The organism is Paenibacillus sp. SAFN-054 (assembly GCF_051966755.1).
Classification (GTDB): Bacteria; Bacillota; Bacilli; order Paenibacillales; family Paenibacillaceae; genus Paenibacillus_AQ.
Genome location: NZ_JBQCKS010000007.1, coordinates 113,796 through 155,489 on the forward strand (window position 1 = coordinate 113,796; position 41,694 = coordinate 155,489).

Genomic DNA, 41,694 nt, shown 5'->3' on the forward strand with positions numbered 1-41,694 from the left:
GAAAATCACGCCCGAAATGCAGCCGTGGGATCCGGTAAAGGATGCGGGAACCGTAATTTCAGGCATTCAAACCGGCGAAAAGGACTGGCTTCATCGCTGGACCAATTACAGCGCCGTCAACCATCATGAGGAGACCGTCCAGAACTTCCTGCAAAAATACGGGTATTTTGAAATTCGCGCCAAAGTGCAAAAAGGTTCCGGAATCCATTCGGCTTGGTGGATGATCGGTTTCCAGCAGGATCAGAACCAAGCCACCGGAGACAACACCATGAATGCGGAAATGGATATTTTTGAAATTCTCGGGAAGAACCCTTCTTCCGATCTGATCAATCTGCATCCGTGGAACGACTCCTCGCTGTCCTCCTCCAGCCATACTGTCGCCGCGGGCGCAGATCTGTCCCAGGATTTCCATGTATACGGATTTGAATGGGATGAAACGAACATGAAATTTTATGTGGACAATCAGCTGGTCAAAACGATGAACCAGAGCCCGAACTATCCGATGATGACGCTGCTTGGCTTATATGAGAAACGAAACGGCGGCTGGACGGGCGCTTTCGACCCGAACGTGCCGTACCCTAAGAAATTCGAAATCGATTATTTCCGGGCTTATCAAAAGTCGCCGGATAACCCGTTGTTTTCCGTCTATCGCGAAGGTGAGGATGCTTATTTATACGGGGCGGCAAAAGTGAACGGTTTGGCTTCGGCATCCAATCAGCGAGTCGCCGGATTCATCGGCGGGGGTGCGGGAAATACGGCTGAATTCAAGGATATTTACGCACCAGCGGCTGGACGGTATCCGATTCAAATCGGCTATGTCTCCGGAGAAAACCGTGACCTGTATGTTCAGGTCAATAACGACACGCCAATCCTGTTATCCGGACTGAACAGCGGCTCCTGGAGCAGCCGGGGGACCATTACAGCAGAGGTTGGCCTGAATAACGGACTAAACACGATTCGCTTCTTTAACGACACGGCCTATGCGCCGGATATCGACTTTTTCACAATTGGTGAAGTGAACAAAGCGCGAACTGCTGCCGTAACCGCTTCGTCGCAAAATAACAGCTATCCGGCAGCCAATCTTGCCGATGCGAATCTGCGCACTACGTATCAAAGCACAAATAATCCCGGCTTTCCGCAAAACTTGACGTTCAAATGGAGCACTTACCAAACCCTCAAGCAGGTGGCGCTCCGTTCGACTTATGGGCAAGGTCAGGGAATTACCAGCTTCGATATCCAGGTTTCCGATGACGGAGCGACCGGCTGGACGACCATTGCGTCTTCGGGTCCCTTGACCTGGAACTCCAATAATCATGCTGCCGAAACAAAGATCGTAAGCTTCCCTGAAGCGAGCGGGAAAAAAGGACTTCGCCTGATCGTTAAGCAGGCGAATTTGCAGTGGAGCCACTTCGCGGTCAATGAACTTGAGGTTTACTGACCCGCATCCCTGATATATCAAACAGCCGCCCCCAACGGGGGCGGCTGTTGCATACGTATTCCGCTTTGCTGGAATAGAGCAAAACAGGATGAAACTATTTAGCCGATGGTTGCTGATTGTACCATTTCACAAAATTGTTGATGACGGAATCCAGGAACAGCACGGTCGCCTCGTCCTTGATATTGCCGTTCTCATCCATTTTCTCATGCACGATTCCGACATATACTTCATTGCCTGGGAGCAGCGGCGAGTTGATGCCCGGGGAGAACAGAATATCGCGCAAATGCTGCTGGGCACGTACAGTACCCATGAGGCCCATGGAAGCACCCATGATGATGGAAGGCTTGCCAACCATCACGCGGTCGCCCCGGGACAACCAGTCGATAACGTTCTTAAGAACGCCGGGAATGGAATAGTTGTACTCCGGCGTTACCCATAGTACAGCGTCAGCTGCAGCAACCTTCTGGCGCAGCTCCTGCACGGAGGCGGGAGGATCGTTCTCGATATCCTGATCATAAAAGGGAACATCGCGGAGGTTCAAAATCTCAATATCCATTTGCTCCTTGTATTTGTTTTTCACGTATCCGGCAAGCTTTGCGTTGTAAGAGTCTTTGCGGATACTTCCCACGAGTGCGACTACCTTCATTTTGTCATTCCTCCAATAGATGTGTTCTTTAGTATGCTTGCAGGACAGAGCCGCTATACCTGACGCACGTTTTCACGCACTTTGCCAAGCAGCCTGATCAGCTCTGAGGTTTCCTCTTCCGTCAACCCGTTGTTTAACAGCTCCCGAGTTGTCTTGCTGATGGTGTTCACAACGTCTTTGAGCTCTTTGCCCTTGTCGGTCAGGTACACTTCAACAGAACGCCGGTCGTACGGGGATCCCTTCCTTCGTATGTATCCTTTGCCTTCGAGGCTTACGATCATTCGGGTGATGCTGGATTTATCCTTCCCCAGCTGCTCGGCAATGGTATTCTGCGATATCCCTTCCCCTTCCATCAGCAGAGCCAGAATCAGATGCTGTTCAGGGGCCAGTCGATAAGGAGCCAGCTGTCGTTTCAAATACTGCGTGATCTCCAAATCAACGTTATGAATCAGGACCCCGATGTTGTCGAATACTTTAGATCCCACCGTACCACCTCGTTAGTTGATATAACAACAGTTGACTGGTCAATTATCGCTTTCTATAACTGCTTTGTCAATTTCATTCCGAACCAGTCCGGCTCCTGCCCCTCGGTTGCCATGATAAAATGCTCCGTTTTAGAGGCTTCAGCCTTCTTACGGGCCTGCCCATGACGAAGCTTCGGAATTTTGAATGTGCTCACGCCATCACCGCCGTAAGCCACCCCGATGACTTCATACAAATCCTGATATTCTTCCACCTGAAGCTCCTGCCCATCGCAAAATACCCACCCGGACGGAGCCGATTCGCCGGCAAATCTGCGAATTTCTCCCACATACGGCTTGTTCATTACAGCATCCCTCAGTTCCGTATAAAAAATGATATAAAAACGCCGTTATTCCGTCTGAACCCATGATTCCGATTATACATGCCCCTTCTGAACAAATTCTGAACATGCAAAAATCCTCTCACACTAGGGTAAGAGGATGGATATATTTCGATTTGGATGAATCGGCTTGATGACCTTGAAATCGCTTGCTATTGATTAATCAATTACAAAAAGGCAAAATAGCTTATGTCTTACGCTTTGCTTGCCATCTCCTCGATTTGCGCCAGCCATGCAGCCCTTGTATCGTCATCAGATTCAGGTACGGATTCAAGGAAAAGATGGTACATGACCTCCAGCCCGCAGTATTCGAATATCCCTTTGTCCGAGGTCAGACGCAGTGCCTGATCCATGCCGCTTGCCGCATACTGGGCGTGCGATTTACCCTGCGTGTTGATAATGACTGTCTTTTTCCCTTTCAAGAGTCCCATCTGCACGCCATTCACGTATCGGTACGCAAAGCCGTAAGAGAATACCCGGTCGATATATCCTTTCATTATTGCAGGAAGTCCGGTCCACCAGATCGGATAAATAAAAGTGATGACGTCCGCCCACATCAAATGTTTCTGTTCCTGCTCCACATCCTCACCCACGCCCCCAAGCACTTCGCTGCTGCTTATGACGGGTTGGAATTTCATGGCGTACAGGTCGCGCACGATAACATCGTGTCCCTTTTGCTTCAGGCCTTGGACCGCTGTTTCCAGTATGGCGTGGTTGAAACTTTCTTTTCTCGGGTGGGCATAAATGATTAAATGGTTCATGGAATAGGCTCCTCTCAATTTGCGCTTCTTCATTTTTTTGTGAGTGATTGATCAATTACAATAGTGTAAAAAAAATATCTATCTCTTTACCAGCAAGCCTGGCATATCCAAGGCCATCGATATGTTGCACAGCATGCCCCTGGCCAGGAAATCTGATGTTTTCTCCTGTGCATCCGGCAGACCCGCCTGCTCAAAAGCTCTCTCCACCAGTTCTTTCACCTGACTCATACCAGCCTGCATGGCGTCACGGATCGGCGTATCCCGAATCGTTTGTGCCTGCATCTGAAGCAGAATCTCGCTTCGGTGAGACTCCATGATTTCCTCATAAGCCCGGATCAGCCCATGCTCCAACTGCTCGGATGCCGTTGTCTGAATAACCCGCTGAAACGCCTCCATGATACGCTGCCATGATACTTCGAGCGCTTCGACCAGCAAGGATTCCTTCGTAAAAAAACGGTAAACGTAGGGCTGCGAAATGGAAGCACGCTCCGCGACTTGAGCTGTGGTGGCACGGTAATAACCGATTTCAGCAAAAACCTCGATCGCCGCGGAGACGATATCTGTACGACGATTAGCGGATGCCGAGTTTCCTTTTGCCATATCTTGTTTCATCTCTTTCCAATATTGATTGATCAATCACTAACCTGCTCATAGTGTATTCCATATTTCCCCTTCGTGCAAGTCATTTTTTTAAAATCTCTTCTATTTCGAACGCGCCGCTTCGTGTTCTTTACACAAAAAAAGCCTGCCCCAGATAACTGAGGCAGGCTCTTTCACCGCTTCTATCGCTGCTTGCGTAAATTACATCATATATGGGAAGTACGTAATTGTCGGGTCAAAATCGTCGTTGTCGTACTCTTTGCCGCCCCAGGCGATGACAACGATCCGGTCGCGGTCCATATCCTCTTCCAGACGTTCAGCATCATTGTCGGAAATCCCCATGGATCTCATTTTCGCCCGAAGCTCATCCCCGCGGGAACGAAAGATGTTCGCGATCGCTGTTCCCATGCCCTCTTCGTCCATGCCGATTTGCTCGGTGCCGGTTTGGCTCGCAACGCGGTCCGTTCTGTCCTTGTCATGCGCAAGTACATAAATCCGGTCCGTGCTGTACCCCTCGGCAACGAATTTGTCCACCTGAGCCTGGACTTCGCCGGCAGTCCTCACGGTTTGAACTTGGGTCGTCGTTACATTGGTTTCCATGATGGTTCCTCCTTTTAGGTTAAAATCTGCAGCGTCTGCTACAACGTTAATAACCGCCAGAGAGGAAATTGAACCTTTGACCTGTTTTATGAAGACGTATGAGCGTTGATGGCTTGAATGATATTTGGCCAGTCGTCGGCATGCAGTTCATGACCAGCTCCCTCCAGCGTCAAAAGCCTTGAATTGGGTAGGACCTCTGCCAGATGCACCCCATGCTCGTAAGGAGTGATCGGATCCTCCGTCCCGTGAATGATCAGCGCAGGCACGAGGATCTCATGCGTCCTCGTCAGGTACGATTCGCCTCCCGATATGAGCGCATGATTCATCATGCTAGCCGGATCGATGGCCCTTCTATATTCGGTCTCCGCCAAATGACGAATAGCATGCTCATCAGATGGGTGCTTGGAGCCTTTGAGCACCTCCCACTTCCTGACCGTAAATTCCACGACCTCCGACTCATTCGTCCAGTCGACATTTCCAGCGTTTGCAAAAAAGCGGTCCACCTTCTCCTCAGACGGAGGGAGCTCCGGTGCAAAGTTGGATGATGCGATCAGCGTGATGCTCTTCACCCGTTCCGGATGCCGGAGAGCGATCATTTGCGTGAGCATCCCGCCCATGGACATGCCTGCGATATGTGCCTGGCCGATGCCGTAACCGTCCAGAACCCGAATCGCGTCATCCGTCAGGTCTTCGAACGTGTAATCGGGCTGACCCGGTGCATTCGTGATTGACCGGCCCGTGTCGCGATGATCATACCGAATGACATATCGCCCCGTCGCCGCCAATTGCCTGCAGAACTCATCCTCCCACCAAATCATCGATGCCGTCGCTCCCATCAGGAGCAGCACAGCCGGATGCTCCGGGTTTCCAAAGCCTTCCGTACAAATCTCAATATTATTCATGTGCAACATGCGTTCACTCATCGTTATTTCTCCTCCATATCCTAAAATGATCTTGCAAAAGGCAACAAAAAAACACAGGCTGGAATCGCCCATGTCTCGCAGTCATCGGATATGAAAAAAAGAACGGACAACAGTCCACAAGGATGACAAATCCGTAGGAAAATAAAAGCCAGTCTCTCCGCTTACGGATGGCTAATAACACGCTATACGGCTGCCATATGTCGATTCTTTTCCGATGACTGCGCCAAAAAGCGCAGACTCCAAGCATATAATGATACGCTTAAAGAGAAACCGGAAAAAAAATCAACATACGTAACCCTCCGTTCGTAATAAGTTGCTTTTATCCTAGCATAAACTTCCGCTGGTTTCAAACATTTTCCAGTGGACTTATCGATCAACAGTCTCCTCAGCCGATGAGTACTTCCACGTCCAGCCTGTGCAGTGCATCAATCCATTCCTGTGAGCAGCCGGGATCAGTTACGATCATGGAGATTTGCTCGATGGGTGCAATTTGCGCAAACGTCGTAACGCCGAATTTGGAATGATCCGCGACCAGAATGGACTCTTCGGTTCGCTGCATCATTTTGCGCGAGAGCAGTGCCTCTTCGAGGTTGTACTCTGTGATGCCGTCCGCAAGGGAGATGCCTCCCGCCGAGATGAATGCCTTATTAACCTTGAACTGGTCGAGCAGCTGATGAGCTATCACTCCCGCTGCAGCTTGAAAGTTCATGTTCATTTCGCCGCCTGCAAAAATCACCTTCCCGAGAAATCCGTCCAGCGCACACGCCAGAATCGGAAAAGAGCTCGTAATCACCGTGACGTCGGCCCGGTCCCTCAGCTCTCGCATGATTTCCAGCGTGGTCGTCCCGTTATCCAGCAGCACCGTTTCGCCTTCCCCAACCAAAGCGGCAGCGGCTTTGCCGATCGCCTGCTTTTCGTTTGAATGCATTTGGGATCGCTTGATGAAGGTGGGCTCGATCCACCCGGAACGGGTCTGAACCGCTCCCCCGTACACTTTTCGCAGCCTTCCTTCCTTTTCCAGCCGGTCCAGATCGCGCCGGATCGTCTCCGTAGACACATGGAACAAGCCGGCCAGATCATGCACCTGCACTTTTCCCTCTGTGTTTAACCGGTCTAGAATGGTTTGCCGCCGCTCCTCATAGGTTAGGGACATAAGAACATATTCCTCCTTACTTTACCGTTCACGCTTGTATGGATGTGTTTTGTTGTTGTTTCTATTCAGTGTATAAGCTGTTTGTAACCCTTGTCAAACTGCAGGAAGCGAACATCGTTCATTTCTTTTTATATCGTAAATCCCCAGCTTTGATTCACTATTCGATTCATTGTAAAAAAGATTGACAATGTTAAACACAGAGCATACAATCAACACGAAAACAACATAAATTAACACAAATCCACAACATAACCATAACTGAGGAGTCAGGGGGAAACAAGATGAGCCGTCAATTATCTTTTCGGCAGGACGGAACTTTTACCATCGTACAATTCACGGATCTTCACTGGAAAAATGGAGAGCCCGAGGATCACCGGACGCGCGCGCTGATGGAGCTCGTGCTGGACGCGGAGAAACCGGATATGGTCGTTTTCACGGGGGATGTGATCTACACCGGTCACGTATCGCCGGGCTACACCGACTGCGAGAACCCGGAGCAGGCTTTCCGCGATGCGGTGGCAGCGACCGAGGAACGCGGAATTCCTTGGGCCGTCGTCTTCGGCAATCATGATACAGAGAACCATATCACCCGCGAAGAGCTGATGGAAGTCGCCATGTCGCACCCGCATACGGTGGCGGAGGCTGGACCTCAAGAAATCACGGGTGTAGGCAACTATTCCGTCGAACTGGTCGATGCGGAAGGGAAACCGGCGGCCAATCTGTATTTTCTTGATTCCGGCAATCTCTCGCCGCTCGAGCATGTCCCCTACTACAACTGGGTAAGACGCGACCAGATGGAATGGCTCGCGAACGAATCCGTGCGGCTGAATCCAGCAGACCAGGCCAGCAAGCTGCCTGCGCTCGCCTTCTTCCATATCCCCGTGCCCGAATACCAGGAAGTCTGGGACAGAGAAACCTGTTACGGCAACAAGTACGAGCCTGTCTGCTCGGCCCCCGTCAACTCGGGACTGTTCACGGCGCTGCTTGAGATGGGCGATGTGATCGGCACCTTCTGCGGACATGACCACGTCAACGATTACTGCGGCAGCCTGCACGGCATCCGCCTCTGCTATGGGCGGGCAACCGGCTACAACACCTATGGCAGGGAAGGCTTCAAACGCGGCGCGCGCGTCATTCGCCTGACGGCCGGAGAAGCGGAATTCACCACCTGGCTCCGGCTTGAGGACGGCTCGGCCGTGACGGAGCAGCCTGTCCATCATCCCGGAGACGATGAAAACTAACAGCTAAGGAGCCCCTCATTCATGCTTTTACCTATACTACTCGTACTAGCTTCCGGTATGGCCCATGCGGTCTGGAGCATGTTTACCAAGCGGAGTCTGAACAAAGGTGTGTTTCTCTGGTCGATCATGATGATCCCTTCCGTCATTCTTCTCCCGGTATTGATTGCCGAGCTGTGGAAGCATCCCCTGACCGCCGGAGCTTACGGCCTGCTCCTGTTATCGGTAGCGCTTCAGGCCCTGTACTCCTGGCTGCTCTCCAAAACCTATGAGCTGGGCGATTTATCGCAGATTTATCCGATCATGCGGGGAACCAGTACGCTGCTGGTTCCGATCATCGGCGTCCTTTTTCTCAACGAAACGCTCTCCGCCTTCGGTTGGATTGGCATCGTGCTGATGCTGGGCGGCTTCTTCCTGCTCAGCGGAATCGGCACGCGCCGGAAGCAAGCGCAGGCTGCGCAGCCGCACAGCCTCAAACCATTCGCTTTAGCGCTCTGCGTAGGCCTGTGCACCACCAGCTACGTGTTTGTGGACAAACTCAATTTGGGGCAGGTTTCCCCTGTCGCTCTCCTTGAAGTGACCAACATCGGCTTTGTCCTGGGATTGACGCCGCTCGTGCTGAAATCCCGGCAGCTGAAACAGGAATGGCGCAAGAACCGATCGACGATCTTCCTGGGAGCGGTTCTGAATCCCGGTTCTTACCTGCTCTTCCTCTTCGCGATGCAGCAGGCGCCGATGGCTCATATCAGTCCGCTGCGGGAAATCGGCACCGTCTTCGCCACCTTCCTGGGCGTGCTCATTCTGAAGGAGCAGCAGGGCTTGAAGCGGATCACCACCTCCATCGTGGTATTCTGCGGGATCCTGCTGATCGGGATGTGGGGATGAACCTACAAGAAAGTCCATCTCGGGATGGGCTTTTTTTGCATGAGCATTATGAATGAACTGAGCAAATCCAAATCGCAATTCTCGCCATCCTCGCCATCCTGGCTTCCAGGTTACGGATAGAGCTGCATTCTTTTCGTATTTCCCCCTGCTACTAAAGTCGGGTACATGGGTAAAAGGAATGATGGAAGACCCTGGAATCATTTTATACAATACTTGTATCCCATCCGAAGGAGGATCATCTTGAGTTTGAATAAACAAAACCGTGAACAATTGGAATCTCTGATCCAAGAGCATGAGCTGGGTCACGCTTTACCGTATTTGCTGGATACGACGAAACAAGGCATCCGGTGCGCCAAAGTCGGGCCGGAGCGTTATGATACATCCTGCACCTCCCGAATCGGAGGCGATCCGGATCTTCCTCCAGGTGCCGAATGGCCGCTGACGGCGAGCGGTGTCCCGATGACGTTCTTGGTTCAACTGAATTTGCGTGACGTGTCGCTCCATGACGAGTCGTCGCTGCTGCCCAAAGGCGGCATGCTCTACTTCTTCGTCGGCATCGATGAGCCAGCGTACAATATCGAGCACCGCGTCCTATTCATGCCTGCCGATCAGCTGGCTTCTGCAGTGCGCCGCGTGTCCCCGGAAGTAACCGCGCTGGAGGGCTCCTTTTCTGCTTATCGCTTAGAGCCCCGTGCCTCTCTTGAGCCTCCGAATTATGCTTATGTGGACTATGATCAGGTGGAGACGGAGTCGGTGGATTATGAGCAGTACGAGGATTTCCTTCTTTCGCTTCAAGATTCGTCGTACGAAGACGTGGCGCTGCTGTTCGGCTATCCCACCGGCCAGCATGATGACACTGAATATGAAGCCGCTTTGATGATGCTGACCGGACAAAAGTATGAATACAACCCGTCCAGGGCGCTGGAACAGCTTGCTGCCCATTTTGCAGGGAATGAAGAAAAAGCCCGGCAGGAAGTCCAGGATACCTTGCTGCTGCTGGAGATTGACTCGGATGACGATGTCGGATTCTGCTGGTGGGACGCCGGCGTGCTGCAATTTTTTATCCGTAAAGAAGATCTGCAGGCCGGTCGCTTTGACCGGACCTATTGCTCGCTGTACTCCAGCTAAGGCCCGCGGCTGTATGCTGCTAAGACAACAGTTTGTAGGAAGAATGAAGGAGAGGGAAGTTAAAGATGGATGAACAGCTGGAGCAGGACAAAGACTTCGGGTTTGCACGCGTGTACGCGGTTGAACTGAAATACAGGCAAAAGCCGGTCCTGGACCGGAAGGTGCTGTACGAGAAAATGGAGCAATATACCGGCAAGCTGGCACCGAAGGACGCGCAGACGGACAAGGAGCCGGGGCTTGCCGTTTGGGAGGCGGATCGTCAGGAAGATGCCGACGATTCGGAGTTGCTGCACTTCTTTCACTTGAATTACATGGTTACCTATGCCGAAGGGGAAATGCCCGCCCAAACCAGCATCATGGATTGCGAACACCGTCCGGCTTCCGATTATGCGGCGGCGGTTCAGCAGTCCTGGCATTGGCAGGATGCCGGCAAAACGCTGGAGGAATGCAGCCATTCACTGCTCCTGATCGACATGATGGCATCGGGGCTCGAACCCCGCGAGAGACTCGAACTATTCACCGGTGCGCTCAGGGCGGTACTGGAGACGGCTCCGTGTGACGTGCTCTACTTCAGGGAAAGCGATAAGCTCGTGGAACCACGGGAATACCTCGAGGCAATTGAGGGCGGTTCCTACTTATATGGCGCGATGAACATCCGCTTTTATAACGTGGAGGGTACCGGCAGCGGACGAGCCGAGGGCTTAATGGATTCGATCGGCCTAGCCGCGCTCGGTATCCCGGACGTTCAATGCCATTTTTACGACCTCGATCCGGGTGAACTGGCAGCGAATATGACGAACATCGGATATTATCTGTTCAACCAGGGAGATGTCATTGCCGATGGCGAAACGATCGGGTTCACCGAAGACATGCGCTGGCGCTGCGAGCACCAATACGCCTTGGCATCGCCCAACCGCGTCGTGATCGACATCAATCCCGGCGAGGACCACTATGCAGGCCGGCAGAACGCCACGGGCTGACGTTTTGATAAACCGATTCATTAATGCGATGTCCGGAACATCCGCAAATTCGCATGCTCCAAACGAAAAAGCACCGACCCGGCGGGATCAGTGCTTTTTCGTTTTGCCAGACTCGTTGCTTCCGGGATCGAACGTAATCAGATAGGTTTTGTCTCACCCTGTTTCATTCGTTGATTGCTCTCCAGCTGCGACTGGACCCCTGCCCGATCGATCTGTATCCAATACTCCGCGATTTTCCCAGCTTCGATGCGGTAGACCGCGCTGGCAATTTCAATTAAGGGAAGGCCCGTAGGGGCGAAGCCGCCGACTTCCCCCACATGACTGCCGACCTGCTTCCAGCGGATGAACACCTTATCTTCCTGCGCAATGCATTCCTGCACTTCTAAAGAAAACTGGCCGTAAGCTTCCACCATTTCTCTGACATGATCCGCATATTGCTGTGGCGTGCGAATAACGGTCTCTTCTGCTTCGGATACCATTTGATGAGCGTGCACCTCATCGGCCATCCAAAGACCCGCATGCTCCGGATCCCTTCCCGAACGTACCTCTTCGAAAAATGTTCTGACGATTTGTTCTGCTGTCATGCTCATTCCTCCAGAATGGTTTATGGATACCGTTTCCATGATTTTCAGCCGAATCAAAAACATAAATCATGAGCAAGTTTGACCGTATCTCCATTGGAAAACGTAATCCCGCATGCAAACGTGGCAACCGCTCCAAACTCAGCCCCCATTCAGGCATCTTCTAAAAAGGGCTTGATTACTTCCCGGGGAGCTGCATCCTTTTTATTCAACATGTTACTTCGTCATTTCTGCCTCAATCAAGCAGCGATAAGACCATCCCCACCGAATGCTCCGTGAATGAACGTTCTGGCCGGGACTTCAGCAGCACGGTCAGTCCAATCAGTTGAACGACCAGTGTCTGTGCCAGAGCTTTAGAGTCGAGACTGCTCTGAAGCTCCCCTGATTTTATCCCCTTACGAATGACCTCTTGAAAAATAACGGCAAGATACATTTCATGTTCACGGGTGAGAATTTCAAATTTCTCATCATGCGGGGCGAGCTCGACCATCGTATTGATACAGAAACACCCCTTACTTGGTTTTTCCCGGTATCCGTCCTCCACCAAATCCTCGAAGAAAGTATGGATGGCTGCTTTGACCGATGGATTCGCATGGAGCTTCGTCCGAATGCGGGCCGCATGCTGATTCAGGTATTTACGCAGCGCCGTTTCGAAAAGCTCTTCTTTATCGCCGAAAGCCGCATATAAGCTGGGTCGCTGTATACCCATGGCAGCCGTTAAATCGCTGATGGAAGTTGCGGCATACCCTTTTTCCCAAAAGAGTTCCATCGCTTCACCGAGCGCCTGTTCCTTATCGAATTCCCGTTGTCGTACCATCGGGTCCATCTCCTCCCCTTTTGTCCTAGTGTCTATCCTTCTGTACGTTTCATATTCCAATGTTTTCGACCCTGAGGGTTAGCCAAATCATCTATATTTCATACCAATCGGTATATTTATTCTAGTCCTCTCTTTATGTATTGTCAATGAGTTGGTGATCATCTTCTATTAGCTTCACACCTCACTATTTTCTCCGTTTTAATACAATTCGGCACGAATATTTCCTTGTGTCATCAAAAATGAGTTGACATTGCCATTCACTCTAAATTATATTTGCAGTGCATCATTTTGTACCAATCGGTATAAATTGAATCCAAGGAGAGATCCCTTCATGAACAATCGTTCTTCCCTATCCCGCTACACGTTGGTTCTGTTCGCTTTGGCCTCCGGCGTCGCGGTCGCCAATGTCTACTGCGCGCAGCCGCTGCTGGACCAAATCTCAAATGAGTTTAGAATCTCCCCCTCCGCCGTAGGCGTGGTGATTACGATTACTCAATTGTGCTACGCGGCGGGGCTGCTGTTCCTCGTTCCACTCGGTGATCTGATCCGTCCTAAGAAGCTTATTATCTGTCAGATGCTGCTATATGTGTTGGCTCTGATCGGTATTGGCTTGTCTCCCACGGTCACGGTGCTTTTTGGGGGTTTGGCCGTCGTCGGATTGCTTGCACCGGTAACGCAGACTCTTGTCGCTTACGCGTCGACATTGGCTGCCCCAGCCGAGCGCGGACGCGTCGTCGGTTTCGTTCAAAGCGGAATCGTCCTCGGTATCCTGTTGGCGAGAACCTTCGCGGGTCTGCTCACCGATATAGGCGGTTGGCGCTCGGTTTATCTCACCTCTGCAGCACTTATGCTTCTTTTGGTCGGCTTATTGTACCGGGCGCTACCGAACCTTGAACATCAACACGTGCCTCTATCTTATCCCAAGCTGCTTGGCTCGACCCTCCTACTGTTCGTGCAAGAACGCACGCTGCTTGTCCGCGGCGGGCTCGCGGCATTCATTTTTGCGGCTTTCAGCATGTTATGGAGCTCCTTGGTTCTGCCGCTAAGCACGGCACCGTATTCCCTTTCCCATACGGCGATCGGGGCGTTTGGCCTGGCTGGCGCAGCCGGGGCATTAGCCGCTGTCAAAGCCGGGCAGCTTGCCGACCGGGGATGGGGGCAGCTTACAACGGGCATCGCCCTATTGAGCTTGACCGTATCATGGTTGTTTATCCACTTAACGGAGCGCTCCCTGCTCGCCTTAATTGTCGGGATTATCCTGCTTGATCTGGCCGTGCAAGCCGTTCACGTCACCAATCAGGCCATGATCATGTCAGTCCGTCCTGAAGCCAGAAGCAGACTGACAGCTGCCTACATGATGTTCTACTCCATCGGCAGCGCGACAGGCGCCATCCTCGCCACAAATGCATATGCCGTGTTCGGCTGGATAGGCGTCTGCGTCCTGGGAGCCGCGGTCAGCGCGCTCGCCCTCGTGTTCTGGGAATTTACGCGGCGTTTTACGCAGCAGGTTGCTGTTGGAATGAACAGGCAGGATTAAGCTAGCTTTGGCAGTTCATGCCATCAATAAAATCATCATCTGATATCTCCTTATGCCTTTCTGCTTTCGTTCCATTCATGTTGAATTCGTTGTTACGCAGGTGATTGATATCTCTCATTGGCGGGCGTCCAAATAAGCGGGCGTATTCTCGGTTGAACTGGGATGGGCTTTCGTAACCGACATGAAATCCTGCTGTCGCAGCATCCAAGCCTTCTGTGAGCATCAGTCGGCGCGCACTTTGCAATCGAATGATTTTTTGATACTGAAGCGGGCTCATTCCTGTTACTCTCTTGAAATGCTTGTGCATGGTTGCCGGATTCAGGCTTACTTTTTTGGCCAGCTCTTCAATGACTAATTGTTTAGAATAATCACGGTTGATGACATGTATCGCCTTTGAAATCCCCTGCGCAAAGCTTCCGATCACGGCAAACTGCCGAATGGACGCTCCCTGCCCTCCCTCCAGCACACGATAAAAGATCTCGCGGATGTAGAGTGGTGCAAGGATCTCAATATCCGTAGGCGAATCTAAAAGATTGACGAGGCGAAGAATCGCATCTAACAAAGAGGGGGTGGACGGACTGAGCAAAAAGCCCCTTCCTGTTTCTCCCCCTTCCAGTGAACTGGATTTCCTGCTTATATCAACAAGGACATCAGGGCCAAGTGTTAATTGTAAACTTAAGTACGGGATCTGCGGCGATGCATGCGTAATTTTGCCAATCACGGGCAGATGAACGGATGTAACCATGTAACTCGCCGAATCGCACACGAGGCTTTCCCCGGCAAATGTGGCTGTCTTGGAGCCTTGGGCAATGATGTAAAGCGAGGGCATGTTAAGGGTATGAGTCGGTTCCGATTCTGCAGATGCGCGCCTGAAACAAAGCTCCGGAATCATGGTTTGGTGCAAACCGTCCCTTGGCGCATGACTTGCAATTCGTTCAGCTATCTCGTTTATGAGGTGATCCAATTCTAAACACCAGTCCTTTTTCATTTCATAGGATAAGAATAGTGTAACTCAACCCGGACAGAAATAGGCAAGAAACGCTTATGAATCGTCTACCTGGCTTCATTTGATATTCCTTATAATTCAAGGCGAAAGAAAATATTCAAATGAAAGAAGGATTCGACTATGGGATTCATCCAGCATGCAAACTTGTCGGAAATCAAGGATAAAGTTGTTGTCATAACCGGTGCAAGCAGTGGAATTGGTGAAGCAACTGCGCTTTTATTGGCGGAACGCGGGGCAAAAGTCGTACTTGGGGCACGCCGACCTGATCGCCTAGAAGCGTTAGCAGCCCGCATCGCAGAGGCTGGGGGCGAAGTCGTGTATGCCAGCATGGACGTCAGAAGGCGGGACGACGTGACCAAACTCATCCAATTGGCATGTGAGCGGTTCGGCGCTATGGATGTTCTAGTGAGCAATGCCGGCGTGATGCCGGTTTCCCCCCTTGACGATTTGCGCGTAGAGGATTGGGAGAACATGATCGACGTCAACATGAAGGGCGTATTGTACGGCATCGCCTCGGCATTGCCTGTCTTTCGCAAGCAAGGTTCCGGACATTTCGTCAATATAGCTTCTACAGCGGGACATAAAACGGTACCGAGCCAGTCCGTTTATTCTGCCACGAAGTTCGCCGTCCGCGCCATCTCCGAGGGTTTGCGGCAGGAAGCCGGTGATAAGGTGCGTGTAACGATCATCTCACCCGGATTTGTTCGGACGAATTTCGCTGAGGGTGTGACGAATCGGGAGGTGAAGGCCCAGCTCGAAGAATCTCGCGACAAATTCGCGTTGCCGCCGGAGACCATTGCCCGTGCCATAGTATACGCGATCGAGCAGCCAGCCAACGTTGATGTGAACGAAATCGTGATTCGTTCCACATCTCAGGCTTAAGGTAACGGAGAATGATGTAACAAAAATTTGTAATAACAGTCCCGGGTGAGTGAAGCTGCTTACATCGGGACCTTTTTCTGTTTAAGCTCCATGAAAACCCCGTATTGTCGCCTATAAAATGCTATGCGATTTCGTCCAGCGCGGCTAAATGACGGTTCGACTTTTCGAGCAACACCGTGAACGATTCCGCGACATAATGCAGAAAATCCGGATCGTGAACGTAGGCGATAATCTGCCCGTAAGTGCCAAGATCTGCAGGATCGAGGTCAAGCATCAAATACATGGAGCCACCGGCCATCGTCGCAAAGGGAAACCAGCGCGTATGGAACAGATAAGGCTTGATTTGCGGATCAAGCTCCTTGATCTCCTCCGCGGAGCTGTATTCCTCAAGCCATTCGTCTCTTTCGCAAAAGAACGTTTTCGTCTCGCTCATTTCCTCCAGCGACATCAAATACATCGGCGTTCCGTCTTCCCAGGGGTACAGCATGTGGAAAGCGTAGCCGCTGCCGTTCTTTTTCCGGTAAAAAGCTCGAAAATCCTCCGGCAGCAAAATGCCGTGTGCCTGCTCGAACGCTGCCAAGCTCTCCTCCGTCGCCCCCGCCCGTTCGGCATACTCCAGGTACAAGCGGCGGATTTCCTCTTCCATTGCTTTGCGGTGCAGCAGATCGTCAAGAACCGTCATCAGCGGGCTGAGGCGCTCGTTGACATATTCCCTGTACCCCCAAAAAGCCTCCTCTTCACTGCCCCGGTCCAGCAACACCATAACGGCGTACGAGATCATGTCCAGCCAGCGCTCCATCTGCGCTGTCTGTTCATCGGATAGCAGCCGGTTTCTTTGCAGCATCCCCTGGGGTTCTACAGCCCAGGCCCGGGCCAACTGGCAGATGCTAAACAGGCAGGAGATCACCCGGCGATCGAGCGTATCCTGCCCCAGTTCGCCTGCCAACGCGCGAATCAATGTCATCAATTCATGAAAATTGCTTTCCTTCAGCTCGCCTTGAAACGGTCTCAAGCTGCCCAGGAACCCCCGCTCCATCTTGGGATGGTGCACATCGTCGTCCTGAAATGCGTGATATCGCAATAATTCGATGGCCTGTTTGGTATTCATAGACTGCCTCCATCTTTTTACTTAATAATAGGCTCTTGTGCGAGCATAGTCATGCAGTAATTATGCATGCTATTCCGATTCCACCTCCCATGATGCGTTGAGAAGAAGTTCGCATCTGGGCTTTCTATTCGTTGCTTATATTATATATTACCAGATTCATAAACCTTCACTAATGGATGTAGAGTTGTATTTTCCTTGGGCCGCGAAAAAAGGGTTGCCCTTAAACAGGGCAACCCTTGCTTGGTGTGCAATGATTAAAACCAACCGCGATCCCGCCTAAATCAAACCAGCTTGCCGGAGCAGACGTTGGACCATGACGGCCGTCTCGGCTCGGGTAATCTGCTGATTCGGAAGCGCCAAGCCGTTGAAGCCGGTTAATATGCCGATTTTTGCGTTGAGGGCTGCGGCATTCTTGGACCATGCATGAAATTGCCCCCCATCCTTAAACGCTCCCAAAATCCTGACACTCTCGCTCTCCGTAATGTTTGTATCCATATGGGTAAAATTCATCGCGCGGGCTAAGAGCACCATAGCTTCTTCTCTTGTCATTTTTTGATCAGGGAGAAACTCGTTATGATTAAATCCTTCAACTAAACCATAACTCGAACCAATGGATACGGGTTCATAAAACCAGTCACTTTTATCCACATCACGGAAGGCAGCAGGTTTGTCGAAATGGTGCATTCCTAACGCCCGGACAAGGATGGCCGTAAATTCTGCACGCGTGATGCCTTGATCAGGCAAAAACTGATTTTCATTCACGCCCTCAATAATCATCCGCGCAGACATGTCCTCAATACTTGCTTTGGCCCAGTGATGGGTTGTGTCAGCGAAAGCTTTTTCGTTATATATAACGGAATATACACTGTTCGTTAAACTGTTGATAATGGCGGTCGGCTTCCCGTCTCTCGTCTCGATTTTTGTCGGAACGTGTGCGATTGTACCGTCTTTCTTAAGTACGACGCCTGTCGTGATTTTCTTCGAATCCACACCATCAGGGATCGTAATCGATCGTTCTACAAAAGCATGGAACTGATCGACTTCAACCTCTTTGCCATGATAAGCAGCTGTAATAGAGAAGTAGACGGCCGGGGCTACTCGTTTCACGGCACCCAATCCGCTTGTCAGAAGCTTGATGTCCTGATCAGAAGCCTGCATAACCGCAATGCTAAATTTAATGTCATCAAGAGCGGCACCGGTACCGAAGGCTTCTGAAATTTTGATGATATTCATTTCTTTGGCCGGGATTGTGTAAGTCGCTTGATTAATTTGAATTTGCAGAGTAACCGCTTTGTTGTCCAATGCCTTTACCATGCGCCCGTTTAATTCTGCGATCCCCTGTTCCGTGTTACGGATTGGAATCACGATTGTCGATCCCGACGGCTCCTTTTGAAGTTTGTCTTCAAGCTTTTGCTCATCGAACGAAACAATGGTTATGTTTCTGCCATTTCTCGTTTCAACATGCGCTTGTGCAATTTGCTCTTGAACCTGTCCGTTTACGATGATCATGAATGGAGTACTAGGATGACTCGCGCCGTTGTCGGTGTTATTGTTATTGCCAGCGCTACTGCCAGGGCTTCCGTTACCGCCGGTGCTGCCGCCCGGGTTGCTGGTCGCTAACGTTAATGTAAAACTTGCAGAGCTTTGGTTCCCGGCTTCATCGGTTACAACAAGCGTGTATTTGCCTCCAGTGGAAATCGTGGAACCCGAAGTGAACGGGCTGCCGTTCAGCTTCGCCGTCCCTTCATTGAACGTTACGGTAACAGGCGTTTTGTATTCACCCTGGTCCGTAACACCGGAAATCACTGGCTTCGTTTTATCAATTTTGAAGGAAACCTTTGCTTCGTTCCCTGCGGCATCCGTTACAACAAGCACGTAGCTGCCTTCTTCGCTGACAGGCGTCCCTGATGTATAAGGCTTACCGTTTAAGGCAGCTGTTCCCTCGGTAAACGTTATGGTTTGTTCCGTACTATAGCTGCCTCCGTCTGTTACTCCGGTTACGCTTGGAGGTGTTTGATCGAGAGAGAACGTTACCGTTGTGCTGTTGCCAGCCTTATCGGTCACGACGAGCGTGTAGTCTCCATCTTGGCTGATAGTATCGCCGGATGCGAACGGATCTCCGTTCAACGTCGCCATCCCTTCATTAAACGTCACCGTTTGATCGGCGTTGTACAGCTTCCCATTTTCAACACCCGAAACGACCGGTTTGGTTTTGTCGAGCGAGAAACTTACGGTTGTCACATTGCCAGCGGCATCCGTTACGACCAGCGTATAGCTGCCTTCTTCGTTAATCGTCGTTCCCGATGTATACGATTTGCCATTTAACAGAGCATTACCCTCATTGAACGTAATCGTTTGGTCCGTATTGTAATTGTCTCCGTCTGTTACTCCGGTTACGCTTGGAGGTGTTTTATCGAGAGAGAACGTTACCGTTGTGCTGTTGCCAGCCCTATCCGTCACGACAAGTGTGTAATCACCATCTTGGCTGATAGTATCACCGGATGCGAGCGGGTCGCCGTTCAACGTCGCCATCCCTTCATTAAACGTCACCGTTTGATCGGTGTTGTACAGCTTCCCGTCTTCAACACCCGAAACGACTGGTTTGGTTTTGTCGATCGAGAAGCTTACGGTTGTCACATTGCCAGCGGCATCCGTTACGATAAGCGTATAGTTGCCTTCCTCGCTGATCGTTGTTCCCGATGTATACGATTTACCGTTTAACAGAGCGTTACCTTCATTGAACGTAATCGTTTGGTCCGTATTGTAATTGTCTCCGTCTGTTACTCCAGTTACGGTTGGAGGTGTTTTATCGATTGAGAATACTATCGTTGTGCTGTTGCCAGCCTTATCCGTCACGACGAGTGTATAATCACCATCTTGGCTGATAGTATCACCGGATGCGAGCGGGTCGCCGTTCAACGTCGCCATCCCTTCATTAAATGTCACCGTTTGATCGGCGTTGTACAGCTTCCCATCTTCAACACCCGAAACGACCGGTTTGGTTATGTCGAGCGAGAAGTTTACGGTTGTCACATTGCCAGCGGCATCAGTTATGACCAGCGTATAGCTGCCTTCCTCGCTGATCGTCGTTCCCGATGTATACGATTTACCGTTTAACAGAGCATTACCCTCATTGAACGTAATCGTTTGGTCCGTATTGTAATTGCCTCCGTCTGTTACTCCAGTTACGGTTGGAGGTGTTTTGTCGATTGAGAATGTTACCGTTGTGCTGTTGCCCGCCTTATCCGTCACGACAAGTGTGTAGTTTCCATCTTGGCTGATGGTTGCACCTGATGTAAACGGACCGCCGTTCAACGTCGCCGTTCCCTCGTCAAACGTCACCGTTTGATCCATGTTGTAAAGTTTACCGTTCGAGATTCCCGAAATGATCGGGCTGGTTTTGTCGATTGTGAAGGAAACCTTCGTTTCATTCCCTGCCGCGTCTGTTACAACAAGTGCATAGCTGCCTTCGATGCTGACCGCCATCCCTGGGGTATACGGATTACCATTTAATGTAGCCGTACCCTCGGTAAAAGTAATCGTACGGTTCGTATTGTAACTGCCTCCGTCTGTTACACCGGTTACGGTCGGAGCCGTTTTGTCGATGGTAAAGGAAACCGTTGTCGTATTGCCTGCAGAATCCGTAACCACAAGCGTATGAATACCATCGATGCTTACTTTGCTGCCGAGTACAAACGATTTTCCGTCTAACGTGGCCGTGCCTTCATTCGACGTTATGGTAACGTCTGTATTATACAATCCGCCTTGGGTAACCCCTGTTATCTGAGGAGGGATTGTATCCAGCGTTATGGTGTCTTGGTATACCCCAGATTCAGCATTCGAGCTGTCACGAAGCTGATAATAGACCGTTTTAAGTCCGTCTCCGTTGGTCAACGTCCAGGGCTTCGCTGCTGCGGCCGCTTCCCAGTCAGACCAAGTGATCCCATCGTTGGACAATCTCATTTGAGCAGGGTCGCCATTAGGATCACTGTACGTCAAATTCAAGTTCACATTTGCTGTACTGGTATAAAGAGCTTCTCCTGCGATATCAATCGAGCCCGTTGGAGGTTGATTTTCTTCATAAGTCACAATAAGTTGTGGGCGTAATCCTTCAGCAGCTTCCCTAGAGTAACTCAGAATTCTCGCTGAAGCGTTTAAGGACTCATTCCCTGTTAAGACAATGGTAACATTACGGTCGTCTGCGTTTGTCTGTGCTTTAACAATAGATGTTACGTCAATAGGCAATACCCAGTCATTCGCAGGCTTAGGCATTTCATTATAATTTACATGAGCATTAGGACCGTCCCGTTGATATGCGGGAAATACCGGATCGTCATCCCTCATCGTGTCATTGGGAGATCCCCAGGCATCAATGTAAAATTCATTCTCATTCCCATTACTAGTTTCAATGCCCGTTAAGGTAAGCCGAAGCTCAAATTTGGTGACAGTTCCCGGTATTGCCCCGAGATTAAATCGAAGGGCTGCTATTGAAGGCTCCGCAGTACCATCAAGATCTGTTGTACCCACATATAATTGTTGTGCAGTATCATCTGTCCCGATATAACTATCCCCCACGGAAAAAAGATCCGCCTCCGGTTCCAAAGACAGCGTAGCGGCATGCGCCGTTGTGCCGAGCAGCGTCGGCGATACGACTCCGATGAGCAGCAATGCGGTCAGGACCACGGATAATGTCTTCCTGTACATAAAAGATATCCCCCCCATATTTCTTAATTGTTAAACAATAAATCGTACAGCAAAATGGCCTGAAGTCCTTATGGAAGTCAGGCCGATTGAGAATAAGGTGAACCTTCAGTTAAGATCTGGGTGGAAAAATCCCCTCCAGGGCAATAATGAAATGAAGCCCCAGATACGGCTGTCGATTATTATGCGGCTGGGTGCCGCCTTGAGGTTGAATGGCCATTGGGCTCATCGGCGTATCCGGAGTCGAGCCGTACACTTTCTGCCCGCTTAATCCGGCTGAGCTGGTCCATACCGCTCCTGTCGGGTTGGCAACGCCATTGGTAGCGGATTGGCTGTTCGGTACGTGCGTGTGCGACGGAATTTGGGTTGTCAATAGCGTAACGGAGGCTGTACCTGCCGGTTCACCTACCCTGTAATCGCTTAGTCCGGGGCCTTGTCCGTGATGAAGCGGAGCCCGGCCTTGGAAATTCGGAAGGGCGAAGTTGTTTTTTCCGTCACCGCCGTATTGCGTTCCTAACAGGGAGAACAAAGCCGTATATCGGGAGACCGCCAGCAATTGACCGTTGCAAAATGCCCAACCTTTAGGCTCGAAATTTCCGGCAAATAAACGAATTTCTCCAAGAAATTGATCCATTGCACTCCTCCTAATTCCTTGACGGAAAAATCCCGTTAATGGCAATACAATACGATAAAACGGTATAGGGCTGCATATTGTTATGAGGCTGACTTTGCCCCGCCGATAATAGCGCGTTAGGGCTCATTTGCGAAGTTGCATTTGCGGCATACATCAGTGAAGGGGCCGTCCCCCAAACATTGTTTGCCGCTTTATTCGAGGACGAGGTACCGGCTCCGGATACCTGGTGCGTATGCTGAGGCATTTCTTGGACCGTTAACGTGTGATGTTCTTCGCCTGCGGATTGTCCAAGCAGTAAACCGCTACCTTGATGAACCGGCGCTCTTCCCCTTAAATCTGGCAGGGCAAACGTCGTAACCCCGTCACCGCCGTAAAGGGTACCCAAAATGGAATATAAAGCCTGGTTCTGATTAATCGGGAGCGTCTGTCCATTGCATGCGGCCCAGCCTTTAGGTACAATCCCGAATGAAAATACACGAATCTCACCTATGAAAGGTTCTGGCATAAAGCATCCTCCTCAAAAAATTAATCCTGCATGGGATATAGACCAAATAACGAGATAATAAAGCTTACCGTCAAAATCGGCATTACATTATCATGGGCCTGGTTCCCGCCGGAAGGAGAGACCGCGGCCGGGTTCATATTTCCATTCGGTTCGCCAACAACATAGGGCCTTGCGTTGCTTGATCCCCAGACGTTATTTTGCGGGCTGGCCGATTCGCTGGCCGCAGCATTTGCGGAAACCATGTGCGTATGGGCAGGAAGTTGTCCGGTAGTTAAAGTTACCGTTTCAGAGCCACCGAGCTGTCCAAGCGAATAGTGGGTGCCTGTCGCTGGATTTTGACCGGTATGCAGAGGAATTCTCCCTCTCAAATCAGGGAGGGCGAACGTACTCTGCCCGTCGCCTCCGTAGGTAGTGCCCAAAAGCATGAACAATGTGTCATATTCGCTGATGGATAATAGACTTCCGTCACAAAAAGCCCATCCGACTGGCGCAAAATTACCTGCAAACATACGGATTTCTCCAACGTATGGTTCGCTCATGTCCTTAACCCCTCTCGTTCGTTGTCCCGATGAAACGGAGACCAGCTCATTTTACAATACGGATCCGACGTTTCGGTTAGCTCAAAACCTAATCTTACATAAAGCCGCCGTGCACGGTTATTCGACATAACCTGAAGCTCAATCGTTTGTGATCCTGCTAAAGCCTCCTGCTGCAGCTGCCTGATCATCGATTCTCCAATACCACGGCTTCGAAAGGAAGGAAGCATGGAGATATCAATTAAGTTGATTACACGGGCAGTTCGGTTAACCATCATACGCCCGGCCCGCATTCCATCGCATACAATGATGAGTTGCTCGGCCACGGGATACTGCAGCTTGTACGCCCCCTTTTGCATCCTCCACTGCATATCAAGAAATTGTTCAACCTGCGTCCCTTCCCACCCCGATGCCATAATTTCGTCTCTTCTAGTCGAGGCATACAGGTGGTATAGAAAGGATTCGTCTTCAACCTCTGCTTGTCTTGTTTCTATCATACTAAGCCTTTCGTCATAGAATTGATGAGTGCTCACAGTCTAAGTTGCGATTACGATTCTGCAATGACATTGATCACTGCTTTAAATTGATAAATTCTTCATTCGATGGGACATTCCTCCCACGAAACTTAAAAATGTTAGATTTTGTCGATAATTATTTTGGGGTAAAGTAACTATAGCCTGTTATTCGACATAAACAGAGCCCGTTGAGTGACTACCTCAGGACCTTTCAGGGAGTAATCGTGCAGCCCCCATTTTTCGACTTGGACACAAAAATGTCCCGATGAGCTGTCAAACATCATCGGGACATCACCCAGTCGGGCTCTTTTTCTACCCTTCTGCGGTTAATCAACAGGCCTGACTTTTTAACTAATAAACGCCAAATTCCCTTATCGCTTTCAGCAATACGGTAATCGACTCTGCCCTCGTTAATGCTGCATTCGCATTAAACTGGTTACCTTGCCTTCCTTGAAGACATTAAGAATAAGCAACCTTAAGGGAATGGTATCCGAACGCAGTACCATGTTATTTTTCAAAGTTTACGCTTCCGAATCATGAGACCGATGAATTCCCGGATCGGCTGTCGTCTATATAAACGAAGGTATAAATGCATTCAAACTAGTTTGGCGAAGGGGTGTTTTGAAAATGGCATTAATGTCCGCATTCACGAGCTTCAATCTGCCTGTACAAAACGTAGCACAATCGAAAGCGTTCTTCACCGGACTCGGATTCGAGCTCAACCCGCAATTCCCCGATAATGAGAATTCGGTAGCCATCGTGATCGGCGACGACCTGCAGGTCATGCTGATCAATCAAGCATTCTTTAATACGCTCACGGAGAAGGAATCCGTCGATACGAGCAAGTATGCGCAGATGACGATCGCACTCACCTTCGAGAGCCGGGAAAAGGTCGATGAAATCGTGAATACAGCAGTCTCATTAGGCGGAAAATTGCACGCTGAACCTGAAGATCATGGGTCTATGTATCATTGGGGCTTCGTGGACTTGGACGGTCATCTGTGGGCCATTAACTACATGAACATGGATGCAGCACAAGGTTAAGGCGAACGGAAAGCACTTCGTACCAGGGTTCTTAAAAGAGAGACGCCGGGCATCTTCCCCGGCGTCTCTCTTCGCGATGATTAATTTTGTTCGGTATATGCTTTGAAATGGTCCATGATCGCTTGCCAGCCTGCTTGCTGAAACTCGACGGGATTGGAGCTTTCCGCATCGAACGTTTCAATGACCTTCGTCTCATTCCCTTGATCAATGAAAGCAATATCCACTCTTCTTCCGTCTTCCATGGTGTAGCCGATCGTCTCATGCGGATTCACCACATCGTAGACGCCGCCAAAATCAAAGCCCATGCTGCCATCCTTCGCTTCCATCCGCGTCGAAAACTTCCCGCCGACCCGCAGATCGTTTTCGGCTCTCGGCGCATGCCAGTCCTCGGACGCCTGATTCCACTTGGTGATATGCTCCGGCTCGGACCAATAGCGCCATACTTTCTCGACGGGGGCTTTTATGACGGTTTGTACAGTTACTTTCGTTGGTTGATTCGTTTCCATTGGATTGGACACCTCTCTCATGATATTCGTCGTTTGGTTCATCTCAATGATATAGACGAATGCCAAATACGAAATTCATCGGTCGAGTCGCTCGGGCAGCCCAAAACGCAAAAACAATTTTGTATTAATAAAGTTTTGAACATGCAAAATTTGATTTTCTTTGGTTTCGATGACGTGGATGCCCCAGGGTACCAGGCCAGAGCCGTCTTTGTCCGGCATATACTGGGCTAACGCCGGATAACCGCCATTCACCGCGATGGGCACAAAACGCGAACCTTCGCAATGCCAGCGAGTAAGCGAATAGAAGGCGGACAAATCTTTCTTGCCGCGGATCCACATCTCGAATGGGGGCATCGACATACAGCCCTCCTCGTGGAACAGCGCGACAAGCGCAGCAATATCGAATTGCTCGAAGGCTTCCACATACCGGAGCAGCAGCTGCTGCTCCGGTTGAACGTCCATGCTGCTGAGCTCATCCGAGCGAAGCTGCGCCCGGTCCATCGTCTCTCGGGCCCTTTGCAAGGCGCTGTTCACTGCTGCCGGCGATATCGCCAATGTCTCCGCGATCTGCTTGGAGGACCATTCAAATACATCCTTCAAAATGAGTACCGCGCGCTGCCGCGGAGGCAAGGTCTGCAGGAGAGCGATGAAGCACAGTTGAAGGGTATCTCTGCGGACGAGCCGATCCTCCGGATTGCCCCCAAAGTCGGGAGACGGCCAGATCCAGGCAGAGTCCGGCAGCGTGTCGCGCGGCTCGGTGATGGCGACGGCCGGATCGTACAGGTCAACGGGAAGCGCACGGCGTTTGGATTGTCTCAGCTTGTCCAAGCACAGGTTGGAGGCAATCCGATAGACCCAAGTTTTGAACGAGGAATCCTGTCTGAACGCACTCCAGTTCTGCCAGACCCGAATACTCGTCTCCTGAACGGCATCATCTGCATCTTCCATGGACCCTAGCATTCGGTAACAGAACGAGGTTAAACCCGGCTTTAAGCTAGCAAATAATGCTTCGTCAAATGCTTTCTCGTTCATCGCAGCCTCCTTAACGATCTCCCTTAGGGCAAGTACCTTCATTATATGCAATGAAGCGGACAGCCTCAATAGATTAATAGTCGGGATGAATAATAGTTAATTTCCACATCATCCATACTCACCAAATTTATGAATAAAACTCATGAGATACAAAAAGCCGCTCATTCATATGAGCGACTTAAAAATAATATGGTGTAATTACCTCGATAATACCTGTTTCCCCCTTCTATCTCCCTGACCCCATCTCGTGCTGTAAAAGAAAAGCCGAGCAAAGGCCAGGAAAAATCGGTTCCCGTTAGATCAACAAGTAATAGGGTTATCATGTATTATAATAATGGAAATTTTAATGAAGGGTAGTGTTTTTTAATTGAAAACTTTTTATTGTGATCTGGAAATCACTTTAGATGTCATTGGCGGGAAGTGGAGGCCTCTTATTCTGTATTATTTAATAAAAGGTCCTAAACGGACCGGGGAATTGAAAAGGCTAATACCCACAATATCTCAGAAAATGTTAGTCCAGTCGTTGCGGGAGTTGGAGAGTGCTAATTTGATTATAAGAAACATGTACAATCAGGTACCGCCAAAAGTGGAATATTCAATATCAGAAATGGGTATGTCACTTGAACCCACTTTGCGAGCTCTTTGTGATTGGGGCCAAAATTATGCAGAGAAGAACTTGAGCAAGGATGAATATCGGAGATTAAATGTAGAATAGAGTAATTTCAATGACCTATTTATTCTGCACTTCATCACAATTATCACCTTTTAGTTACTATATAACCTAAAAGTACGTACTATTTTAAAAGTTAAAGATGGAACATAATAAGACTTGTGGCCATGAAGAAAACCAAAGAATTAATAAAAGAGTTGTATGTAGGTTGATAAGTTTTTGGAGGTGCGTTATGAAATTTGGCTTTATTGGTGCTGGAACAGTTGCTCAAACGTTGGCGAAACATCTATTGCTTCACGGTCATGAAGTTATTCTCAGTAATAGCCGTGGTCCCGAAACGCTCTCAGATCTGATAAGCTCGCTCGGTGCTGGCGCAAAATCCGGAACACCGTCAGAAGCAGCTGAGCAGGACTTTGTAATATTATGCGTCACATGGGCGCAAATGCCTGCTGCTTTGTCAATGGTTCCTGACTGGACAGGCCGCGTTCTTATTGATGCTACCAACCGTTTTGAAAATACGGAACCTCTACTAGGTGAATGGTCAGGAAAGAATTCAAGTGAAATCGTAGCCCAATATGCTCCGGGTGCTCATGTAATTAAAGCTTTTAACAGCGTTCCGATGGAATGGATTAAGGATTACACGGAAGAGAAGCCGAAGACTGTCCTGTTCATATCCGGTGACGACATCCAGGTAAAACAAGTCTTGAAAGAAATTTGGGAGAAGATTGGCTTTGCCTGTATTGATCTTGGATCCTTGAGCCAGGGCGGTCTGCTGCAGCAAATAGGAGGACCTCTCGCTGGATTGAATTTAAATCTGCTGGATCAATACACTGTACGATAACGTTATTCTATACTGCAACTGGTTTATCAATAAAAGTTCAAAGGGGTTACTAATATGGGTAAAATACTTATTACTGGAGCAACGGGTAATCTTGGCAGCAGGACGCTAAACCTTCTTCTTAAAAAGGTTCCGGCAAATCAGGTCGCTGTATTGGTACGTGATCCGCAATCCGAAAAAATCGAAAGGTTTGTTAAAGAAGGTGTGGAGGCCCATCAGGGCGACTATTTTGATTATAATTCCCTTCTGCGAGCTTTTAATGGTGTTGACAAAGTCATGCTTATCTCCGCGCAAGCATTTACCGACCGTAATACGCAACATTTCAATGTCATCGCAGCTGCAAAGCAGGCTGGTGTTAAACAAGTGATCTACACGTCGATCATTCGAAAAGAAAATTCAAATCTTATTTTGCCCGAAGTAACGATGTCAGACTTATTTGCTGAACAAACGCTTAGAGCATCCGGATTAGACTATACCATTCTGCGGAATCCACCGTACCTTGAAACCTTGCATATGTATTTCGGAGATGCGCTTAAAGCCGGCGTGCGTGTACCAGAGGGTTGCGGCAAAGTTGCCGCTGCATCTCTGGATGACTTGGCGGCTGCTAACGTAGCCGTTCTCACCCAACACGGGCACGAAAATAAGTCATACACTCTAAGTGGCAGCGAGGGAAGCTCTTTTGCAGACATCGCTGAAGCCCTCTCGGAGATTAGTGGGATGAATATCCCTTATGAGGCAGTTAGCGAAAAAGAATATGTAGACTCTATGGTAGCGAATGACTTGCCTGTTTTCATGACTGATTTTTTATTAGGCTGGGTGCGAGGAGTCAACACTGGAGAATTTTCGGAGACATCCGGGGATCTTGAACGTCTAATTGGCCGAAAACCAATGACATATAAGGAATTCTTTAAACATCAGTTTTCTAAAGTTGAAGATTGAAAGCAGGGTATGTTTTAGACTAAATTTGAAAAAGAAACAGCGACAGCCAAGGACGAGAAAATTGACTGTCGCTATTTTATTGAGCTAACGTTTCCCGCCCGGAATGACTTATAATTCGCTTTACTACTCCTCTAAACCGTTTAATTACATCCTCAGTCACTGGCTCAAAGAGGTTAATAAGGGGTTGCCATCGGGATCGCGGAACAGCATAGAACGATTCCCCCATGGCATTATGGTTGGTTTCAATACCCAGTTTTCGACAAATGACTTCCAGCGCGTGTATTCAGCTTCGACATCGTCAACCTGAAACTCAATAATGACAGTTCGATTATTGGCGCTCATTGCGGAATCCGTGCCGAACAGCTGCGTCGTTTGAGAGTGGCCGATGGCAAGAGTGCATGATGGCACAACGAGTTCGGCTGCAACGCTACCATGTTCGCTATAGCCAAATATCCCGAAGAGTTCTGGAATGTCCGTTGCCGCGCCTCAGCCGCTTTCTGTCCGCGCCACGCTTGAGCAGTCTCTGGCTCTTAGGATTCCCCCAGACCGAATCGACGATCTGGAAGAAAGCATCAGACTGTACGCTAACTGCACGCTGGCACGAAATTGAAAATGAATGACGGTAATTGAACAAAACAGGGTATTTATTTTACGCAACCACCCTACAAAGTCAGCCAGATCCTTAACTCCTTCTTCTTTGTAATTTATCTTCCGCTCTTCAGGATAAGTGAAATACTGCTTTAATGCATAGCAATAATTCTTCAGTGTATTGTTGCTTTTACCTGTCTGATCCAGGTATTTTAAATACTTCATCACAGGAACAACTGGAACACCTACTGCATCCAACAGCAGATATCTCTTTTTATTATCATTAAGTTAGTTTTTGTACTCTCACAACAGCACCCCGAACGAAAGCTCTTATCCTCAATATACTAAATATTTATACTAAGATATAAAGCCTAAGTTAATATTTCTATTAAACAAAAAATAGAGGAGATTAGCTCATATAATGAACTAACCATCCTCTATTTACGTTACTGCAATTAACCGAGCTTAACACTTTATTTTTCAGTCTAATACCTTACTCTCTTTTAACAGCTATGAATCACGAACGCAGTCCTCTTACTCCACCGTCACGCTTTTCGCCAAATTCCGCGGCTTATCCACGTCGTTTCCTCTCGCGAGGGAAGCGTAGTAGGACAGCAGCTGCAGCGGAACGACGGACAGTGCAGGCGTCAGTAGCGGCAGGGTTTGCGGAATCGCAAACGCCTGGTTCACGGATTTCAGCAGGCTGACGACATGCTCCTCATGCGTAATCGCCATGATATCGGCGCCGCGGGCGCTGACTTCTTTGATGTTGCTCACGGTTTTCTCAAGCACGGCCTCCTGGGTTGCCAGGGCAATCACCGGAATGCCGTCCTCGATCAGGGCCAGCGTACCGTGCTTCAGTTCGCCGGCTGCATACGCCTCGGAGTGGATATAGGAAATCTCTTTCAGTTTGAGCGAGCCTTCCTGTGCCACCGCGTAATCCAGTCCCCGTCCAATAAAGAATAAGTGCTCATGCTTGGAGATCTGTTCGGCGTAGGCTTTAATCGCATCCGGATTCGCCAGCATGCTCTCCAGCTGCTCAGGCAGTGCCTGCATCGCGGCAATGATCTTTGCAACCTCTTCCTCCGTCTGTGTGCCGCGCACCTCTGCCAGGTACAGGGACAGCAGGTAGAAGGCAATCAGCTGTGAAGTATAGGCCTTGGTCGAAGCCACGGCAATTTCCGGACCTGCCAGGGTCACGATGACGTCATCCGCATCGCGGGCGATAGAGCTTCCCACCACGTTGGTGATGGCCAGCACATGTGCACCATGCGACTGAGCCTCACGCAGGGCTGCCAGCGTATCCGCAGTTTCGCCCGATTGGCTCACGACGATCACGAGCGTATCCGGCGTCACAATCGGAGAACGGTAACGATACTCGGAAGCAACATCTGTCTCGACAGGAATGCGTACCAAGGACTCGATGGCATGACGGCCCACCAGACCTGCATGGTAAGCAGTACCACAGGCCACGATTTGCACTTTGCTGATGCCTTTAATCTGCTCTGGAGTCAGCTTCAGCTCAGGCAGAATCACTTTCTTGCCGAATTCGTCGATCCGTCCGCGCATCGTGTCGCGATAGGCTTTAGGCTGTTCGTGGATCTCTTTAAGCATGAAGTGCTCAAAGCCGCCTTTTTCCGCAGTGACCGCATCCCAATCGACATGAATCATTTCCCGAGAAATAAAATTCCCTTCAATGGTCATCAATTCGACAGAGTCTTTGGTCAGCACAGCCATCTCGCCGTCGTTCAGGATATACACATTGCGCGTATATTGCAGAATCGCCGGAATGTCCGAACCGATAAAGTTCTCGCCTTCCCCGATGCCGATAATGAGTGGACTTGCCTGACGAACAGCTACCAGTTTATCCGGTTCGTATTCCGTCAGCACACCCAGCGCAAAAGCGCCGCGCATATGCGTGATCGCCTTTTGCACCGCTTTGACGATATCACCGTCATACTCGCGTGCAATCAGGTGGGAAATAACTTCCGTATCGGTTTCCGATACGAACTGATGTCCCTGCTCGATCAGCTCATCCTTCAGCTCCAAATAGTTTTCGACAATGCCGTTATGCACGACCGAAAACTTATGGCTGTTGTCCGTATGCGGATGCGAGTTCACGTCCGATGGTTTGCCGTGGGTTGCCCAGCGCGTATGTCCGATCCCTGCGCTTCCCACAAGCGGCGCGTCCTCCAGCTTCGACTCCAGATTTGCGATCCGGCCCTTTGCCTTGGCGATTTGCAATCCCTCATTGGTGAATACCGCGATTCCTGCGGAATCGTATCCACGATACTCCAGCTTTTTAAGTCCTTCGAGCAATACTTCCTGCGTATCTTTTTGACCAATATATCCAACAATACCACACATAATTAAAATTCCTCCGTTCACTTCTCCAAAATGGGTTTAGAGAGCGTGCAGGAACAGCCATGCGGCATAGCCAGAAAGTACGGGAAAACAAGCTTGTATGAAGTTTACAAGGTACGTTTCACGAATGTACTGATCTGGCTGCTGCGCACTTACTGCTATCATTGCCCGCACACTCATGAATTATGATTTTCGTTTCACCCACCGGAAGCGTTGTGTGAACGGTCGCCCATCCATTTTCCGTTTTCGGTTTACGGCTGTGGTGAATCACCGGAAGGTCCCCGCCGAATGTTTCGAACACCTTCACCTCGTCAACTTGGCGCTGCCGTGAATTCGAAGTATCTCTACTCGAATCCATTCCCCGCGCGAGCCCAAGTTCTGGCGCTATTGAATCGAATACCTCACGATCCCCGCTTTCTGTATTTGAATGACCTGTTCTTTCTGAATTTCCTAAAAACGATTTGTCTTTTCTGAAAAGTTTCGACAAACGTAGTTTTTATTATATTCAAGTCAGACCGATTTGGCAATCCGGTGTATAGATCGTGCCAAGCCCTCTTTTTCCCTATTCACCTATAAGGAAAGCCGGTGAAACCTGAACTATAGTTTCACCGGCCCATGATGAAAGTTGCTCCATATTACGTCAAAAATAAACCTCTGGTCTTACACAAGCTCCCGCTTCACGACTTCGACGATCTGGTTCACGTACTGGTCCAGCTGGTCCTTGTCGGGACCTTCCGCCATCACGCGGATCAGGGATTCCGTACCGGACGGACGCACCAGCACACGGCCATTGTCACCAAGAATGCCTTCTACTTCCGCAATAGCGGCTTCGATTGCTTGGTTGCCCTCATACTTGCTCTTATCCGCTACGCGCACATTCACGAGCACCTGAGGATACTGGCGCATCATCGTTCTGAGCTCGCTCAGCTTCTTACCGGAAGCTGAGATCGTATCCACCAGCTGAATGGCCGTCAGGATGCCGTCCCCGGTCGTGTTGTAATCAAGGAAAATCACATGGCCGGACTGCTCGCCGCCCAGGTTGTATCCGTTCTTGCGCATTTCCTCCATGACGTAACGGTCGCCTACGGCTGTTTTGGCCGTCTTCAATCCCAGCTTCTCCGTCGCCTTATAAAAACCGATGTTACTCATGACCGTCGAAACGATCGTGCCGTTGTTCAGCTTGCCCTGCTTGTTCATGGCATCGCCGCAGATGCAGAGAATAAAGTCGCCGTCGACTTCTTCGCCATTGTTATCAATCGCGATCAAACGGTCCGCATCCCCGTCAAATGCAAGGCCCAAATCCGCCTTTGCCTTGAGGACTTCTTCCTTCAGCTTCTCCGGATGCGTAGAACCACAATGGTCGTTGATATTCAGTCCGTTTGGATCAGCGCCAATTTTCACGACTTCAGCGCCCAGCTCTTCAAACAGCTTGGGAGCCAGTTCATAGGCAGCGCCGTTCGCGCAGTCCAAAACGATTTTAAGTCCGTCAAAGCTATGACTGATCGTAGATTTCAAATATTCCAGATATTTATATTTCGACTCGTTGTCCACGATGACATTGCCAAGGTCTTTACCCACCGGACGCGGCAGTTGATCGGTCTCTGCATCCATCAAAGCCTCGATCTTCAGCTCGGTCTCGTCGGACAGCTTGAAGCCGTCGCCTCCGAAAAACTTGATCCCGTTATCCTCCACAGGATTGTGTGAAGCAGAGATCATGACGCCCGCATCTGCTTTCAGCAGTCTCGTAATATATGCTACAGCCGGTGTCGATACGACGCCCAGGCGTACCACATGCGCTCCGATCGACAGCATGCCCGCTACCAGTGCGGACTCGAGCATGACGCCCGACACGCGCGTGTCCATGCCAATCACGACCGTCGGCTTCTCCACGTCACCTGTCAGTACATAACCGCCGCAGCGGCCGATGCTGTATGCCATTTCGGCCGTTAGTTCTTTATTGGCGACACCGCGTACGCCATCAGTTCCAAAATATTTCCCCATGATTGCTCTCCTTTGTATATGCTCTCTGTTTAAAAATTTGATTTTGTTGTTAGCGATTGACGATTTTAATTATTCCCTGCTTCTCCCGTGTCTCCGGAAGGATCTGGAGCTTCCAGGGAAGAATCATCGGGTTTGGTTCCTCCAGGTTCCTCGGTTCCCGTCCCCGACGGGTTTCCTGGATTTGAGTTTTGGTTTTGATTCTTATCCTTATCCTTGCCTTTTCCGTCTGTTCCGGTATCCGGACTCGTCGTTACAGGAGCCGAGGCCTTTTCCTTCACCTCGATCGTAGCCGTCAGTGGGCTTCCCTGATCCACTCGGGAAATATAACGCGGCAGCACGAGCTGCAGCGTCACTTGATGCGTGCCTGGCTTCAGGTTGCCAACGCTTGCGATCAATTGGATATCGTCTTTGGTCAGACTGCTCAGAAGTCCCGGAGCCCCGCTGAGTGTTAGGGACATCGTGCGGCTTGCCGGACTCACAATGGCTGCCTCCAGATCGCTGTTCTCGTTTTTGATCGTAATTGGAATACCGCTTACTTCCCGCTGCGAATTGGAAACCGTGGTGATTTCCACCTGCAAGGAGCTCGGCTCGATTTTCTCAAAACCGGAAGGTGCCGTCAAGTCCACAGGAAGAACTATCGTTCCCGCCTGCGTGATCTGCCCCAGATCCACACTGATATCGGTATAGGACTTTACTCCCGCCAGCTCCTCCTGCGATCCGTATAGCTTCACCCTGCTTGCACTAAGCTGGGCTTTCGAGATCACTAATCCCTCGGGAAGCTTTCCCGTATACTGCAGCTCAATCGGTACTTCCTTGAAAGGAGGCGAGATGACGACTTCTGCCGTCACCGATGACGGATCCAGCACAGCCCCTTCGATTTCCTGCCCTTTTTTGTCATAGGCCGTTAACTTGACCCGTTTTTCCTTGACCGTGCCTTCTTCCCCGTCGATGGTCACGGTTCCTTGGACCTTGGCTACTTCGCGGAGCTCGCTTTCCGGAAGGGTCACTTTGACGGTTGCCGGCTGTGGTGTGATTGTGCCGACCTGATATCCTTCCGCCGGCGCACCTTTGGTCACGATCGAGACCGGAAACGTTGCCGTATTCCGCTCCTCGATATTCACCGTCACCGTCGACGGCTGAATGTTCACGATCTCAAGCCCCTTCGGAATGTCCACGCTAAGCGGCAGCGTGCTGGTTCCCACCTTGGCATTGCTTAGATCGAGCTTGATCTTGTATTCACCTGAAAAGGCCGATAGAAGGTCCGTCTTCTTCCCTTTGATCTCAATGCGGACCCTGTCGGTATCCATCGCGCTCAAAATATATTTTTTCTCATCCAGTCCGTAAGGCTGGACCTTTACGTTTTCAATAATCCTCGTGTCTATCTTGGCCGTTGGCGTTGGCGTATCGCTGTTCAAATGCACCATGCTCCACAACAGAAGACTGACCGCCAGTGCCAATATTTTCGCAAAATTATTGTTGTTGATCCATTTATTCATCTTTATCAGTCCCCTTCCGGCGCCAGAACATCGGGCGTTTCTCTTTAGGGGTAGAATTCGGACGAAGTTCCTCATACAGCTTCGAAATCAAGGACTCCTCCTTGATGTCACGCACAACCTGTCCATTGATCGCAAGGGAAATTTGGCCTGTTTCCTCGGAAACGACGACCGATACGGCATCGCCGACCTCACTGATCCCGATCGCAGCACGGTGCCGTGTACCCAATTCCTTGCTGATGAATGGATTCTCCGAGAGCGGCAAATAACAGGCTGCAGCAGCAATCTGGTTACTCTGTATGATGACGGCCCCATCATGGAGCGGCGTGTTCGGGATAAAGATATTAATGAGCAGCTGCGAGCTCACTATCGACTGCATCGGAATGCCCGACTCGGTGTACTCATTCAGTCCGGTCTGCCGTTCAAAAACAATTAATGCGCCGATCTTTCTGCGTGCTAAATAATTCACGGCTTTAATGACTTCACCAATTAATTTGTTGAATTCTTCATCCTCTGCCGAGGAGCGGCCGAATATTTTGCCTCGTCCCAGCTGTTCCAGCGCCCTGCGCAGCTCCGGCTGGAAGATAATGAAGATGGCGAAAATGCCGAAGTTAAAGATCTGATTCATCAGCCATCTCAGCGTGAACAAATCAAACCATGTGCTCAATGCCCAAATAATGACGAGCACCAGAATCCCTTTCAGCAGTTGAACGGCCCTGGTACCTCTAACGAGCAAGATGACATGATAAATAATATATGTAACAATCGCGACATCGATTATATCCTTAATGGATTCCTTCCATGTCAGATCCGCAAAATAACTCATGCTTAGGCCCCCGCACTTCCTCTTGAATGTTAAATGGGTCTCTATGTAATATAATTTCCCCTATATCTTCTAGGTTATAACGATCAACTTCAGGTTGCAAGCGGCCGAAGCGCCAAATTGGATGGAATAAAGCATTTTTCCAGCAAAAAGGCGCCTTCCTACGTAGAAGAGGCGCCATGAAAATACTGCTGCAGCAAGGGTTTGTTAACGATAGGCGACGTCGGAGAACGCATTTGTTATTTTATACCAAATCCAATCCAACGCCTGGTCAATATTTTTGACTCGACCCGAAATGTGGGCAGTGGATGCTTGGTAAAGAGATCCGTCGATGACCGTCAGATTCCCGTTTACCTCGCCATAAATTTGGGTTTTTCCGTTCTCTACCGTTAAATTGCCTGCTATGCTTTTGCCTGCAGGGACAATGACGGTGTCACCTTCAATGACGACCTGATCCAGATCACTTCCCTTGACCACAAGCTGCGTGTCTTGATCCCAGAAGCTAACCGAGCTGATCAGCATGACAATCAGGAACACTGCCGCTGCCGTAATGGCAGGATGCCGTTTAATCCATCTCAGCCACGGCTGCTGCCTCTTTTCCTGCGGCAAGGCACTCATGATCCGCTGGGTCAGCTCAAGTGGTGCTGACGGAGCATGATGGTTCAAAGAGAACATCAGCATATCCGTCTGTTCCAGCTCATTAAACTGCATCCGACAGTCAGGGCAGGACAACAAATGGGTCTTGAGAGCCAGCTGCTGGTCCTTGGACAAGTCGTCATCCAGATAATCATGCATTAAAGAGACGGCCAAGTTGCATTCCATATGAGCCAATCCTTTCATTCGTATAAATGTATTCGAACCCTCTTGTCTCTAAGGGCATAAGACTTGTTTAACTTGTAATACGCAGTGCCTTTTAGAATGTTTCAACAAAATATAGGGAATTTACAATTTGGGCTCCAATTTTTTGCGCAGAAATTCCCGTCCGCGGTGCACCCGTGTCTTAATCGTTGTTACGGGCATCCCGAGCACATCACTGATTTCCTGCAGAGATAAGTCCTGCAGATACCTCAAAATCATCACAGACTTATATTTGGCCGGCAGGGTGTCGATGGCCTGATAAATGATCTGCTGCGTCTCGGACAACAGCGTCTCGCTTTCCGGTGTCCGGTTATCGCTCGGAATCATCGAATAGCCGTCCATGCCTTCCTGATCATTCATCTCCGCATCGAGCGAATATGTAGGCTTCTTTTTCCTGAGCCGATCGATGCATAAATTCGTTGCGATCCGGTAAATCCAGGTCGAGAATTTCTGGTTCGGGTCATATCGGTCCAAATTTTTGTATACGCGCAAAAAAGTCTCCTGGACGATATCCTCCGCCTCATGGCGGTTCACCAGCATTCGATAGGCCAAATGATATATTTTGTCCTTATAAAGCTCCACAATCTCTGCAAAGGCACGCTGGTCCCCTTTCAGAGCCAGCTTCGTTAACCTGTTTTCTATATTATCCACCAATATATTCCCCCAGACTTGCTGATGGGTAACGTCGTTTTTTCACATCATTCAAATCGTAATTCAAGTCCCGCAAAAATGCAAGAAAAGCTCCATCAGATATTGAAAAAATATCCTGCAGCGGTTTTAGGTCCCCTTAATAGGCGATTAGGTCCATATGATCATCAAAAAAAGGAAAGCCGGGCGGCTTCAACGGATTGAATCCCGGCTTTCCTTCTATTTGTCTTACTTAGACGTATAATGTGGTTTAAATCAGCCTGTATTCCGGAGTCCTGCAGCAATACCGTTGATGGTAAGGAGCACCTCACGCAGCAGCTCGGCATCATCCTCATCCTTGTCACGGAGTCCACGCAGCTCGCTGAGCAGTTGAACCTGCAAGTAACTAAGCGGATCAACATATGGATTGCGCAGACGAATCGATTCCTGAATGACAGGAACGTTATCCAGAATTTCCTTCTGTCCTGTAATCTTAAGAATCAGCTCGGATGTCAACTTGAACTCCTGCTCAATCAGGTTGAAAATACGCTGCCGCGCCTCATCGTTTTTGGACATGTTCGCATATTCATGGGCAATAACCATATCTGCCTTGGCAATAGCCATTTGCAGCGAGTCGATCAATGAAGTAAAGAACGAGAATTTCGCATACATTTCCTGCATGATTCGAAGGTTCTCTTCCTTATTCTGATAAAAACTCTGAAGTCCCGTTCCCGCAGCGTACCATGCCGGCAGCAGGAATCGGCTTTGCGTCCAGGAGAACACCCACGGAATTGCGCGCAAGTCCTCGAAACGGTCGCTGTTCTTACGCTTGGAAGGACGGGAACCAATGTTAAGCTCTCCTACTTCCGGAAGCGGCGTGGATTCCTTGAAGAAGGTCAGGAAATCCGGATCACGGAAAATCAAATCCTGGTACTTATTCCGGGAAACCTCCGACATTTCTCTTACGATTTCATCCCAGTAAGCTTCGCGTACATCGTCCTCTTGCGGGAACTGTTTGTTGATGGCGGCCGTGATCAAAGCAGAAGTGGCCTGCTCCAAACTACGGTACGCGATCCCTTTCAGGGAATACCGGGAAGAGATAACTTCTCCCTGCTCCGTAATCTTGATGCCCCCACCAATCGTCGATGCCGGCTGAGCCAGAATCGAACGGTTAAGCGGCATACCGCCGCGTCCCAACGCACCGCCGCGTCCATGGAAGAACTTCAGCTTGATGCCGAACTCCTCGCCAACCGCCGTCAGTTCCTTCAGAGCGACGCGAAGCTCCCAGTTAGCCGTTACGGCCCCGCCGTCTTTATTGCTGTCAGAATAGCCAAGCATAATTTCCTGCAAGTCATTTCTTGCTGCAATGCTTGCGCGGTAGACCGGCAGCTCGAACAAGCGCTTCATAATGTCCGGTGCAGCATGAAGATCCTCAATCGTCTCAAAGAGCGGTACGGACTGCAGTGTGCAGTCAACGGTGCCGTCAGCGTTCAGGCGGAACAATCCGACTTCCTTCGCAAAGACCATGACCTCCATGATGTCGCTTGCGCCTTCGGCCATACTGATGAGATAACTAGTGATACACTGCTTGCCGTATTCCTGTTGAGCTCTGTAAACGGTTCGGAACACATCCAGACATTCCTTCGTACTTGCACTGTATTGATGGTAGTTCGAAGTAATCGGTCTTGGTTCCGTAAGCAGCCTAGCCAAAAGCGTAATCTTCTCTTCCTCTGACAGCTTCGAGTAATCTGGCGTGATGTCGACTTGGGCTAGAATTTCCTTCATTGCATTTTCATGCTCTTGACTGTGCTGGCGAATGTCCAGCGCGGCCGTATGGAATCCGAAAAGTTCAACTTGACGGATCAGTTTCTGAATATAGGTATCAGCAACATAGTCAGCAAAATGGAAGCGCAGACTGCGGTCGATGACTTTCAAATCCTCAATAAATTGAGCAGGCGTGTCATATGATTCTGCCGTGCCCTTCTTGCTGTCATCCGCCACGTTGCCCATTTTTTCCATCATGTAGACAAGCTTGATCCGGTACGGTTCTTTTTCGTTATGCCATACGCTGCGTTTCAAAACCTCGACGTTCGTGCGATCTTCCGCGATGGACTGCATGAGTTCATCGGATACATCGACAATGGAGGTGCTGAAGCTCAGGTACTGCATATACTCGGAAAGAATACGCTGGTATTCCCGAATGGCAAGCTTACGCTGCATCCGGAGTGTTTCCCAGGTAATTTCGGCAGTAACGGACGGGTTACCGTCGCGGTCTCCGCCAATCCAGGATCCAAAACGCAAGTACGTAGGTACATGCCAATTATGGCCCGGATAATATTTATTCAAGCACCGCTCCAGTTCCTGATAAACATCAGGCAGCACATGGAACAGCGTTTCATGGAAATAGTACATCCCGTTTCTGACTTCGTCGAGAACCGTTGGCTTGCCTGCTCGCAGCTCATCCGTTTGCCAAAGAGTGATGACCTCGTTCAGCAGCTTTTCACGGAGCTGTTCGCGTTCTCGGAAAGACAGGGTCGGATTATCCAGCAGCATGACATCTTCGGAGATCCGTTTGTGAATGTCCAGAATTGCTCTGCGCATGGCTTCCGTCGGGTGCGCGGTCATGACGAGCTCGAGGGAGAGGCTTTCGATGATCTCTTGCACTTCATCATACGTAAAATGACGATCCTTCAGGTCCTGTACCGCACTTTCAATGGAACCTGGCTGAACCGTTTCTCCGGCCGATCTTTCGTAATCGCGTTTACGCCGAATCCGATGATTTTGCTCTGCAATATTCACCAATTGGAAATAGATTGCAAAAGCTCTGATCACCTGATGGCGGATATCCGGCTCAAGCGTCCGAATGATTTTCTTGAAATCTTCATACAATTCAGGTAAAAAAACAGAACGTAATGACTTGCTGGTCTCGCGAATCTTTTCAACAATATCCAAAAGCTCATTGCCGCCCTGATGGACAAGCACTTCGCCGAGTATATTTCCCAAGAATCGCACATCACGCCGCAGAAGGTTGTTTGAGTTGCTCTTATTTGCGGTAACCGTAAGTTCAGTCATGCTACTCCTCCCATCTCCATCCCGTTTGTATTGCTATCTCTTTGTAACGCTTTCTTAACATCATACAACAAAACAAATTGAAAATCTGCACTTTTTCGCGATAAAGCAAAAAAATATTCAATGTAACAAATGACACATCATGCATTTATATACATACAAGGAAAGCAAAGCGATTTATGTAAGCCTGTATATATAATGAAATTATGTAACGCCCCTTTACATAAGTAATCCACATCCTAGTTATTTATTCAGTAAGCTTTGCTGACATCCATAATTTACACTGGTTAATTAAGTAAAATCAGGAGGATCGATGCTCCCAAAAGTCATACATTTTGTATGTTATTACCCATTTAGCTTGCTTCTGATTTACCCTAATTATGAAAATTGTCTAATGATATTTGGATACTGCAAAATATTGGTACTGTACTGCTTGATTTTTGCTCATATACTAATCTCATATTCAGACCCTCGCAAACAAGGGGCGAGCTTATCTCCCGTTATAGAGAAAAAACGCCTCATCGGCGTTGTGATTAACGAAGTATGGTGCAGTGATGACAATACATAACTCTGATGGATAGTGGGCCTTCTGCGCGCAATAAAAGGATGAGGTTGACCCGCGTCCTCGATGGGCCCTTGTATGGATGCCTGTTCGGACGATCGCAGCGCGTGGGTTCTACTCCCCAATTGTCCATAACAAAAAAACGCCTTTCGGCGTTTACGTTTTTAATTATGGAGCGGGTGATGGGAATCGAACCCACGCTATCAGCTTGGAAGGCTGAAGTTCTACCATTGAACTACACCCG

The 41,694-nt window shown here is 49.6% G+C and carries 38 protein-coding genes and 1 pseudogene (1 of these 39 cut by a window edge); 11 read left to right on the top strand and 28 right to left on the bottom strand.

What is annotated here, in order from left to right:
* Positions 1 to 1,438, top strand: the 3' portion of a protein-coding gene (locus ACTHPM_RS25135) for a family 16 glycosylhydrolase (RefSeq protein ID WP_440397915.1). The gene continues 269 nt to the left of window position 1, outside the view; 1,438 of the gene's 1,707 nt are visible here — the last part of the coding sequence; its start codon lies off the left edge, out of view; it ends in the stop codon at positions 1,436 to 1,438.
* A gap of 94 nt (positions 1,439 to 1,532) precedes the next feature.
* On the opposite strand, the gene ACTHPM_RS25140 is transcribed toward ACTHPM_RS25135, so the two are convergent.
* The 8 genes from ACTHPM_RS25140 to ACTHPM_RS25175 all read right to left on the bottom strand — a co-directional run bounded on the left by ACTHPM_RS25140 (position 1,533) and on the right by ACTHPM_RS25175 (position 6,983).
* A complete protein-coding gene (locus ACTHPM_RS25140; RefSeq protein WP_440397916.1) occupies positions 1,533 to 2,084 on the bottom strand; it encodes an NADPH-dependent FMN reductase in 552 nt (183 codons plus the stop codon).
* A 53-nt stretch (positions 2,085 to 2,137) separates the two neighbouring features.
* The gene (locus ACTHPM_RS25145) at positions 2,138 to 2,569 is read right to left on the bottom strand and encodes a MarR family winged helix-turn-helix transcriptional regulator (RefSeq protein WP_440397917.1); all 432 of its coding nucleotides are present in this window, start codon (positions 2,567 to 2,569) and stop codon (positions 2,138 to 2,140) included.
* Positions 2,570 to 2,622: 53 nt separating this feature from the next.
* On the bottom strand, positions 2,623 to 2,910 hold the full coding sequence (locus ACTHPM_RS25150; RefSeq protein ID WP_440397918.1) for a phage tail protein: 288 nt from the start codon (positions 2,908 to 2,910) through the stop codon (positions 2,623 to 2,625).
* A 230-nt stretch (positions 2,911 to 3,140) separates the two neighbouring features.
* Entirely contained in the window at positions 3,141 to 3,707 is a 567-nt protein-coding gene (locus tag ACTHPM_RS25155; protein WP_440397919.1) for an NAD(P)H-dependent oxidoreductase, read from the bottom strand.
* Between the two features lie 78 nt (positions 3,708 to 3,785).
* Positions 3,786 to 4,307, bottom strand: a complete 522-nt coding sequence (locus ACTHPM_RS25160; RefSeq protein WP_440397920.1) for a TetR/AcrR family transcriptional regulator — start codon at positions 4,305 to 4,307, stop codon at positions 3,786 to 3,788.
* A gap of 201 nt (positions 4,308 to 4,508) precedes the next feature.
* Positions 4,509 to 4,907, bottom strand: a complete 399-nt coding sequence (locus ACTHPM_RS25165) for a general stress protein (RefSeq protein WP_440397921.1) — start codon at positions 4,905 to 4,907, stop codon at positions 4,509 to 4,511.
* A gap of 86 nt (positions 4,908 to 4,993) precedes the next feature.
* On the bottom strand, positions 4,994 to 5,830 hold the full coding sequence (locus ACTHPM_RS25170; protein ID WP_440397922.1) for an alpha/beta fold hydrolase: 837 nt from the start codon (positions 5,828 to 5,830) through the stop codon (positions 4,994 to 4,996).
* 385 nt (positions 5,831 to 6,215) lie between these two features.
* Positions 6,216 to 6,983: a DeoR/GlpR family DNA-binding transcription regulator gene (locus ACTHPM_RS25175; RefSeq protein ID WP_440397923.1), complete on the bottom strand. Its 768-nt coding sequence runs from the start codon at positions 6,981 to 6,983 to the stop codon at positions 6,216 to 6,218.
* Positions 6,984 to 7,264: 281 nt separating this feature from the next.
* On the opposite strand from ACTHPM_RS25175, the gene ACTHPM_RS25180 reads away from it, so the two are divergent.
* The 4 genes from ACTHPM_RS25180 (at position 7,265) to ACTHPM_RS25195 (ending at position 11,214) form a co-directional block, all read left to right on the top strand.
* Positions 7,265 to 8,224 carry a metallophosphoesterase family protein gene (locus ACTHPM_RS25180; RefSeq protein WP_440397924.1) on the top strand — a complete coding sequence of 320 codons (960 nt, stop codon included), beginning with the start codon at positions 7,265 to 7,267 and terminating at the stop codon, positions 8,222 to 8,224.
* Between the two features lie 21 nt (positions 8,225 to 8,245).
* Positions 8,246 to 9,106 (top strand): GRP family sugar transporter, encoded by an 861-nt coding sequence (locus tag ACTHPM_RS25185; protein WP_440397925.1) that lies wholly within the window; start codon positions 8,246 to 8,248, stop codon positions 9,104 to 9,106.
* A gap of 240 nt (positions 9,107 to 9,346) precedes the next feature.
* Positions 9,347 to 10,234, top strand: a complete 888-nt coding sequence (locus ACTHPM_RS25190; protein WP_440397926.1) for a YwqG family protein — start codon at positions 9,347 to 9,349, stop codon at positions 10,232 to 10,234.
* A 65-nt stretch (positions 10,235 to 10,299) separates the two neighbouring features.
* Positions 10,300 to 11,214 (top strand): DUF4261 domain-containing protein, encoded by a 915-nt coding sequence (locus ACTHPM_RS25195; protein WP_440397927.1) that lies wholly within the window; start codon positions 10,300 to 10,302, stop codon positions 11,212 to 11,214.
* Positions 11,215 to 11,351: 137 nt separating this feature from the next.
* Here ACTHPM_RS25195 and ACTHPM_RS25200 read toward each other — a convergent pair whose 3' ends face one another.
* Together ACTHPM_RS25200 and ACTHPM_RS25205 are read right to left on the bottom strand one after the other, a co-directional pair.
* A complete protein-coding gene (locus ACTHPM_RS25200) occupies positions 11,352 to 11,798 on the bottom strand; it encodes an ester cyclase (RefSeq protein WP_440397928.1) in 447 nt (148 codons plus the stop codon).
* A 232-nt stretch (positions 11,799 to 12,030) separates the two neighbouring features.
* Complete coding sequence (locus tag ACTHPM_RS25205; RefSeq protein WP_440397929.1) at positions 12,031 to 12,612, bottom strand: TetR/AcrR family transcriptional regulator; 582 nt, start codon at positions 12,610 to 12,612, stop codon at positions 12,031 to 12,033.
* 331 nt (positions 12,613 to 12,943) lie between these two features.
* On the opposite strand from ACTHPM_RS25205, the gene ACTHPM_RS25210 reads away from it, so the two are divergent.
* Positions 12,944 to 14,149: an MFS transporter gene (locus ACTHPM_RS25210; protein WP_440397930.1), complete on the top strand. Its 1,206-nt coding sequence runs from the start codon at positions 12,944 to 12,946 to the stop codon at positions 14,147 to 14,149.
* 1 nt (position 14,150) lies between these two features.
* On the opposite strand, the gene ACTHPM_RS25215 is transcribed toward ACTHPM_RS25210, so the two are convergent.
* Complete coding sequence (locus ACTHPM_RS25215; RefSeq protein WP_440397931.1) at positions 14,151 to 15,137, bottom strand: AraC family transcriptional regulator N-terminal domain-containing protein; 987 nt, start codon at positions 15,135 to 15,137, stop codon at positions 14,151 to 14,153.
* Positions 15,138 to 15,275: 138 nt separating this feature from the next.
* Here ACTHPM_RS25215 and ACTHPM_RS25220 point away from each other — a divergent pair, with 138 nt between their 5' ends.
* The gene (locus ACTHPM_RS25220; protein ID WP_440397932.1) at positions 15,276 to 16,037 is read left to right on the top strand and encodes an SDR family oxidoreductase; all 762 of its coding nucleotides are present in this window, start codon (positions 15,276 to 15,278) and stop codon (positions 16,035 to 16,037) included.
* A 121-nt stretch (positions 16,038 to 16,158) separates the two neighbouring features.
* Here the strand turns inward: ACTHPM_RS25220 and ACTHPM_RS25225 are convergent, their stop codons facing one another.
* The 6 genes from ACTHPM_RS25225 to ACTHPM_RS25250 all read right to left on the bottom strand — a co-directional run bounded on the left by ACTHPM_RS25225 (position 16,159) and on the right by ACTHPM_RS25250 (position 24,054).
* Positions 16,159 to 17,145, bottom strand: a complete 987-nt coding sequence (locus ACTHPM_RS25225; RefSeq protein WP_440397933.1) for an SMI1/KNR4 family protein — start codon at positions 17,143 to 17,145, stop codon at positions 16,159 to 16,161.
* A 276-nt stretch (positions 17,146 to 17,421) separates the two neighbouring features.
* Complete coding sequence (locus tag ACTHPM_RS25230; RefSeq protein ID WP_440421720.1) at positions 17,422 to 21,156, bottom strand: S-layer homology domain-containing protein; 3,735 nt, start codon at positions 21,154 to 21,156, stop codon at positions 17,422 to 17,424.
* An 802-nt stretch (positions 21,157 to 21,958) separates the two neighbouring features.
* Positions 21,959 to 22,480 (bottom strand): phage tail protein, encoded by a 522-nt coding sequence (locus ACTHPM_RS25235; RefSeq protein WP_440397935.1) that lies wholly within the window; start codon positions 22,478 to 22,480, stop codon positions 21,959 to 21,961.
* 10 nt (positions 22,481 to 22,490) lie between these two features.
* On the bottom strand, positions 22,491 to 22,985 hold the full coding sequence (locus ACTHPM_RS25240; RefSeq protein WP_440397936.1) for a phage tail protein: 495 nt from the start codon (positions 22,983 to 22,985) through the stop codon (positions 22,491 to 22,493).
* A 20-nt stretch (positions 22,986 to 23,005) separates the two neighbouring features.
* The gene (locus ACTHPM_RS25245) at positions 23,006 to 23,524 is read right to left on the bottom strand and encodes a phage tail protein (protein ID WP_440397937.1); all 519 of its coding nucleotides are present in this window, start codon (positions 23,522 to 23,524) and stop codon (positions 23,006 to 23,008) included.
* Positions 23,521 to 24,054: a GNAT family N-acetyltransferase gene (locus ACTHPM_RS25250; RefSeq protein WP_440397938.1), complete on the bottom strand. Its 534-nt coding sequence runs from the start codon at positions 24,052 to 24,054 to the stop codon at positions 23,521 to 23,523. The genes ACTHPM_RS25245 and ACTHPM_RS25250 overlap by 4 nt, the downstream gene beginning before the upstream one ends.
* 609 nt (positions 24,055 to 24,663) lie before the next feature.
* Here ACTHPM_RS25250 and ACTHPM_RS25255 point away from each other — a divergent pair.
* Entirely contained in the window at positions 24,664 to 25,080 is a 417-nt protein-coding gene (locus tag ACTHPM_RS25255; RefSeq protein WP_440397939.1) for a VOC family protein, read from the top strand.
* Between the two features lie 80 nt (positions 25,081 to 25,160).
* Here ACTHPM_RS25255 and ACTHPM_RS25260 read toward each other — a convergent pair whose 3' ends face one another.
* Positions 25,161 to 25,586, bottom strand: a complete 426-nt coding sequence (locus tag ACTHPM_RS25260; protein WP_440397940.1) for an SRPBCC family protein — start codon at positions 25,584 to 25,586, stop codon at positions 25,161 to 25,163.
* A gap of 75 nt (positions 25,587 to 25,661) precedes the next feature.
* Positions 25,662 to 26,618: a sigma-70 family RNA polymerase sigma factor gene (locus ACTHPM_RS25265; RefSeq protein ID WP_440397941.1), complete on the bottom strand. Its 957-nt coding sequence runs from the start codon at positions 26,616 to 26,618 to the stop codon at positions 25,662 to 25,664.
* A gap of 367 nt (positions 26,619 to 26,985) precedes the next feature.
* On the opposite strand from ACTHPM_RS25265, the gene ACTHPM_RS25270 reads away from it, so the two are divergent.
* The 3 genes from ACTHPM_RS25270 (at position 26,986) to ACTHPM_RS25280 (ending at position 29,065) form a co-directional block, all read left to right on the top strand.
* A complete protein-coding gene (locus tag ACTHPM_RS25270; RefSeq protein WP_440397942.1) occupies positions 26,986 to 27,333 on the top strand; it encodes a winged helix-turn-helix transcriptional regulator in 348 nt (115 codons plus the stop codon).
* A gap of 187 nt (positions 27,334 to 27,520) precedes the next feature.
* Positions 27,521 to 28,129 carry an NADPH-dependent F420 reductase gene (locus tag ACTHPM_RS25275; protein ID WP_440397943.1) on the top strand — a complete coding sequence of 203 codons (609 nt, stop codon included), beginning with the start codon at positions 27,521 to 27,523 and terminating at the stop codon, positions 28,127 to 28,129.
* Positions 28,130 to 28,183: 54 nt separating this feature from the next.
* Positions 28,184 to 29,065: an SDR family oxidoreductase gene (locus ACTHPM_RS25280; protein ID WP_440397944.1), complete on the top strand. Its 882-nt coding sequence runs from the start codon at positions 28,184 to 28,186 to the stop codon at positions 29,063 to 29,065.
* Positions 29,066 to 29,141: 76 nt separating this feature from the next.
* Here the strand turns inward: ACTHPM_RS25280 and ACTHPM_RS25285 are convergent.
* From ACTHPM_RS25285 to ppc, 9 genes and pseudogenes are all read right to left on the bottom strand, one after another.
* Positions 29,142 to 29,491 (bottom strand): annotated as a pseudogene (locus ACTHPM_RS25285) (VOC family protein); the annotation flags it as partial.
* Positions 29,492 to 29,551: 60 nt separating this feature from the next.
* Positions 29,552 to 29,911 carry a site-specific integrase gene (locus tag ACTHPM_RS25290; protein ID WP_440397945.1) on the bottom strand — a complete coding sequence of 120 codons (360 nt, stop codon included), beginning with the start codon at positions 29,909 to 29,911 and terminating at the stop codon, positions 29,552 to 29,554.
* 276 nt (positions 29,912 to 30,187) lie between these two features.
* Positions 30,188 to 32,020, bottom strand: coding sequence for a glutamine--fructose-6-phosphate transaminase (isomerizing) (gene glmS, locus ACTHPM_RS25295; RefSeq protein ID WP_440397946.1), 1,833 nt, complete (start codon positions 32,018 to 32,020; stop codon positions 30,188 to 30,190).
* A gap of 657 nt (positions 32,021 to 32,677) precedes the next feature.
* Positions 32,678 to 34,018, bottom strand: a complete 1,341-nt coding sequence (gene glmM / locus ACTHPM_RS25300; RefSeq protein ID WP_440397947.1) for a phosphoglucosamine mutase — start codon at positions 34,016 to 34,018, stop codon at positions 32,678 to 32,680.
* Positions 34,019 to 34,083: 65 nt separating this feature from the next.
* Positions 34,084 to 35,514 (bottom strand): CdaR family protein, encoded by a 1,431-nt coding sequence (locus ACTHPM_RS25305; protein ID WP_440397948.1) that lies wholly within the window; start codon positions 35,512 to 35,514, stop codon positions 34,084 to 34,086.
* Complete coding sequence (gene cdaA / locus ACTHPM_RS25310) at positions 35,507 to 36,337, bottom strand: diadenylate cyclase CdaA (protein WP_440397949.1); 831 nt, start codon at positions 36,335 to 36,337, stop codon at positions 35,507 to 35,509. The genes ACTHPM_RS25305 and cdaA overlap by 8 nt, the downstream gene beginning before the upstream one ends.
* Positions 36,338 to 36,541: 204 nt before the next feature.
* Entirely contained in the window at positions 36,542 to 37,156 is a 615-nt protein-coding gene (locus ACTHPM_RS25315) for a zf-HC2 domain-containing protein (RefSeq protein ID WP_440397957.1), read from the bottom strand.
* A gap of 120 nt (positions 37,157 to 37,276) precedes the next feature.
* Positions 37,277 to 37,843: an RNA polymerase sigma factor SigW gene (sigW, locus tag ACTHPM_RS25320; protein WP_440397950.1), complete on the bottom strand. Its 567-nt coding sequence runs from the start codon at positions 37,841 to 37,843 to the stop codon at positions 37,277 to 37,279.
* 252 nt (positions 37,844 to 38,095) lie between these two features.
* Positions 38,096 to 40,891, bottom strand: coding sequence for a phosphoenolpyruvate carboxylase (gene ppc / locus ACTHPM_RS25325; RefSeq protein WP_440397951.1), 2,796 nt, complete (start codon positions 40,889 to 40,891; stop codon positions 38,096 to 38,098).
* Between the last annotated feature and the right edge of the window lie 803 nt (positions 40,892 to 41,694).

Coding starts and splice junctions, on each gene's coding strand:
- ppc (WP_440397951.1), bottom strand. CDS start 40,891: ATGACTGAACTTACGGTTACCGCAAATAAGAGCAACTCAAACAACCTT.
- ACTHPM_RS25205 (WP_440397929.1), bottom strand. CDS start 12,612: ATGGTACGACAACGGGAATTCGATAAGGAACAGGCGCTCGGTGAAGCG.
- ACTHPM_RS25150 (WP_440397918.1), bottom strand. CDS start 2,910: ATGAACAAGCCGTATGTGGGAGAAATTCGCAGATTTGCCGGCGAATCG.
- cdaA (WP_440397949.1), bottom strand. CDS start 36,337: ATGAGTTATTTTGCGGATCTGACATGGAAGGAATCCATTAAGGATATA.
- glmM (WP_440397947.1), bottom strand. CDS start 34,018: ATGGGGAAATATTTTGGAACTGATGGCGTACGCGGTGTCGCCAATAAA.
- ACTHPM_RS25225 (WP_440397933.1), bottom strand. CDS start 17,145: ATGAATACCAAACAGGCCATCGAATTATTGCGATATCACGCATTTCAG.
- ACTHPM_RS25175 (WP_440397923.1), bottom strand. CDS start 6,983: ATGTCCCTAACCTATGAGGAGCGGCGGCAAACCATTCTAGACCGGTTA.
- ACTHPM_RS25315 (WP_440397957.1), bottom strand. CDS start 37,156: ATGGAATGCAACTTGGCCGTCTCTTTAATGCATGATTATCTGGATGAC.
- ACTHPM_RS25140 (WP_440397916.1), bottom strand. CDS start 2,084: ATGAAGGTAGTCGCACTCGTGGGAAGTATCCGCAAAGACTCTTACAAC.
- ACTHPM_RS25305 (WP_440397948.1), bottom strand. CDS start 35,514: ATGAATAAATGGATCAACAACAATAATTTTGCGAAAATATTGGCACTG.
- ACTHPM_RS25160 (WP_440397920.1), bottom strand. CDS start 4,307: ATGGCAAAAGGAAACTCGGCATCCGCTAATCGTCGTACAGATATCGTC.
- ACTHPM_RS25265 (WP_440397941.1), bottom strand. CDS start 26,618: ATGAACGAGAAAGCATTTGACGAAGCATTATTTGCTAGCTTAAAGCCG.
- ACTHPM_RS25185 (WP_440397925.1), top strand. CDS start 8,246: ATGCTTTTACCTATACTACTCGTACTAGCTTCCGGTATGGCCCATGCG.
- ACTHPM_RS25240 (WP_440397936.1), bottom strand. CDS start 22,985: ATGCCAGAACCTTTCATAGGTGAGATTCGTGTATTTTCATTCGGGATT.
- ACTHPM_RS25215 (WP_440397931.1), bottom strand. CDS start 15,137: ATGAAAAAGGACTGGTGTTTAGAATTGGATCACCTCATAAACGAGATA.
- ACTHPM_RS25255 (WP_440397939.1), top strand. CDS start 24,664: ATGGCATTAATGTCCGCATTCACGAGCTTCAATCTGCCTGTACAAAAC.
- ACTHPM_RS25180 (WP_440397924.1), top strand. CDS start 7,265: ATGAGCCGTCAATTATCTTTTCGGCAGGACGGAACTTTTACCATCGTA.
- ACTHPM_RS25260 (WP_440397940.1), bottom strand. CDS start 25,586: ATGGAAACGAATCAACCAACGAAAGTAACTGTACAAACCGTCATAAAA.
- glmS (WP_440397946.1), bottom strand. CDS start 32,020: ATGTGTGGTATTGTTGGATATATTGGTCAAAAAGATACGCAGGAAGTA.
- ACTHPM_RS25280 (WP_440397944.1), top strand. CDS start 28,184: ATGGGTAAAATACTTATTACTGGAGCAACGGGTAATCTTGGCAGCAGG.
- ACTHPM_RS25155 (WP_440397919.1), bottom strand. CDS start 3,707: ATGAACCATTTAATCATTTATGCCCACCCGAGAAAAGAAAGTTTCAAC.
- ACTHPM_RS25210 (WP_440397930.1), top strand. CDS start 12,944: ATGAACAATCGTTCTTCCCTATCCCGCTACACGTTGGTTCTGTTCGCT.
- ACTHPM_RS25195 (WP_440397927.1), top strand. CDS start 10,300: ATGGATGAACAGCTGGAGCAGGACAAAGACTTCGGGTTTGCACGCGTG.
- ACTHPM_RS25200 (WP_440397928.1), bottom strand. CDS start 11,798: ATGACAGCAGAACAAATCGTCAGAACATTTTTCGAAGAGGTACGTTCG.
- ACTHPM_RS25170 (WP_440397922.1), bottom strand. CDS start 5,830: ATGAGTGAACGCATGTTGCACATGAATAATATTGAGATTTGTACGGAA.
- ACTHPM_RS25220 (WP_440397932.1), top strand. CDS start 15,276: ATGGGATTCATCCAGCATGCAAACTTGTCGGAAATCAAGGATAAAGTT.
- ACTHPM_RS25275 (WP_440397943.1), top strand. CDS start 27,521: ATGAAATTTGGCTTTATTGGTGCTGGAACAGTTGCTCAAACGTTGGCG.
- ACTHPM_RS25165 (WP_440397921.1), bottom strand. CDS start 4,907: ATGGAAACCAATGTAACGACGACCCAAGTTCAAACCGTGAGGACTGCC.
- ACTHPM_RS25235 (WP_440397935.1), bottom strand. CDS start 22,480: ATGGATCAATTTCTTGGAGAAATTCGTTTATTTGCCGGAAATTTCGAG.
- ACTHPM_RS25245 (WP_440397937.1), bottom strand. CDS start 23,524: ATGAGCGAACCATACGTTGGAGAAATCCGTATGTTTGCAGGTAATTTT.